At 40.5% G+C, this 57,671-nt stretch carries 50 protein-coding genes, 7 tRNA genes and 1 other RNA gene (1 of these 58 only partly in view); 14 read left to right on the top strand and 44 right to left on the bottom strand.

Annotation, left to right across the window (positions count from 1 at the left end; all coding sequences use genetic code 11):
* The first annotated feature begins 236 nt into the window (after positions 1–236).
* From HC725_RS10405 to dacB, 3 genes are all read left to right on the top strand, one after another.
* Positions 237–1,304 carry a porin gene (locus HC725_RS10405; protein WP_190331750.1) on the top strand — a complete coding sequence of 356 codons (1,068 nt, stop codon included), beginning with the start codon at positions 237–239 and terminating at the stop codon, positions 1,302–1,304.
* A 167-nt stretch (positions 1,305–1,471) separates the two neighbouring features.
* Positions 1,472–2,536: a porin gene (locus tag HC725_RS10400; protein ID WP_190331749.1), complete on the top strand. Its 1,065-nt coding sequence runs from the start codon at positions 1,472–1,474 to the stop codon at positions 2,534–2,536.
* A gap of 103 nt (positions 2,537–2,639) precedes the next feature.
* On the top strand, positions 2,640–4,052 hold the full coding sequence (gene dacB / locus HC725_RS10395; protein ID WP_190331748.1) for a serine-type D-Ala-D-Ala carboxypeptidase: 1,413 nt from the start codon (positions 2,640–2,642) through the stop codon (positions 4,050–4,052).
* A gap of 59 nt (positions 4,053–4,111) precedes the next feature.
* Here dacB and carB read toward each other — a convergent pair whose 3' ends face one another.
* The 8 genes from carB to ffh form a co-directional block, all read right to left on the bottom strand.
* Positions 4,112–7,342, bottom strand: a complete 3,231-nt coding sequence (carB, locus tag HC725_RS10390; protein ID WP_190331747.1) for a carbamoyl-phosphate synthase large subunit — start codon at positions 7,340–7,342, stop codon at positions 4,112–4,114.
* 14 nt (positions 7,343–7,356) lie between these two features.
* Positions 7,357–8,499: a glutamine-hydrolyzing carbamoyl-phosphate synthase small subunit gene (gene carA / locus HC725_RS10385; RefSeq protein WP_190331746.1), complete on the bottom strand. Its 1,143-nt coding sequence runs from the start codon at positions 8,497–8,499 to the stop codon at positions 7,357–7,359.
* 562 nt (positions 8,500–9,061) lie between these two features.
* The gene (gene dapB / locus HC725_RS10380) at positions 9,062–9,868 is read right to left on the bottom strand and encodes a 4-hydroxy-tetrahydrodipicolinate reductase (protein ID WP_190331745.1); all 807 of its coding nucleotides are present in this window, start codon (positions 9,866–9,868) and stop codon (positions 9,062–9,064) included.
* A gap of 139 nt (positions 9,869–10,007) precedes the next feature.
* Positions 10,008–10,361: a 50S ribosomal protein L19 gene (gene rplS / locus HC725_RS10375; protein WP_190331744.1), complete on the bottom strand. Its 354-nt coding sequence runs from the start codon at positions 10,359–10,361 to the stop codon at positions 10,008–10,010.
* Between the two features lie 64 nt (positions 10,362–10,425).
* A complete protein-coding gene (gene trmD / locus HC725_RS10370) occupies positions 10,426–11,181 on the bottom strand; it encodes a tRNA (guanosine(37)-N1)-methyltransferase TrmD (protein ID WP_190331743.1) in 756 nt (251 codons plus the stop codon).
* Positions 11,182–11,228: 47 nt separating this feature from the next.
* The gene (gene rimM, locus HC725_RS10365) at positions 11,229–11,762 is read right to left on the bottom strand and encodes a ribosome maturation factor RimM (protein ID WP_190331742.1); all 534 of its coding nucleotides are present in this window, start codon (positions 11,760–11,762) and stop codon (positions 11,229–11,231) included.
* A gap of 49 nt (positions 11,763–11,811) precedes the next feature.
* The gene (gene rpsP / locus HC725_RS10360; RefSeq protein ID WP_153447573.1) at positions 11,812–12,060 is read right to left on the bottom strand and encodes a 30S ribosomal protein S16; all 249 of its coding nucleotides are present in this window, start codon (positions 12,058–12,060) and stop codon (positions 11,812–11,814) included.
* Positions 12,061–12,289: 229 nt separating this feature from the next.
* On the bottom strand, positions 12,290–13,660 hold the full coding sequence (gene ffh / locus HC725_RS10355; protein WP_190331741.1) for a signal recognition particle protein: 1,371 nt from the start codon (positions 13,658–13,660) through the stop codon (positions 12,290–12,292).
* Positions 13,661–13,935: 275 nt separating this feature from the next.
* On the opposite strand from ffh, the gene HC725_RS10350 reads away from it, so the two are divergent.
* Complete coding sequence (locus HC725_RS10350; protein WP_190331740.1) at positions 13,936–14,730, top strand: cytochrome C assembly family protein; 795 nt, start codon at positions 13,936–13,938, stop codon at positions 14,728–14,730.
* Positions 14,731–14,856: 126 nt separating this feature from the next.
* On the top strand, positions 14,857–16,137 hold the full coding sequence (locus HC725_RS10345) for an HlyC/CorC family transporter (RefSeq protein ID WP_190331739.1): 1,281 nt from the start codon (positions 14,857–14,859) through the stop codon (positions 16,135–16,137).
* A gap of 117 nt (positions 16,138–16,254) precedes the next feature.
* On the opposite strand, the gene luxS is transcribed toward HC725_RS10345, so the two are convergent.
* From luxS to HC725_RS10255, 18 genes are all read right to left on the bottom strand, one after another.
* Complete coding sequence (luxS, locus tag HC725_RS10340) at positions 16,255–16,773, bottom strand: S-ribosylhomocysteine lyase (protein ID WP_190331738.1); 519 nt, start codon at positions 16,771–16,773, stop codon at positions 16,255–16,257.
* A 33-nt stretch (positions 16,774–16,806) separates the two neighbouring features.
* Positions 16,807–17,415, bottom strand: coding sequence for a transglycosylase SLT domain-containing protein (locus HC725_RS10335; protein WP_342365944.1), 609 nt, complete (start codon positions 17,413–17,415; stop codon positions 16,807–16,809).
* Positions 17,416–17,476: 61 nt separating this feature from the next.
* Complete coding sequence (gene gshA / locus HC725_RS10330; RefSeq protein WP_190331776.1) at positions 17,477–19,042, bottom strand: glutamate--cysteine ligase; 1,566 nt, start codon at positions 19,040–19,042, stop codon at positions 17,477–17,479.
* Positions 19,043–19,226: 184 nt separating this feature from the next.
* Entirely contained in the window at positions 19,227–22,112 is a 2,886-nt protein-coding gene (locus tag HC725_RS10325) for a M16 family metallopeptidase (protein WP_190331737.1), read from the bottom strand.
* Positions 22,113–22,132: 20 nt separating this feature from the next.
* Complete coding sequence (locus HC725_RS10320) at positions 22,133–22,582, bottom strand: YqaA family protein (RefSeq protein WP_190331736.1); 450 nt, start codon at positions 22,580–22,582, stop codon at positions 22,133–22,135.
* A gap of 19 nt (positions 22,583–22,601) precedes the next feature.
* Complete coding sequence (locus tag HC725_RS10315; RefSeq protein ID WP_190331735.1) at positions 22,602–23,555, bottom strand: NADP-dependent oxidoreductase; 954 nt, start codon at positions 23,553–23,555, stop codon at positions 22,602–22,604.
* A gap of 141 nt (positions 23,556–23,696) precedes the next feature.
* Positions 23,697–23,773: transfer RNA gene (locus HC725_RS10310), tRNA-Arg, on the bottom strand.
* 79 nt (positions 23,774–23,852) lie between these two features.
* A tRNA-Arg gene (locus tag HC725_RS10305) sits at positions 23,853–23,929 on the bottom strand.
* Between the two features lie 50 nt (positions 23,930–23,979).
* A tRNA-Arg gene (locus HC725_RS10300) sits at positions 23,980–24,056 on the bottom strand.
* Positions 24,057–24,114: 58 nt separating this feature from the next.
* Positions 24,115–24,191: transfer RNA gene (locus HC725_RS10295), tRNA-Arg, on the bottom strand.
* A gap of 72 nt (positions 24,192–24,263) precedes the next feature.
* Positions 24,264–24,356 (bottom strand) — tRNA-Ser (locus HC725_RS10290).
* Between the two features lie 19 nt (positions 24,357–24,375).
* Positions 24,376–24,452, bottom strand: a tRNA-Arg gene (locus tag HC725_RS10285).
* Positions 24,453–24,533: 81 nt separating this feature from the next.
* A tRNA-Ser gene (locus tag HC725_RS10280) sits at positions 24,534–24,626 on the bottom strand.
* A 246-nt stretch (positions 24,627–24,872) separates the two neighbouring features.
* A complete protein-coding gene (gene csrA, locus HC725_RS10275) occupies positions 24,873–25,076 on the bottom strand; it encodes a carbon storage regulator CsrA (RefSeq protein WP_190331734.1) in 204 nt (67 codons plus the stop codon).
* Positions 25,077–25,540: 464 nt separating this feature from the next.
* Positions 25,541–28,123: an alanine--tRNA ligase gene (gene alaS / locus HC725_RS10270; RefSeq protein ID WP_190331775.1), complete on the bottom strand. Its 2,583-nt coding sequence runs from the start codon at positions 28,121–28,123 to the stop codon at positions 25,541–25,543.
* Positions 28,124–28,257: 134 nt separating this feature from the next.
* Positions 28,258–28,713: a recombination regulator RecX gene (recX, locus tag HC725_RS10265; protein ID WP_190331733.1), complete on the bottom strand. Its 456-nt coding sequence runs from the start codon at positions 28,711–28,713 to the stop codon at positions 28,258–28,260.
* 91 nt (positions 28,714–28,804) lie between these two features.
* On the bottom strand, positions 28,805–29,845 hold the full coding sequence (gene recA / locus HC725_RS10260) for a recombinase RecA (protein WP_190331732.1): 1,041 nt from the start codon (positions 29,843–29,845) through the stop codon (positions 28,805–28,807).
* Positions 29,846–29,950: 105 nt separating this feature from the next.
* Positions 29,951–30,442, bottom strand: a complete 492-nt coding sequence (locus HC725_RS10255; RefSeq protein ID WP_190331731.1) for a CinA family protein — start codon at positions 30,440–30,442, stop codon at positions 29,951–29,953.
* Between the two features lie 215 nt (positions 30,443–30,657).
* Here HC725_RS10255 and HC725_RS10250 point away from each other — a divergent pair, with 215 nt between their 5' ends.
* The 3 genes from HC725_RS10250 to mutS all read left to right on the top strand — a co-directional run bounded on the left by HC725_RS10250 (position 30,658) and on the right by mutS (position 36,352).
* Positions 30,658–31,590, top strand: a complete 933-nt coding sequence (locus HC725_RS10250) for a TAXI family TRAP transporter solute-binding subunit (protein WP_190331730.1) — start codon at positions 30,658–30,660, stop codon at positions 31,588–31,590.
* Positions 31,591–31,700: 110 nt separating this feature from the next.
* Entirely contained in the window at positions 31,701–33,590 is a 1,890-nt protein-coding gene (locus HC725_RS10245; RefSeq protein WP_190331729.1) for a TRAP transporter permease, read from the top strand.
* Positions 33,591–33,808: 218 nt separating this feature from the next.
* Positions 33,809–36,352, top strand: a complete 2,544-nt coding sequence (mutS, locus tag HC725_RS10240; protein ID WP_190331774.1) for a DNA mismatch repair protein MutS — start codon at positions 33,809–33,811, stop codon at positions 36,350–36,352.
* An 87-nt stretch (positions 36,353–36,439) separates the two neighbouring features.
* Here mutS and rpoS read toward each other — a convergent pair whose 3' ends face one another.
* The 11 genes from rpoS to grpE form a co-directional block, all read right to left on the bottom strand.
* Positions 36,440–37,405 (bottom strand): RNA polymerase sigma factor RpoS, encoded by a 966-nt coding sequence (gene rpoS, locus HC725_RS10235; protein WP_190331728.1) that lies wholly within the window; start codon positions 37,403–37,405, stop codon positions 36,440–36,442.
* Positions 37,406–37,459: 54 nt separating this feature from the next.
* Positions 37,460–38,263 (bottom strand): peptidoglycan DD-metalloendopeptidase family protein, encoded by an 804-nt coding sequence (locus HC725_RS10230; RefSeq protein ID WP_238928481.1) that lies wholly within the window; start codon positions 38,261–38,263, stop codon positions 37,460–37,462.
* A 19-nt stretch (positions 38,264–38,282) separates the two neighbouring features.
* Positions 38,283–38,909 (bottom strand): protein-L-isoaspartate(D-aspartate) O-methyltransferase, encoded by a 627-nt coding sequence (locus HC725_RS10225; RefSeq protein ID WP_190331726.1) that lies wholly within the window; start codon positions 38,907–38,909, stop codon positions 38,283–38,285.
* Positions 38,910–38,966: 57 nt separating this feature from the next.
* Positions 38,967–39,704, bottom strand: coding sequence for a 5'/3'-nucleotidase SurE (gene surE, locus HC725_RS10220; RefSeq protein WP_190331725.1), 738 nt, complete (start codon positions 39,702–39,704; stop codon positions 38,967–38,969).
* A gap of 29 nt (positions 39,705–39,733) precedes the next feature.
* Complete coding sequence (gene truD / locus HC725_RS10215) at positions 39,734–40,783, bottom strand: tRNA pseudouridine(13) synthase TruD (protein ID WP_190331724.1); 1,050 nt, start codon at positions 40,781–40,783, stop codon at positions 39,734–39,736.
* Positions 40,784–40,817: 34 nt separating this feature from the next.
* Positions 40,818–41,303, bottom strand: coding sequence for a 2-C-methyl-D-erythritol 2,4-cyclodiphosphate synthase (ispF, locus tag HC725_RS10210; RefSeq protein WP_190331723.1), 486 nt, complete (start codon positions 41,301–41,303; stop codon positions 40,818–40,820).
* The gene (gene ispD, locus HC725_RS10205; RefSeq protein ID WP_190331722.1) at positions 41,300–42,121 is read right to left on the bottom strand and encodes a 2-C-methyl-D-erythritol 4-phosphate cytidylyltransferase; all 822 of its coding nucleotides are present in this window, start codon (positions 42,119–42,121) and stop codon (positions 41,300–41,302) included. Before ispD ends, ispF begins: the two co-directional genes overlap by 4 nt.
* Positions 42,122–42,133: 12 nt before the next feature.
* Entirely contained in the window at positions 42,134–42,445 is a 312-nt protein-coding gene (gene ftsB / locus HC725_RS10200; protein ID WP_190331721.1) for a cell division protein FtsB, read from the bottom strand.
* Between the two features lie 151 nt (positions 42,446–42,596).
* Entirely contained in the window at positions 42,597–43,736 is a 1,140-nt protein-coding gene (gene dnaJ / locus HC725_RS10195) for a molecular chaperone DnaJ (RefSeq protein WP_190331720.1), read from the bottom strand.
* Between the two features lie 324 nt (positions 43,737–44,060).
* Positions 44,061–45,968, bottom strand: a complete 1,908-nt coding sequence (dnaK, locus tag HC725_RS10190; protein ID WP_190331719.1) for a molecular chaperone DnaK — start codon at positions 45,966–45,968, stop codon at positions 44,061–44,063.
* 194 nt (positions 45,969–46,162) lie between these two features.
* Entirely contained in the window at positions 46,163–46,777 is a 615-nt protein-coding gene (gene grpE / locus HC725_RS10185) for a nucleotide exchange factor GrpE (protein ID WP_190331718.1), read from the bottom strand.
* A gap of 153 nt (positions 46,778–46,930) precedes the next feature.
* Here grpE and nadK point away from each other — a divergent pair, with 153 nt between their 5' ends.
* Complete coding sequence (gene nadK / locus HC725_RS10180; RefSeq protein ID WP_190331717.1) at positions 46,931–47,815, top strand: NAD(+) kinase; 885 nt, start codon at positions 46,931–46,933, stop codon at positions 47,813–47,815.
* A 111-nt stretch (positions 47,816–47,926) separates the two neighbouring features.
* Here the strand turns inward: nadK and recN are convergent, their stop codons facing one another.
* On the bottom strand, positions 47,927–49,591 hold the full coding sequence (gene recN / locus HC725_RS10175) for a DNA repair protein RecN (RefSeq protein WP_190331716.1): 1,665 nt from the start codon (positions 49,589–49,591) through the stop codon (positions 47,927–47,929).
* A gap of 305 nt (positions 49,592–49,896) precedes the next feature.
* Here recN and bamE point away from each other — a divergent pair, with 305 nt between their 5' ends.
* Positions 49,897–50,262 (top strand): outer membrane protein assembly factor BamE, encoded by a 366-nt coding sequence (bamE, locus tag HC725_RS10170; protein ID WP_190331715.1) that lies wholly within the window; start codon positions 49,897–49,899, stop codon positions 50,260–50,262.
* Positions 50,263–50,365: 103 nt separating this feature from the next.
* On the opposite strand, the gene HC725_RS10165 is transcribed toward bamE, so the two are convergent.
* Both HC725_RS10165 and HC725_RS10160 read right to left on the bottom strand, forming a co-directional pair.
* Positions 50,366–50,674: an RnfH family protein gene (locus HC725_RS10165; RefSeq protein WP_190331714.1), complete on the bottom strand. Its 309-nt coding sequence runs from the start codon at positions 50,672–50,674 to the stop codon at positions 50,366–50,368.
* 31 nt (positions 50,675–50,705) lie between these two features.
* Positions 50,706–51,143, bottom strand: a complete 438-nt coding sequence (locus HC725_RS10160) for an SRPBCC family protein (RefSeq protein ID WP_190331713.1) — start codon at positions 51,141–51,143, stop codon at positions 50,706–50,708.
* Between the two features lie 113 nt (positions 51,144–51,256).
* Here HC725_RS10160 and smpB point away from each other — a divergent pair, with 113 nt between their 5' ends.
* The 4 genes from smpB to ahpF all read left to right on the top strand — a co-directional run bounded on the left by smpB (position 51,257) and on the right by ahpF (position 55,032).
* Positions 51,257–51,742 carry an SsrA-binding protein SmpB gene (gene smpB / locus HC725_RS10155; protein ID WP_190331712.1) on the top strand — a complete coding sequence of 162 codons (486 nt, stop codon included), beginning with the start codon at positions 51,257–51,259 and terminating at the stop codon, positions 51,740–51,742.
* A gap of 170 nt (positions 51,743–51,912) precedes the next feature.
* Positions 51,913–52,279, top strand: a transfer-messenger RNA (tmRNA) gene (gene ssrA, locus HC725_RS10150).
* 441 nt (positions 52,280–52,720) lie between these two features.
* Complete coding sequence (gene ahpC / locus HC725_RS10145; protein WP_190331711.1) at positions 52,721–53,278, top strand: alkyl hydroperoxide reductase subunit C; 558 nt, start codon at positions 52,721–52,723, stop codon at positions 53,276–53,278.
* Between the two features lie 185 nt (positions 53,279–53,463).
* Positions 53,464–55,032 carry an alkyl hydroperoxide reductase subunit F gene (ahpF, locus tag HC725_RS10140; protein ID WP_190331710.1) on the top strand — a complete coding sequence of 523 codons (1,569 nt, stop codon included), beginning with the start codon at positions 53,464–53,466 and terminating at the stop codon, positions 55,030–55,032.
* 109 nt (positions 55,033–55,141) lie between these two features.
* On the opposite strand, the gene HC725_RS10135 is transcribed toward ahpF, so the two are convergent.
* The 4 genes from HC725_RS10135 to cyoC form a co-directional block, all read right to left on the bottom strand.
* Positions 55,142–55,813, bottom strand: coding sequence for a 2OG-Fe(II) oxygenase (locus HC725_RS10135; RefSeq protein WP_190331709.1), 672 nt, complete (start codon positions 55,811–55,813; stop codon positions 55,142–55,144).
* A gap of 421 nt (positions 55,814–56,234) precedes the next feature.
* On the bottom strand, positions 56,235–57,107 hold the full coding sequence (cyoE, locus tag HC725_RS10130; protein ID WP_190331708.1) for a heme o synthase: 873 nt from the start codon (positions 57,105–57,107) through the stop codon (positions 56,235–56,237).
* A 9-nt stretch (positions 57,108–57,116) separates the two neighbouring features.
* Entirely contained in the window at positions 57,117–57,449 is a 333-nt protein-coding gene (cyoD, locus tag HC725_RS10125) for a cytochrome o ubiquinol oxidase subunit IV (protein WP_190331707.1), read from the bottom strand.
* Positions 57,449–57,671, bottom strand: the 3' portion of a protein-coding gene (cyoC, locus tag HC725_RS10120) for a cytochrome o ubiquinol oxidase subunit III (protein WP_190331706.1). The gene runs 386 nt beyond the window's last position; the window shows 223 of its 609 coding nt (coding positions 387–609); its start codon lies off the right edge, out of view — the gene reads right to left on this strand; its stop codon occupies positions 57,449–57,451. Before cyoC ends, cyoD begins: the two co-directional genes overlap by 1 nt.

Below are 57,671 nucleotides of genomic sequence, written 5' to 3'. Positions count from 1 at the left end.
ACAACAAGAACATACTAAACCATGTGCTTTTTATTAAATTTTATAACTTTTGACTATCACCCACTACCTGTTCCACGTAAAAAGGCACCCCATGAGCAAACTATTGCTCATGGATTCCGTTAAGGTATAGAAATTATTACGTAGAAAAACTCGCGTAATAATCATAAGGAAGAAAAGAAGCCACGAGAATACGTGCTCTTTTATTTTATGGAAAATACATCATTAGGATTATTAAAATGAACAAAACAGTACTTGCACTAGCAGTGGCCGCTGCAGCAATTTCTACCGCAACATCAGCAGCAACGATTTATAAAGACGATACTTCAACGTTAAACATGGGTGGCCGTGTTGAAGTTCGCGCCAATTTTTCTGATGCAAATAAAACAGATGCAGATGACAATCAATACAAAGATGCATCTCGTGTTCGTTTAAATATTGGTGGTGAACAAAAACTGAATGAAGATGTTTCTTTCATTGGTTTTACTGAATTTGAAGTGACTGAAAACTCAGATCCTGTAGGTGATGATACTAACATCAACACTCGTTACTTATTCGCGGGTGTGCAATCGCAAACTTACGGTGCGTTAACATACGGTCATCAAGATAATGCATTCACTTACCTGACTAACTTCACCGATATGGCAGAAGTATTCAGTGGCTACATCAACGAATATAACGTTGCAACCTCTGACCGTGCTAACAATGTTCTACGTTACGCATACAGCCAAGATAAATTAACTATTCAAGCAAGTGTTCAAGGCGATTCAGATTCTGATGGCACTCCATTAACTCAAAATGCAGATGGCTACGGGGTTATTGCTTCTTACGCTTTCACTGATTCACTAGAATTTGGTCTAGGTTACGCTTCAACAGATGCAAATGGTGCTGGTGATGATCAGATCGGCACTGGTGACAACAACACTTATACTGCTGCCCTAAAATACTCAAACAATGGTATTTACCTAGCCGCAACTTATGAAGGTGGTACAGTTTCAACTGCTGATACTTCAGCGACAGAGTCTGATTTCAACGCTGCAGATGCTTACGCTGGATATACATTCGGTGATAACAACATCAACATGACGTACAACTATTTCAATGCTGATGATAGTGCCTTCAATAGTCTTAACCTGAACAATATCGCATTTGAATACGCTCGTTACTTCGGTAATGCAACTGTATACGGTGCTTACATGGTTAACATGCTAGATGACAGCGATGCAACTGCAACAGGTAACGCTTTAGGTCTAGGTGATGCATCAACTGATGACCAATTCCAAGTTGGCTTCCGTTACGCATTCTAATCTAAGACTTCTATCAAGAAGTTAAGATAAAATAACACTCAATACCCGTTGATTTCAGCGGGTATTTTTTTGCCTGTTGTCCCGATATTTTTCACTTTCAATTACTTCTCGTGCAATAAGCGTTATGATAAAAACAATTAACAATATCAGTCTCGAAATGGATATTCATGAATTATAAATTAAGTTCCTCATACCTGCTGCTTGGCTCTATCTCAATACTACCTTTACCAACATTAGCGGCTGATATTTATAAAACAGATATGGCAAGCTTATCACTAAGCGGACGCGTCGAAGCCAGAGCGCAAATTATAGACGGTAAAGTCGACGATCAAACACGAGCCCGTATAAATTTCATGGGTAAGACTATGGTAAACAATACCATGTATGCCGTCGGTGATTGGGAGGGTGAATTTCAAACCAGTCAAAATGGTAATACTGACCTCACCAACGATGAAAGTGGCGGTTCACTCAACACTCGTTACGCGTATGCTGGATTAGGTGGTAATTTTGGTGAAGTGACCTATGGTGAAAATGATGGCGCCTTAGGTATTCTGACCGATTTTACCGATATCATGGCCTATCACGGAAATAACGCAGCTTATAAAATCTCAGTAGCGGATCGAACCGATAACATGCTGACTTACAAAGGCCAGTACGATCATTATATTTTAAAAGCTTCTTACCGCTTCGCCGATAGTGAGGTGCAAGAAAACAAACTCAACCCTGAAGATAATAAGATGATCGACAATAACCAAGATGGCTATTCCGTATCGGTCACCTATTCTCTCTTTGATACCGGAATCCAATTTGGTGGCGGTTATGCAGAGCAAGCAGACGAAAATGAAGCTATGTTCGCCGCGTCCTATTCTTTAGGCAATTGGTACATTGCAACTAACGTAGTTAAAGGTGAAAAATATTTATCCACTCTTTTAATACAACCAACCCCGCCAGAAGCTTACGACAGCTTAGGCTATGAATTTGCCACCTCATACACGATAGGGAAAACCGTATTCACGGCGACTTACAATAATTTAAATATGGACACTGACAATACAACCTATGGTTCACATGCTGGCGATGTAAACGATCTCGCGTTTGATGTAAGTTATTATTTCGTATCGAACTTTCGAGCTTATGCTTCCTATAATTTCAACTTACTAAGCACTGGACATGGTGTGAGCTATGTCGAAGCTGAAGATGATATCGCCCTTGGAATGCGCTACGATTTTTAAGACTAAGCTCAGTTAAAAATCACCATAACATGTCACACGCCAGCTTATTTAAGATGGCGTTTTTGTTTATACTGAATCCACTTAATTATAGGGATATCATCTTATGTTTCGCGCAACGCTTCTTTCAACGCTGACTTTAGCCATCTCATTTTTTTCACTATCAAGCGTGGCCCAAACACTTCCTGAACACTCAGTTCTGCCCGATCAAAACATTCTCCCCAACGCGTCACAGGTTGGTATCATTGTCGAAACAAGCAATGTCAAAACAAGTACTAAAAGCGATCAATTATTTCCACCCGCCAGTACCTTAAAACTATTCACAGCGCTCGCGGCAAAGTTAGAGTTAGGTAACGAGTTTACTTATCAAACAACGTTAGAGCGCCATAACGAGGATGTAGTTTTACGTTTCAGCGGAGATCCAAGCTTTACTAGCCAAGATTTAGTTAACCTTTTAAAAGATAGCAAGCTTACCAATATTTCTGGCGACATAATTATTGATCAAAGTGCTTTCACTGGTTACGAAAAAGGTGTGGGCTGGCCTTGGGATATACTTGGGGTTTGCTACAGCGCAGTATCAAGCGCCATCACGTTAAATGGCAACTGTGTTATGGCTTCTATTTACACTAATGCCGATGGTTCCACTCGCGTATTCACACCTAAACATCAACCTGTATCCGTTACCACGACCGCTAAAGCTGTCACCAAAGAACAGCAAAAAGAACAATATTGCGATCTTGATTTATCGACCACACTGGATAATCAATATCAACTTTCAGGGTGCTTAGTTAAACAAAATAAACCACTGCCACTAAACTTTGCCGTACAGAACCCATTCAACTATAGCGCTTTAGTTCTAAAGCAATTATTGATAGCAAATAACATTACGTTTAAAGGCAAAATTCAACAAGCTATTGAACCTCAAGCAAGTGATGAAATCTTAGCTCAGCATCAATCTCAGCCACTTTCTGAATTATTGGAACATATGCTGAAAGACTCTGACAATTTATACGCGAACAACTTGTCTAAAACCATTGGAGCCCAGTATTTCAATCAAGCAGGTTCATTTAGAAATGGAACCGAAGCGATTAAGCGGATTTTATTAGAAAAAGCCAATATAGACTTAAAAAATGCGGTGATCGAAGATGGATCAGGATTATCTCGAAATAATAGAATTACCCCAAACCAGTTACTTGCCGTATTAGATTATATAAAAACGCATAATGATCAATTAGACATCATGTCATTAATGCCAACATCAGGAATTAATGGCACGCTAAAATATCGTTCAAGCATGCGTAAAGATCCGATTAAAGGCAATATCATAGCGAAAAGTGGATCATTATTTGCCACTCATAATATGGCCGGTTTTGTACTCAATAAATCAGGCAAACCAACAACAACCTTCGTACAACTCATTACCGATTATTACCCCGATCCAGAGCAAAAAGGCTTACCTCCACTAACGGTTTTTGAGCGTAGCTTTTATCAAAATATGATTCAGCAAGCACAAAAGTAATACCAATAAAAAAGCCTATAGAATGTCACCACTCTATAGGCTTTCGTATTTGGGGGAAACTACACTAAAGAAGCTTTTACTTGCTCATGTAGTTCTTGAATCGATGTTACTGTACTACGATTATCTTCACTGTGCGCCATACAGGTGGCAAATGCCGCATTAAGTGTCGTGGTATAGTTCACTTTTTCTTGCAGTGCTCCACGGCGTAATAACTTAGAATCTTCAATTGCTTGACGACCTGCCGCAGTATTCACAATGTAGGTGTACTCATTATTCTTGATACGGTCAAGAATATGAGGGCGACCTTCATGAACCTTATTCACTAAGCGAGGGTTAATGCCTGCTTCGCCTAGCACAACCGCAGTACCGTGCGTTGCATCTAACTGGTAACCGAGTTTGATTAGCTGCTTGGCAACTTCTACCACACGTTTTTTATCTTCTTCTCGAACCGAGAGAAGCGCGCGTCCACCTTCAGGATAAACATTGCCAATACCAAGTTCGGCTTTAGCAAACGCTTGAGCAAACGTCTTACCAACTCCCATCACTTCACCTGTAGAGCGCATTTCTGGCCCTAATAGCGGATCAACACCTAGGAATTTGTTAAAAGGTAAAACCACCTCTTTTACTGAATAATATGGTGGAATAATTTCTTTAGTGAACCCTTGAGACTCAAGAGATTGCCCTGCCATAACACGAGCGGCAATCTTAGCAATCGGTGCTCCTGTCGCTTTCGATACAAATGGAACCGTACGCGCGGCGCGAGGGTTAACTTCAATTAAGTACACTTTGCCATCTTTTACAGCAAACTGTGTATTCATTAGACCACGAACACCAAGCTCAAATGCCAGCTTCTCAACTTGCTCACGCATCACATCTTGAATTTCTTGACTTAACGTATAAGCAGGCAAAGAACAGGCAGAATCACCAGAGTGAACACCAGCTTGTTCGATATGCTCCATGATTCCAGCAATAACAACTCGCTCGCCATCACAAATCGCATCAACATCCACTTCTACCGCATCATCAAGGAATAAATCAAGAAGTACAGGAGATTCATTCGATACGCTCACCGCTTCATTGAAGTAGCGACGTAAATCTTGCTCATCGTAAACAATTTCCATAGCACGACCACCGAGGACATACGATGGGCGAACCACTAATGGATAACCAATTTCACGCGATTTCTCTAGAGCTTGTTCCATCGTTGTCACAGTTGCATTCTTTGGCTGTAATAAACCTAAGCGATCAACCGCTGTCTGGAATCGTTCACGGTCTTCTGCGCGGTCAATTGCATCTGGGCTAGTTCCAATAACAGGTACACCAGCAGCTTCTAATGCACGAGCAAGCTTAAGTGGTGTTTGACCACCGTATTGAACAATCACACCTTTCGGTTTTTCAATACGTACGATTTCAAGCACATCTTCCAAAGTAACCGGTTCGAAGTATAAACGGTCTGAAGTATCGTAATCGGTTGATACTGTTTCAGGGTTACAGTTCACCATAATGGTTTCGTAGCCATCTTCACGTAACGCTAAAGAAGCATGAACACAGCAATAGTCAAACTCAATACCTTGGCCGATACGGTTTGGACCACCACCTAGCACCATGATTTTGTCACGGTCAGATGGGTTGGCCTCACACTCTTCATCATAAGAAGAATACATGTATGCCGTATCAGATGAAAATTCAGCAGCACAAGTATCAACACGCTTATAAACCGGATGGATGTTAAATTGCTCACGAGCGCGGCGAATTTCAGCTTCTGCAACACCTAAGATAGTCGCTAAACGTGCATCACCAAATCCTTTACGCTTCATCTTACGTAGAACATCTTCATTCAAACCAGCGAAACCACCAGCTCTAACTTCATCTTCAAGTTGAACCAGCTCTTCGATTTGAACCAAGAACCAACGGTCAACGTTAGTTAAGTTGAAAACACCATCGACTGACATGCCAGCACGGAATGCATCGGCAATGTACCAAATACGATCACAACCCGCTTCTTTCAATTCTTGGCGAATTTTAGTCAATGCATCAGGTGCATCTAAATCGACCATTTCATCAAAACCATTACGGCCGACTTCTAAGCCACGCAATGCTTTTTGCAAAGACTCTTGCTGATTACGACCAATCGCCATCACTTCACCAACCGACTTCATTTGTGTGGTTAGACGATCATTCGCGCCAGCAAATTTTTCGAAGTTAAAACGAGGAATCTTAGTCACAACGTAATCGATTGTCGGTTCAAATGAGGCTGGTGTTGCACCGCCTGTGATATCATTCATCAATTCATCAAGCGTATAGCCAATCGCCAATTTCGCAGCAATTTTTGCAATCGGGAAACCGGTCGCTTTAGATGCCAATGCCGATGAACGTGATACACGTGGATTCATCTCGATGATAACCATACGGCCATCTTTTGGATTAATACCAAACTGAACGTTAGAACCGCCTGTTTCTACGCCAATCTCACGTAAAACCGCTAAAGAAGCGTTACGCATTAATTGATATTCTTTGTCGGTCAAGGTTTGAGCCGGAGCAACCGTGATTGAATCACCAGTGTGAATGCCCATTGCATCGAAATTCTCAATCGTACATACGATGATACAGTTATCCGCTTTATCACGAACCACTTCCATTTCGTATTCTTTCCAACCAATCAAAGATTCGTCGATAAGCAATTCGTGAGTTGGCGAAAGATCAAAACCACGATGGCAAATTTCGTCGAATTCTTCCTTGTTATATGCGATACCGCCACCAGAACCACCCATCGTAAAAGATGGACGGATGATACAAGGGAAACCAACCATTTCTTGAACTTTATAAGCTTCTTCCATGGTTTTAGCTGTATCTGCACGAGGGCACTCAAGACCAATGGATTTCATTGCTTTATCAAAACGAGAGCGATCTTCGGCTTTGTCAATCGCATCAGCCGTTGCGCCAATCATTTCGACATTAAATTCAGCTAATACACCATGCTTTTCTAGCTCAAGCGCACAGTTCAATGCCGTTTGTCCGCCCATAGTAGGCAAAACCGCATCCGGACGCTCTTTAGCGATAATGTTGCGGACAACTTCCCATTGAATAGGCTCGATATACGTTGCATCAGCCATCTCAGGATCAGTCATAATCGTGGCTGGATTCGAGTTAACTAGAATAACTCGGTATCCTTCTTCGCGCAGTGCTTTACAAGCTTGTGCGCCAGAGTAGTCAAATTCACAGGCTTGGCCGATAACGATTGGGCCAGCACCTAAAATCAGAACACTTTTAATGTCAGTACGTTTTGGCATGCTACTACTCCGAATTAGGCTTGCTTATGTGATTTAATAAGATCGATGAAGTGATTAAACAGTGGTGCAGCATCATGTGGACCTGGGCTTGCTTCTGGGTGCCCCTGAAAACTAAAAGCTGGCTTATCTGTACGATGAATACCCTGCAAAGAGCCATCAAATAATGACTTATGTGTCGCTCGTAGTGTTTTAGGCAATGTAGCTTCATCAGCGGCAAAACCATGATTTTGAGAAGTAATCATGACAACATCACGATCAAGATCTTTAACTGGATGATTCGCTCCGTGGTGACCAAATTTCATTTTGATGGTTTTGGCACCTGATGCTAAAGCTAAAATTTGGTGTCCTAAACAGATACCAAAGATAGGCAAACCTTTTTCCAAGAAAACCTTAGTCGCTTCAATAGCATATGTACAAGGCTCTGGATCTCCAGGACCATTTGATAAGAAGATGCCATCCGGATTTAAGGCCAGAACCTCTTCCGCACTAGTTTGAGCAGGAACAACGGTTAAGCGACAGCCACGGTCAACTAACATACGCAAAATATTACGTTTAGCACCAAAGTCGTAAGCGACGACATGGAAAGGCAACTCTGAATCGGATTTAGCTTCAGGCAAACCACCCGTTAATGTCCAAGAACCTTGTTTCCATGAGTACGTTTCTTTGGTCGAAACAACTTTTGCTAAATCCATTCCTTTAAGACCAGGAAATTCTTTCGCTTTTGCTAAGGCAAGCGCTTCATCAAGATTGTTACCAGCAATGATGCAACCATTCTGCGCGCCCTTTTCACGCAATAATCTCGTCAATTTACGCGTATCAATATCAGCAATGCCGACAATATTTTGTGATTTTAAGTATTCAGAAAGTGTTTGTTCACTGCGGAAGTTTGAAGCAATAAGAGGAAGGTCACGGATAACTAAGCCTTGCGCATGAATGGCTGAAGATTCTTCGTCTTCTGAGTTAGTTCCGGTATTGCCAATATGAGGATAAGTAAGAGTAACAATTTGCTGCGAATAGGAAGGATCGGTAAGAATTTCTTGATACCCCGTCATCGAGGTATTGAAAACAACTTCTCCCACGGCGGAACCAAAAGCTCCAATTGATTGGCCGCGGAACACTGTCCCATCTTCTAGGACTAACAGTGCTGAATTATTCAAGACAACCTCCAGAATAAATATTCAAAATACATACATAAGCTTTCGCTTTCGTCTTACCAAATCGCCATTTTATGGAATTTAGATAAATTGGCGCTATTCTAGAGATGTGAACTTAAGCTGTCAACATTAAGCAAAAAAGAAAGGCACCATTTACGATACTTTGTTTGTTTTTTTTTATAAAGACGATGAAATCATATCTTAAGTGGGCAGTATAAGTCAGTAAGCACTGACTTTATGTTTCCCATGATCGAATAAATGCTCTTTATATCTGAAAATATAATAACTTGCACTTTAATGGAGAAAAAACCAAAAATAACATTGAATTTTAATCATCTAACACAAAAAATAAGACTAACCCCTCAAAAATTCAAGTTAAAATATCAATAAATATGATTATTGAAGTTTGAAAATAAAAAAAGACCCCACCAATTGAGATCTTTTTTAGCTATTCTCTCTGTGCTAATGCGATCAAAAGTGAATATTTGCTCAAAAACTAAGTTTTTATGCAATCGTTTACCAAATCGTTTGCGTCACTCACTCAATCACAGTTAATTTTCAGCTATTAATCACTTAATCCCAGCACATCCTGCATAGTATAAAAACCACATTGCTTTTCATTCAACCAAACCGCAGCTTTAATCGCACCATTAGCAAACGTCATACGATCACTGGCTTTATGAGTAATCTCCAGTCTTTCACCAATATCGGCAAACATCGCCGTGTGCTCACCAACAATATCGCCGGCACGAAGAGTAGCAAAACCAATTTCATCTTTAGTCCGCTCACCAGTAATGCCCTCCCGTGCATACACAGCAACATCACTAAGATTATTTCCCATTGCACCTGCAATTGCTTCCCCCATTCCAATGGCGGTACCTGAAGGTGCATCAACTTTATGTCTGTGATGGGCTTCTACAATTTCAATATCACAATAATCACCCATTACTTTTGCAGCTTGCTCAAGTAATTTAAACATGACGTTTACACCCACACTGTAGTTTGGTGCCATTACAATCGCGATATCTTTTGCAGCTTCGTTGATAACTTGCTTTTCTTCCTCGGAAAAACCCGTTGTACCGATCACTAACTTCTTGCCATGTTGTTTACATAATTCAATATTAGCCAGCGTACTAACAGGAGCGGTAAAGTCGACAATGACATCAAATTGCTCAATCGCATTGGCAAGATCATCAACCAGAGCTACACCAAATTTCCCCTCTCCACACAGCTCACCAACATCAACACCAATTAATGAGGACTCAGCTCTTTCCGAACCTGCGCCAACTTGGGCTGTTGGATTGATATAGGTTGCTTTAACTAAGTTTCGACCCATTCGACCAGCGGCACCTGCGATTGCAATTCGAACCATTGCCTCTCTCTCCTTTAATTTAGCGATTAGAAAAATTATCTAAAATATGTTGGCAATGTAGCGTGTTTGATAATAGATGAAAAGCAAAAAAAACGGGCCCCAAATGGGACCCGTTTTAGCTATGAGAACGCAGAGTACGTTACTTTTTAGCCAACTTCTCTTTGATACGAGCTGACTTACCAGAACGCTCACGTAGGTAGTACAATTTGGCACGACGTACTGCACCACGGCGCTTAACTTCAATGCTATCAATCATTGGAGAGTGAGTTTGGAAAGCACGCTCAACACCTTCACCGTTCGAGATTTTACGAACTGTAAATGCTGAGTGAAGGCCACGGTTACGCTTAGCGATAACTACGCCTTCAAATGCTTGTAGACGCTCACGGTCGCCTTCTTTAACTTTAACCTGAACTACAACTGTATCACCAGGTGCGAATGCAGGAATGTTTTGTTTTAGTTGCTCTTCTTCAAGAGCCTTAATGATATTGCTCATTTATTTATATCCTAGGTTAAACTGATGCTAAATATAATAGGTTATTGCTTTGCTTCTTATTAATTTACTCGCGCTTTTTAACAAGCAACTGTTCCTTAATAAAATGCCCCAGCAATTGTTCCTGTTCGTCAGTCAGAGCTAGATTTTCCAGAAGCTCTGGTCTTCTAAGCCAAGTACGGCCTAGCGATTGTTGTAATCGCCAGCGACGAATATCCTTATGGTTTCCAGACTTCAATACCGCTGGTATTTCTTGTCCATCCAACACATCAGGACGAGTATAATGCGGACAATCCAATAAACCATTTGCAAAAGAATCCTCTTCTGCCGACGCAAAATCCCCAAGTACACCCGGAACAAACCGAGAGACCGAATCAATGAGTGTCATGGCTGGAATTTCCCCACCCGTCATTACAAAATCTCCTATCGACCATTCTTCATCGACATAAGATTGAATAATGCGCTCATCTACCCCTTCATAACGACCACAAATAAGAATCAAGTTCTCATTCATCGCTAATTCTTCAACCCCTTGTTGATCGAGCTTTCGACCTTGAGGTGAAAGATAGATAACTTTCGCCGTTTTCGGTGAAGCTTGTTTGGCTGCTTCAATGGCGTCGCGTAAAGGCTTAACCATCATTAACATACCAGGGCCACCACCATAAGGCCTATCATCAACTGTGTGATGTTTATCATGAGTGAAATCACGAGGATTCCAAGTCTCTAATGATAAAAGGCCTTTCTTTACCGCTTGACCAGTAACACCAAAATCAGAAACGGCTCGAAACATATCAGGAAACAGGCTAATTATGCCAATCCACATCGCGTTACTCGCTTATTCTGTTAAGTGTCCATCTTCTTATTAGAAGATTAGAATCCAGGATCCCAGTCAACTTCGATCCGTTGAGCATTGCGATCAACATGCTTGATCACTTGCTCTTCAAGGTACGGGATTAATCGTTCCTTTTGGCCAAAAGCATCTTTAAGATTTGCTTTCACTACCAAAACATCATTTGAGCCAGTTTCCATTAGGTCGGTGACCTCACCAAGGTGGTAACCTTTAGTGGTAAAAACTTGCATACCAAATAACTCACGCCAGTAGAATTCCTCTTCTGACAATTCAGGTAATGACACAGGGTCAATTAGGATTTCAACATTGGCATACGGTTGTGCATCTTCACGCACATCAACACCTTCCAGCTTACACACATAACCATTGTTATGACGCTTCCAGCTTTCTACTTTGAACTCAACCAATTTACCCTTTTGGTTAATAAACCAAGGGGCGTAATCAAAAATACTTTCGCCGTTGTCGGTATAGGAAAAAACTTTAAGCCAACCACGAATGCCGTAAGAAGAACCAAGCTTACCTACAACAATTTTTTCGTTTTTTTGTTCACTCATAGCTTTGACCTTTCACCCAACAACTCAATTTTGTATTCACTAATTCGTATTAAGCCGCTTTTTGAGCGTCTTTAACTAATTTAGCAACACGGTCAGATAAAGATGCGCCTTGACCAACCCAATGGTTAACACGATCTAGGTCTAAACGAAGACCTTCTTCTTGACCTTGAGCTGTAGGGTTAAAGAAACCTACATTTTCAATGTAACGGCCAGTTGATACAAAACGGCTGTCTGCTACAACAACTTGGTAAAATGGACGCTTTTTAGCGCCGTGACGTGCCAAACGAATGGTAACCATATCGTCCTCTTTTTGCTTTCTCAAAAAATAAATTAGCCCCAAACAATGTTTTTCAATTCACTTAAAGCCATTAGCTTTAGGTTAAATTAAAAAATGACTTGGGGCCTCGTGCCAAAATAAAGCCCCCGAATTTTACTCTTATTCAGGGTCAATGCAAGGGCTTTAGATATTTTTCTGATTTTAACGTTTCAACTCAAAGATGTGAACCATTTCACACTATTCAAATTACTTATCGACCAAATCCACCCATACCACCACCGCCCATCATTCCTTGCATGTTGCGCATCATTCCTTTCATTCCACCTTTTTGCATTTTTTTCATCATTTTCTGCATCTGGGTGAATTGTTTAAGCATGCGGTTTACGTCTTGGACTTGTGTACCAGAACCTGCTGCAATACGTTTTTTACGAGAACCTTTAATCAATTCAGGATGTTCACGTTCTTTCATTGTCATGGAGCTGATCATCGCTTCCATTTGGCTGAACATTTTATCATCGACTTGATCTTTAACATTGGCTGGTAAATTACTCATACCTGGCAGTTTAGTCATCATGCCAGCCATGCCGCCCATGTTTTTCATTTGCCCAAGCTGTTCGCGGAAGTCTTCTAAATCAAAACCTTTTTTCTGCTTGAACTTTTTAGCCATTTTTTCTGCTTTGGCTTTATCGACGCTGCGCTCAAGATCTTCAATCAGAGATAAAACATCGCCCATACCTAAGATGCGTGAAGCAACACGCTCAGGATGGAAAGCTTCTAAAGCATCCGTTTTTTCACCGACACCTAAGAATTTAATAGGCTTACCTGTAACATGACGCACAGATAATGCAGCACCGCCGCGAGCATCACCATCAACCTTGGTTAAGATAACACCAGTGAGCGGTAAGGTATCACCAAACGCTTTCGCTGTATTAGCGGCATCTTGACCTGTCATTGCATCAACAACAAACAGGGTTTCGACAGGATTGATTGCAGAATGAAGAGATTTGATTTCGTCCATCATTTCTTCATCAACGGCTAAACGACCTGCGGTATCAAGAATCACTACGTCATAGAATTTCTTCTTAGCATGAGAAATTGCAGCATTAGCAATATCAATCGGCTTTTGATCTGCGCTAGATGGGAAGAAATCGGTTCCAACTTCACTGGCAAGTGTTTCCAATTGTTTAATCGCTGCTGGGCGATAAACATCGACAGAAACCACTAAGACTTTTTTCTTATCACGCTCTGTTAATAATTTAGCAAGCTTGCCAACACTGGTCGTTTTACCAGCACCTTGCAAGCCAGCCATTAAAATGACTGCGGGAGGTTGAGCGGCAAGGTTTAATGCTTCGTTAGATGCTCCCATCATAGATTCAAGCTCAGCTTGAACAATCTTAATGAATTCTTGGCCTGGTGTTAACGATTTAGAAACTTCGATACCCACTGCCCGCTCTTTGACTTGTTTCACAAAGTCTCGAACAACAGGTAATGCTACGTCGGCTTCAAGTAGAGCCATACGAACTTCACGCAGCGTATCTTTAATATTTTCTTCTGTTAGTCGACCTTTACCGCTGATATTTTTCAGCGTACTGGATAGTCGTTCCGTTAAATTATCAAACATGTTTTAACCTAAAATGCTTTACCTTTAATCACAAGGTATTGTTGCCGTGGATGGCTGATATCACTATATTGCCACAGTATACCGAGTGAATGTTTATCTTTCACTGAAATTTCCGATTTGAGTAGAGGATTTATTTCAACTCTCCCTTTACATCCGTGACTAACTCAATAAAAAATTAAGATATTTCAAATTTTATGCAGGATATCAAACCATTCGTAGCCCTAGTGCTAAGAGCGAGTTATAATCCTTGTCTATTCAATAAAAAAATGAGAACTATGGAACACCTGCTTTCGATCATTGCAGCACTCTTATATTGCTCTGCAATTAGTATGATTGTACCGGGACTGGTACAAAACACGGGTATAAAGCTCAAACTAGTCTTCGTATTAGCGGCATTAGCGATTGCGAGCCATGGTTGGTTGCTTAGCGATCTCATATTAAATCCCCACGGACAAAATTTTAGCATTCTCAATGTTGCCTCTTTAATCGGCTTCATCATTTGTCTTGTAATGAGCCTAGCAATGCTAAAAACACGACTATGGTTCTTACTGCCTGTGGTCTACAGTTTTGCTGCCATCAATTTATTAGCAGCCACATTTCTGCCCAGTACATTTTTAACGCATTTTGAAGGCAAGATAGAGTTATTAATACATATCACCATTGCTTTATTTGCCTATTCAACTTTATCTATTGGTGCCTTATATGCGCTTCAATTAGCTTGGCTCGATCATAAACTTAAAACCAAAAAATCATTAACGATGAATCCTAATCTCCCACCACTCATGATGGTAGAGAGACACCTATTTAAAATCGTATTAATCGGTACCGTTTTACTTACTGCAACTTTACTAACGGGCGCTGTCTATATAAAAGAAATGTTCTCACCAGAAAATGCTCACAAAGCCGTGTTATCTTTTATTGCTTGGATCTTGTACTGTATTTTACTATGGGGCCATTACCAACAAGGCTGGCGCGGAAAAAAAGTACTCTGGCTATCCATTAGCGGAACAACTTTATTAACGCTCGCATATTTTGGCAGCCGCTTTGTCCGTGAAATAATTTTAAACTAATTAATTGAACTTAGTTGCCTAACGGCGGTTGACATCAATTTTAGATTTCGTCATAACTACCTATTATCTATATTTAATCAGTTACTCGCTGATTATTACGACTAGCTACCAAAGGAAAACCTAAGTTTGGGTGATATATCTACAGGGCTGCTATTTGCTCTACTGGCAATACTGATTCTAATTTCAGCTTATTTTTCAAGTTCAGAAACTGGCATGATGTCACTCAACCGCTACCGTTTACGCCACCTAGCCAGTCAAGGTCATAAAGGAGCAAAACGTGTCGAAGCATTATTAGAGCGCCCAGATCGCTTAATTGGTTTGATCCTAATTGGTAATAATCTCGTTAATATTCTTGCTTCTGCTATTGCAACTATCATTGGTATGCGACTGTATGGCGATTATGGTGTTGCCATTGCAACTGGTGTCTTAACGCTAGTTATTCTCGTTTTTGCTGAAATCACCCCAAAAACTCTGGCCGCACTTTTTCCTGAGAAAGTATCCTACACAAGCAGTATTTTGCTCCGAATCTTAATGAAATTAATGGCTCCTTTAGTTATTTTTATTAATTTCATTACCAATGGCTTACTTAGATTGCTTGGTGTTAAGGCATCCGAGTCAAGCAGTGACCCACTAAACTCTGAAGAATTACGGACAGTGGTGAATGAAGCAGGAAGTTTAATACCTCGCCGTCACCAAGATATGCTAATTTCGATCCTAGATTTAGAACACGTAACTGTAAATGATATTATGGTGCCACGTAATGAAATTACAGGGATCGATATTAATGACGATTGGAAATCAATTGTCCGACAATTAACCCATTCAGCTCATGGTCGAGTGGTATTATATCGAGATCAAATTGACGAAGTTGTCGGTATGCTGCGCTTACGTCAAGCTTATCGTTTGATGCTAGAAAAAAATGAGTTTAATAAAGAAACGCTATTACGTGCAGCGGATGAGGTCTACTTCATACCAGAAGCAACGCCACTAAACGTTCAGTTATTAAAGTTCCAACGTAATAAAGAACGTATTGGCATGATCGTGGATGAATATGGGGACATCATTGGACTCATTACCCTCGAAGATATTTTAGAAGAGATCGTTGGTGAATTTACTACATCAATGTCACCAAGCTTAGCCGAAGAAATTACACCACAAAATGATGGCAGTTATTTGATAGAAGGCAGCGCGAATATTCGAGATATTAATAAAGGCCTTAATTGGAAACTACCAACCGACGCCCGTACTTTGAACGGTTTGATTTTAGAGCATCTACAAGATATCCCAGAGAGCTACCTTAGCCTTGAGATTGCAAACCATAAGATGGAATTAATTGAAATGGCTGAGAACAAAATTAAACTCGTTAAGGTTTATCCATCGAAGAAGAAAGCAAAGAAAAACCGCTAACCATAATTCGTACTCAATACATATTTATTAACAGACAAATAAAAACGAGAAGTGGATTTAACTCCACTTCTCGTTTTTGTTATTAGACATATGAGCTTGACGCTACAGTCTAATAAATTAGTCTACTTTCAACTCTTGAAGCATAGATTCAGGTAAAGCAAGCTCATCGTTTTTATTTACTTGAATTCCAGCAGCAATAATATTTTTAGCAATCTGTTGCGCTTCCGTTAAAGAGTGCATCGAATAAGTGCCACATTGATATTCATTAAGTTCAGGGATCTTATTTTGATCTTCAACTTTCAGCACATCTTCCATCGCAGCCAACCAAGAATCGGCTACTTGCTGCTCAGTCGGGGTTCCGATTAGGCTCATATAAAACCCAGTACGGCAGCCCATTGGTGAGATATCAATAATTTCAACCTCTGAGCCATTTAATTGAGATCGCATAAAACCTGCGTAAAGATGCTCTAAAGTATGAATTCCCTTTTCAGATAAAATATCTTGGTTTGGAATACAAAAGCGTAGATCAAACACAGTAATGGTATCGCCTTTTGGTGTAGTCATAGTTTTAGCTACACGCACTGCAGGTGCTTGCATACGGGTGTGATCAACGGTAAAGCTATCAAGTAAAGGCATTGCTGCTCTCTCCTATTTATTAAATACAGTTGATTAAAACCAACTGCGATTATCTTCCAGTTCAGCTCGGCATTTTTTTAATTGCCAGCCATAATTTTTTGATGTTGTTTCAACCTTTCGAGCAATACTTATCAATGTAGGATTCTTTGCATAAGTCTTACGCTTAAAGCCACCACGTCCATCGTGATAAGCTAAATACTGACTATAAGCATCCCACTTTGAAATGCCTATCGACTTATTACTACCGTTGATATACCAGCCAATAAAATCAATTGAATCGTCAAACTCATCACGCGAAGTCCAAGAGCTCACTTCATCTTGATACTCAGACCAAACAGGATCTTGAGCTTGCGCATAACCATACGCACTGCTGACTCTTCCCCAAGGAATAAACCCTAAAAAATAATACCTAGGTGGTTTTGCATCTCCGATATAAGAACTTTCTTGCTTCATAAACGCCATCGATATCTGAATGGGAACTCCCCATTGATCTTCACTATCTAATGCATCTTCATACCAATCTGGATATTGGCGAAATATTTCACAAATATTATTTTGGTTATTCGGTGGTGGCGTCGCACATCCGGATAACAGCATAGTACTGAAAATTATCAAACTCACGGTTACTTGCTTAACATTAATACTTTGTTTAAAAGTAACCCAATTCACTATACTGATCAGCCTATTAATATTACCAATAGAATTAGCGTAAATACGAAAAATAATCTGACAAGAAATCATCAAAACTCACTGTTTCTGATGCTTCAATATCAGCTTGCGCTTGCTTAGAACGTTGAACTTCTTGTTCCATAATACTTTGCTTATAAACTTGGTATGAATGATTAAGTAAATCAATTCGATATTGTTCACCTAAACGAGCGCCTACCGCTCCAATGCCGCCAGCCGCTTTTATTTCTGATAGTAGCTGCCCGGAAATGGTTTTCTCAGGATCATCAATCCATTCACTTAATTCATCACACACATCTTGGTATTCAGTATTACCTTGTGCTTTATCCATCTCAATGGCAATTTTTCTTAACTGGCTGAACATGCTATGTCCCCAGTACTGCATCGATTTTTCTTCTTGATCACTACACAGTTTAAATTCAAGTCCAGGTTTACGACCTTCTAAAATGATCGTATTCCAGTTCTTTCTCCAACAGCCAACATCAGCCTTCTTCATCGGTGCTGACTCTTTCAAAGCACACCATGCGACAAACAAATCTAAGAATAAAACTTGCTGTTTAGATACACCAACTGCGGAATATGGATTGACGTCCAACGAGCGAACTTCGATATACTCAACACCTGCACGCTTTAATGCTTCTGATGGTTTTTCACCATCTTCCGCTACTCGCTTAGGACGAATTGGAGCATAGAGTTCGTTTTCAATCTGCAGAACATTGCTATTTAATTGTAAGTGCTCACCATCGATCTTGACTCCTAACTGAGCAAATTTATCCGAAGGCTTATGCATCGCATCATGCAAACCAAGCAAGTATTCTTCTAGGCTATTAAAGGTAATATCCAAGTCACTTTGCGCACTATTGGTATAGCCTAAGTCACTCAAACGTAACGCGGTAGCATATGGAAGGTATAAGGTTTTACCCACTGTTTGGAAGTCTAGCCCCGTATCTCTGCCTTTCACAAAGGAAGGGCAGAGCGCAGGAGATGCACCAAATAGATAAGGGATTATCCAACCATAACGGTAATAATTACGGATAAGGTGAAAATACCCTTCAGACTTACTCTCTGAACGTTGATCTTCATCTTGCTGTCCATACAAGCTATCCCAAAAACTCTCAGGAAAGGAAAAGTTAAAATGAACACCTGAAATTATTTGCATTAGACTGCCATAGCGACGCTTTAAACCTTTACGATAAAGGTTTTTCATTCGCCCGACATTTGAACTACCGTAATTAGCAAGAGGAATAGAGTCTTCACCACTAACAAAACATGGCATAGACATTGGCCACAATTTCTCACCACCCATTTTGGTCATTGAGAAATGATGTACATCTGTAAGTTGATTTAATAATGTATCAACGTCATGAGAAACTGGCGTAATAAATTCTAATAAAGACTCGGAAAAATCCGTCGTTATCCATTTATTGGTTAATGCCGAACCTAAACCTGCTGGATGAGGTGTTAAGGCAAGTTCATCATTCTCATTATAGCGTAAAGATTCACGCTCAATTCCGCGTCCAAATTGCTTAAACGTGCTTGGGTTCTTAGCAATTTGCTCAAGGCGTGCAGAAAAATCGGTCAAAATAGCGCTCACTTTGTGATTTGAGATCCAAGTAGGATAGTCATTCTTAACAAGAATTGCCATGGTAAAGAACCATGGCAAACATAGATGCCATAAATCGAAAAGACATAACCTTAGATAAAGATAAGTAACTCAAATATAATATCGAGTACTTATCATTATGGCTTCTACTTATGTGTGGGCTCTAGCGGTTAACTTCAAGCTTTTTAATTGGAATACCCAATTTTTTCAATTGAGGCTCAACCGATTTAGCATTTCCAACCACAATAATTTGGTAATCGTTAGGTTTAAACCAGTTAGTCGCCTGTTGGTTTAAAGTACCTAGAGTCACATTACTTACAAGATCGGCTTGTTTAGCAATAAAATCAGGCTTAAGTGAATAATCTACCATAGTAGATAATAGCCCTGCTTTTTGCCCTGGAGTTTCATAATTAAGAGCATCTTGCTGTCCAACTGCTAAGCGCATGAAATCTAGCTCTTTCTCTGTCATCCCATCTTTGCTGTAATGCTTTAGCTCTTTAATAAATTCACTGATTGAGGCTCCTGTCGAATTAGCTCGTACTTCTGCACTAAAGATAATAACACCAGTCTCTTTACCACCATAAACGCCGCCACTCGCGCCATAAGTAAAACCTTTATCTTCTCTTAGATTCTGGTTAATACGGCTATTAAAGTTTCCTGCTAAATTATAGTTGGCTAATTGGGTTAAGAACATATTACCCGTAGCATCATAAGTCATCCCTGTTCGAATTAAGCGAATAACACTTTGAGGTGCATTAGGTTGGTCGACTAAATAAATGCTTTGCTTTGTTGGAGGAGTAAATTTACCTGCATCAGGCTTGATTGGTGCTTTTTCTTGGGCACTGATTGATGTCTGTTTATCACCAGATAGCGATAAGAAAGCCAAGTCTTTTTCAACTTGCTCTTTTGCCATGTCACCAACAACGATCACATTGGCATTATTTAAAGAGTAATGCGTTTTATAAAACTGTTTTACTTCTTCAAGCGTTATGCCTTTTATTGAGGTAAGAGAGCCATCACTATCACGACTAAACAGTGAGCCTTTATAAAGAACATCTCTACTCGCTTGAGAAGCCAACCATGAAGGCTTTTGATGAGAGTATATTAAGCCTTGTAATGTTTGATTTTTCACTCGCATAAAATCATTGTTATTAAACACTGGTTTAAACAACATTTCATTAGCCAATGCCAGTGTTGCTTCGACATTCTTTGTTAAGGAGCTAATAATTAAACTCGCATGTTCAGAACCCGAACTAAAGCTAATACTGCTTCCTAGTTTATCAAGCTCTTGCTGCAATGATTCACTACTACGTAATGTCGTCCCTTCCCCGAGCATATCAGCCGTCAATCCTGCTAAACCTTCTTTGCCTTTTTCGACGTAGCGGTTACCGGCAGGAAAATCAACCTTTATGAGCACAGTAGGTGTTTCACTTGAAACTGTGCCAACAACAGGAATACCGTTACTAAGTTTAAACTGATAAAGCGCAGGCATAGTAGCACTTACCGCCGCAGTCGTAGCGGGCATAACCGAGCGATCAAAGTTATCATTAGGCTCACGGATGTCTAACTGGTCATCACTAATTTTAGGGTAAACAGGTAACTCACGTTTGGTAGGGGTAAAGTTAGCTTTTTCAGCAACAAGGTCAGTCCTATTATGAGGGACAACACTCAAGACAACTTTCGGTTTGTCGCTAACAAACTGGTTAAATACTGTCATAACGGATTTTGGGGTAACTTGTCGTAACTGTTCTAAATCTACCTGTAATCGATCAGGCTGATCGTAATAGGTTTGGTTAGCCGCTAGTTGCGACACTTTACCACTCACACTTTGCAGCGCATACACAGTACTCGCTTCCGCCTGACCCATAATGGCATCTAACTGATCCTGTTTTACACCATTCGTTTTAAAGTCCGATAAGATCTTCATCACATCATCATAAATTGGTTTCAGGTTGCCTTTATCGCCAGCATCTCCCATCGCGTAAATGTATAAGGTACACGAAAGTTCACCACAATCTTGAAATGCACCTGCATCAATTGCCTTTTGTGGCTTCACTAATTTTTGATACAGAATACTGTTCTTACCGTCCCCTAAAATAGAGGCTAATGCATCGACAGAAGCTTGTGTTTCATCACCACGGTATTTGGTTGGAAAAGCCATCATTAACATTGGCTGACGAATACGATCTTGCAAGGTAATAAAACGGTCGTTAGGTAATGTCACTGGCAGCTTCGGTGCATCTTTGACTTCTGGTCCTTTAGGAATAGAACCAAAATAACGATTAACCCACTGGAGAGTCTGCTCTTTATCAATGTCGCCACCGATAGTTAATACCGCGTTATTGGGGCCATACCAACGTAAAAAGAATGCTTTTAAATCATTAACATTAACTCGATCTAAATCGCTGACATAACCAATAGTTTGCCATGAATAAGGATGATTCTGTGGGTAAAGTGCCTCACCAATCTTTTCATACACCAGACCATAAGGTCGATTATCAAAATTTTGGCCTCGTTCATTTTTTACCGTATCACGTTGGATCTCAAATTTTCGCTGTGAGACTGCATTAACGAGATACCCCATGCGGTCAGACTCTAGCCACAACATTTTTTCAAGTTGATTGGAAGGTACGGTTTCAAAATAATTGGTTCGATCACGATTGGTTGTACCATTTAGTGTTCCACCGGCTTCTGTCACTATTTTAAAATGCTGTTGGTCACCAACATGTTCAGAACCTTGGAACATCATATGTTCAAAAAAGTGAGCAAAGCCAGAACGGCCAATTTTTTCACGAGCAGAACCGACATGATAAGTCACATCGACATGAACTAACGGATCGGAATGATCTGGGGATAAGATAACGGTTAGACCATTGTCTAATTTGTATTTGGAGTAAGGGATCTCAGCTTCACCGGCTTCGGGTTGTTGAGTTTCAACGAATGAAACGCCTTTAGGAAGTGCGACATCAGGTTTAGTTGAGATATTGCTTTTTTGTATTGAGCAAGCGGATAATAACAGCGCACCGATGAGAAAAGCGTATCTTTTCATATAAATAAATCCCTAAATCCTTAAAATAAGCCTTGAAATATCAAGGCTAGCAAAGCATAACGTAATCCTTTACCGATACCAATAGCCAAAAAGCATAACCATACATTCATTCTAAGCCAGCCAGCAACCACACAAAGTGGATCGCCTACAATAGGCATCCAACTCATCAATAGTGCCCAGTAACCATAATGATTAATCCAGAGTATTACTCGTTTATGCTGCGTTTGCTTGGCTGCTTGATTCGGTAACAATCGACCCAATGCATAATTACTCATACCGCCTAGAGTGTTCCCTAACGTAGCAATCAAGACAACAACTACCCAGCTAAAACGTTGCAACTCTAATGCAGAATAAACACTTAACTCAGAGCTACCGGGTAATAATGTTGCACTAAAAAAACCGGAAAAGAATACAAACCATAAAGGGTCGGCTGCAAAGGTAACCTGTAGCCAATGGTAAAAATCCGCCATGGTTTATCTCAGACCACGGTTAAGATTGCATGTTCAATAAAATTTTACCACGGGCGTGACCTTGCTCTACTTTATGATGTGCCGCGACAACATCTTGGTATGGGAAGATTTTTTCTATTCTGATTTTTAGCATTCCAGCGCTGATTAAGTGCAATAATTCCTCAAGTTGAGTGATATCGGGTTCCACTAACATCCCCATTCCAATTAAGCCTAATTCATTAGCCTTAGCACATACAATCGACGATGTGATCGTTGGAACCGTCACAACCCGACTACCAGGTCTAAGACAAGACAAGGCATTAAGCGCATGATCTCCGCCTACTAAGTCAATTAACACATCGATATCATTAATATTATCTTGCCAACCTTGCTGACCATAATCGATAGCAGTCGCCCCTAGGCCATTTACATAATCAATATTATCACTGCCACATGTCGCATAAACCTTTGTTTTTGCAGCCACGGCTATTTGAGTCGCAATATGTCCAACTCCGCCAGCTCCTGCCAAAATGAGTACTTTTTCTTTGGATTGTATTTTTGCTTTCTCTAGAGCTTGTGCTGCAGTTTGCCCGGCAAGAGGAATCGCAGCCGCGCACTCAAGAGATATATCTTCTGGCATTAAGGCTAGTTCAGATTCAGGGACACAAACATACTGACTATACCCACCAGCTCGAAGAGGAAAGCCAATAAAGCCAGATACCGTATCATTCAAATTAAACTTCTGACTACCTTGACCTTGTTTAACCACTGAACCCGAAACATCATAACCGGGTATCCAAGGTAAATTATTTTTATTATGTTGCGCCGCCCAGCCTAATCCAGCTCGAGTTTTAACATCGATAGGGTTAACGGCAGCAAAAGCGACTTTTACCAACACCTCTCCAGCTTGGGGCTGTGGAAGATCTGATTCTTGAAATGCCAACAATTCAGCTGCACCGAATTGATTAATGATGATTTGAGTATTCGAGGGCATTGGCTTGTTGTCCTTAACTTAAAAAGTATTAACTAGAAAATACCATGATTCTAAAAGTGTCGGCACATTCAGACTGGCATAAATCAATATTTATTAGCATATAGCAAAAAGCCCCACACAAAAGTGCAGGGCTTCAAAATATGGTGCGCGCGGGAGGATTCGAACCTCCGACCGCCTGGTTCGTAGCCAGGTACTCTATCCAGCTGAGCTACGCGCGCACTAATTCTTCTAATTTTCTGCTCGTCATTTAATTGTAATGCTTTAATCAACACAATAAATAAACCAACATTATTAATATGGTGCGCGCGGGAGGATTCGAACCTCCGACCGCCTGGTTCGTAGCCAGGTACTCTATCCAGCTGAGCTACGCGCGCACTGTGTTACTTTTCTTCAAATTTTCAATTTATATTTTTAGATAAAAAAATGGTGCGCGCGGGAGGATTCGAACCTCCGACCGCCTGGTTCGTAGCCAGGTACTCTATCCAGCTGAGCTACGCGCGCATCGTAAAATTTGTAATCTAAAAACTGACTAGACGCTACCTAATCAGACTTGAAATAATGGTGCGCGCGGGAGGATTCGAACCTCCGACCGCCTGGTTCGTAGCCAGGTACTCTATCCAGCTGAGCTACGCGCGCATCGTTGCTTGAACTACTAATAAAAAGTAATACAAACTTTATTTCAAATTAAACAAGCCGAAACCAGTTTAATGGTGGTGAGGGAGGGATTCGAACCCTCGATACGGCTACAAACCATATACTCCCTTAGCAGGGGAGCGCCTTCGGCCTCTCGGCCACCTCACCACATATTTTTATTCAGAAATGGTGCGCGCGGGAGGATTCGAACCTCCGACCGCCTGGTTCGTAGCCAGGTACTCTATCCAGCTGAGCTACGCGCGCATCGATATCTAAACACTCTATTTCTAGAGACTTCTTAATTAATAGCTCTGGTGCAAATCAAAGCATTTAAGAAAACAAGAATGGTGGTGAGGGAGGGATTCGAACCCTCGATACGGCTACAAACCATATACTCCCTTAGCAGGGGAGCGCCTTCGGCCTCTCGGCCACCTCACCATCGTCTTGCGGAGGCACATATTACGATTTACCAAAAATATGTCAAACATTTTCTTGGGAAAAACGATTGAAAACCGTCTAACAGACCAGTATTCAACCAACTTAGCTAATTTATGAACTTTATTATTACCATTGCAGTAATCGATTCATAACATTTAAAAAATCAAATTTCTAAAAATAAAGGCCAGCATGCATGCCGACCAATTTTAAAACAGTGCGGTCTGTCAAATAACCAACAGCAGAAATTTACGATTGATAGCTATCAGATGGTGCAGCACCAGTATCTTTTTCAGCTTGAATACGCATGTAAATTTCTTCACGGTGAACAGAGACTTCTTTCGGTGCATTAACACCGATACGAACTTGGTTCCCTTTTACACCTAAAACGGTAACGGTGACTTCATCACCAATCATCAAAGTTTCGCCAACTCGGCGAGTTAAAATTAGCATGTACGCTCCTTGAGTAATCTCTATTTATTATGTTAATAACGCTATTATCTATTAAAGGTTCATAGTGAGTAAATACGATACAACTAAGAGGCTAAAACAAAAATGTAAGAGAACGCTATCTCCTCATCAAATCAACCACTTTAGTGTACGTTATTTGAAATACCAAAAGGCATTAACATTCACTCAGGTTATAGATAAGCCAAGCTCATCAACCTTTATTATTTTCAACTGCTTAGTATAGGCATAGTTATAGCGGTAAGCTAGGGTTTCTAATCCATAAGTGTCCATAACTAAGGATTACTATGACGATTTTTTATAATAAAAACCAGTCATTAGAATGTGATTTCAACGTTATAGAGAGTGAAGACTTATTTATGCTTGCCCGATCACACAAGCCCCATAAAAAACGGCACTAAATTCAGTGCCGTTAATTCAATAGAGACTAATTTAAACGCTCACTATCTTCATGATAGCTTTTCACTGATCCAGGTTTCAGCTGCCGCTAGTGCTTGTGGAAGTGCTTGTGTATCGGTTCCACCAGCTTGTGCCATATCAGGGCGACCACCACCTTTCCCACCGACTTGTTGAGCGACAAAGTTCACAAGCTCACCTGCTTTTACTTTACCGATAAGATCTTTGGTTACGCCGGCGATTAGGCCAACTTTATCATCAGAAATATTACCCAATAAAATAACACAACTGCCCACTTGGTTTTTCAGCTCATCAACCATACCTCGTAATGCTTTATTATCCGCACCATCTAGTTGACTAATCAGAACGTTAACCCCAGAGATCTCTTTTACTTGGCTAATTAAGCTCGCGCCAGCCTGTGATGCTAGCTTATCTTTTAGCTGTTGGATTTCTTTTTCTAACAACTTCGCTTTGGCTGCGCTATCGACTAATTTCTGCTCATATTGTGATTGCTGGTTATCAATTGCATCAAGAGCAGCTTCACCTGTCACTGCTTCAATACGACGAATACCCGCTGCAATACCATTTTCAGATATCACTTTAAATAACCCAATATCCCCCGTATTAGAAGCATGGATACCACCACATAATTCAGTAGAAAAGTTCCCCATTGAAAGCACACGAACTTGGTCGTCATACTTTTCACCAAATAATGCCATTGCGCCTTTTTGTTTGGCTGAATCAATATCCATCACATTGGTTTCAACTGAATGATTTAGGCGAACTTGTTGGTTAACTAAGCGCTCTACTTCGCGTAATTCATCAGCAGTTACGGCTTCTAAATGTGAAAAGTCAAAACGTAGGCTTTCAGCACGGACTAAAGAACCTTTCTGCGTCACATGCTCACCAAGTACCTGACGAAGAGCAGCATGTAATAAATGCGTTGCGGAGTGGTTTAATGTAATCGCATTACGGCGAAGTGCGTTAACTTGTGTTTGAGCCTCATCGCCTTTAGCCATCACACCTGCGGTTAATTTACCGTAGTGTGCAATCGCATTACCCAGTTTATGAGTATCACTTACTTCAAATACACCTGAATCAGTTGTGATCACACCTGCATCACCACATTGACCACCCGATTCTGCGTAGAATGGTGTTTGAGCTAAAATAACGATAGCATCAATGCCAGCACTGATATTCTCCGCCGCCTCACCTTCAACAAAAATCTCGGTGATAACCGACGATCCCGTTACATCGCTATAACCACAAAATTCACTATTCGATTCTGCTTTGATTGCTTTATTGTAATCGGTACCAAACTGACCCGCTTCACGAGCACGTTGACGTTGAGCTTCCATCGCAGCTTCAAAACCAGCCTCATCAATCGTCACATTACGTTCACGCGCAACATCATTGGTCAAATCCGCTGGGAAACCGTAAGTGTCATAGAGCTTAAATACCGTTTCGCCATCAAGTTCTGTCGTGCCATTTAATGCATCTATCGCTTCATTTAAAATCGCCATGCCGCGGTCAAGTGTTCGGGCAAAATTTTCTTCTTCAATTCGCAACACTTTTTCAACAACAGGTTGTTGCTTCTTAAGCTCTTCCCCTGCCGTTCCCATCACAGCAGCCAATGCCGTGACTAATTTATAAAAGAATGCCCCTTGTGCACCCAATTTATTACCATGACGAACGGCACGACGGATAATACGACGTAAAACATAACCTCGTCCTTCATTTGACGGCATAACACCATCAACAATAAGAAATGCACATGAACGGATATGATCTGCCACAACTCGTAGAGATTGATTATCGAGATCATCAGTTCCAATGATCTCAGCAGCAGCTTTGATTAAGGTTTGGAATACATCGATTTCATAATTTGAATGGACGCCTTGCATAATGGCAGCAATACGTTCAATTCCCATCCCAGTATCAACTGATGGTTTAGGTAATGGCTCCATGGTTCCGTCCGCATGACGGTTAAACTGCATGAATACGTTATTCCAGATCTCGATAAAACGGTCACCATCTTCTTCTGCTGTCCCCGGACGGCCACCCCAAATATGCTCTCCGTGATCATAGAAAATTTCAGAGCAAGGACCACAAGGACCTGTATCACCCATTTGCCAGAAGTTATCTGACTCATAAGCTTTACCGCCTTTTTTGTCACCAATACGAACAATACGATCGGCAGGAATACCGATATCTTTATTCCAAATATCGAATGCTTCATCATCGGTTTCATAAACCGTCACTAATAACTTCTCTTCCGGAAGTTGCAGCACTTCAGTCAAGAATTCCCAAGCGAATGCAATCGCATCATTTTTGAAATAATCACCAAAGCTGAAATTACCTAGCATTTCAAAAAACGTATGATGACGAGCAGTAAAGCCAACATTTTCTAGGTCGTTATGTTTGCCACCAGCGCGAACACAACGCTGAGCGGTCGTTGCTCTAACATAACTGCGTTTTTCGGCACCAAGAAAACAATCTTTAAATTGGTTCATCCCCGCATTGGTAAATAATAATGTTGGGTCATTAGCTGGAACTAATGATGAACTTTCAACGATTTGGTGTCCTTTCTTTTCAAAGAACGATAGGAACGCGTGGCGAACCTCATCAGTGCTCATTTTCTTATTATTAGGCATGCAATTCTTCCGGCAATATTCGAGATAAAAATTTGTCGATATTGTAAAGTATGGAGGGAGTTTAGTAAAACAAGATGAGTAATATTGAATAGCTACAATTAGGGTTTATTGATGTTTTATTTTAATTCAGACAATGCATAGCTAATTTGTTCAAAAGTATAGCCACGGTACTGTAAAAATCGTATTTGCTTAGCATAAGCTTTTTGATCTACAGCTTTCATTCCTTTGAATTTTTTATCCGCCGTTTCTTTAGCCAGTTCAAACCAATCTTGAGCTTCATCTTCTAATGCTTGATCGATAATATCGTCTGACACTTGTTTAAGATTGAGCGCTTGGCGAATTCGTCTTTCCCCGTGACCTTTATACACATGTTGGCGCACTTGGCTTTTGGCGTAGCGTAAATCATCCATCCAACCATTTAACTGGCAGTAAACAATAGCGTCTTCAATATCTTGCGAGTCAAACTCCTTCCTCTTGAGCTTTTGCTTCAATTCAAACTCACCATGATCACGGCGACTTAATAACTGAACCGACGTCTCTTTGGCCGATAATTTAGACTTAGAACGAAACATATAGCGCCTTTTCTATCTTTTAGAATCCTTTATAAACAAAAGCCCTGAATAAACAGGGCTTAACGCAATAACTCTAAATTCTAAAGTTTAACTATGCTTCTTCATCAGCTTCAATTTTTTCTGCTGGAATTTCTTCTGCCACAACGGGAGACAGTAGCATTTCACGTAATTTAGTATCAATTTCAAGTGCGATTTCTGGATGTTCCCGCAAGTAGTTGCATGAATTGGCTTTACCCTGTCCAATTTTATCACCTTTGTAGCTATACCAAGCACCGGCTTTTTCAACAAGCTTATTCTTCACACCTAGATCGACCAATTCGCCTTCGCGGTTAAAGCCTTTACCATATAAAATCTGTGTTTCAGCTTGCTTAAATGGCGCTGCGATTTTGTTTTTAACCACTTTAATACGAGTTTCATTACCAACAACTTCATCACCATCTTTAATCGCACCAGTACGACGAATGTCCAAACGAACAGATGCATAAAATTTAAGTGCATTACCACCTGTAGTCGTTTCTGGTGAACCAAACATGACACCAATTTTCATACGAATTTGGTTAATGAAGATTGCCATACAGTTCGATTGTTTTAGGTTCCCCGTCAGCTTACGCATTGCTTGAGAGAGCATACGCGCTTGAAGACCCATGTGACTGTCTCCCATCTCACCTTCAATTTCAGCTTTTGGTGTTAATGCTGCCACGGAGTCAATAACTAAGACATCAACTGCGCCAGAGCGAGCTAATGCATCACAAATTTCAAGGGCTTGCTCACCTGTATCAGGCTGAGAAACAAGAAGGTCATTAATATTAACACCAAGCTTTTGGGCATAGATTGGATCAAGCGCATGCTCAGCATCGATAAAAGCACAAGTTTTACCCACACGTTGAGCTGCAGCAATTAATTCAAGAGTAAGTGTTGTTTTACCTGAACTTTCAGGTCCGTAAACTTCAACAATACGCCCCATTGGCAAACCACCAGCGCCCAGAGCAATATCTAAAGCTAAAGAGCCAGTAGAGATAGTTTCGACATCCATGGTACGGTTATCACCCAATTTCATAATTGAGCCTTTACCAAATTGCTTTTCTATTTGGCCAAGCGCCGCTGCGAGTGCTTTTTGTTTATTCTCGTCCATTTCTTTCTCCACCGATTAGGGCATTAACATATTTGTTTTGATGTGGTCATTATACTGTTGATTCATACAGTGTCTATAGCTGTATGGATTTTTTTTCTGTTCCAATTATAAATCTAAAATATCTTCAAGTTTTTCTAATGCATGAAAGCATGCTTGGATCCGAATTTCGTCTCGGTCACCATTAAATAATACCGTTTCAAATTCCATTTCTTTCTCGTCATTCGCCCATGCAAAGCATACGGTTCCGACGGGCTTATCATCCGTCCCACCATCGGGTCCAGCGATGCCACTGACCGCAATTGCAGACGTTCCATTTGAATGCAACAAAGCGCCGCTAGCCATTTCTTGCACGGTTTGCTCACTGACGGCGCCATACTGTTCCAATGTTTCAAGTTTAACGCCTAACATTTCCATTTTCGCATCATTGCTATAAGTTACAAAGCTTCTATCAAACCATCTAGAGCATCCCGAAACATCTGTAATAGCATAAGCAATACCGCCACCAGTACACGATTCAGCTGTCACCAACACTTGAGATTTCTGTTTTAATTTAATACCAACTCGTTTACTCAATACATGTAATTCTGCCAATGTCATATTTATCCCTCTAACGGTAAGTTTTTATTTCATTTATAACAGCAGATAATTCAACACTCAGATAACTCAGTTAGAAATTTGTGAACCATCTTAAATTTTGTTTTTATTTTAAGGTTAACAATCACAGTACAGAGACATTAACATCCCAGTAACAATCTAACTATCTATACTCTGATTTGAATATTACTCGCTCATAAAATAAGGATGTGATTGTTATGAAACGAATCGCCCAAAAAGCCTTAATTGCTTTATCTCTCGCTGTATCATTACCCGCACTTGCTGAAAGCTATACTATTGGAACCGGTAGCCAAAGCGGCACTTATTATCCTCTTGGTGGTATTTTAGCTAAGATCTGGAGTGAAAACATTGATAACTTTGATATGCGTGCAGAAGTGACCGCTGCATCCGTAGAAAATACGATTAAAGTAGCAACAGGCAAGCAACTAGTGGGTATTGCACAAGGCAACGTCGTTCTACAAGCTAACCAAGGAATCAAGCCTTTCCCTAGAAAAATGGATGTGTCGGTTTTATTTGCCCTTTATCCAAATGCAGTTCAATTTATGGTTCCTGCCGATTCTGATGTCCATTCGATCGCGGGCTTAAAAGGAAAGCGTATTTCATTAGGCGCACCGGGTTCTGGTACTCGTGTCAGTGCGGTTAATATTTTAAGTACTCTTGGCGTAAACGAGAAAGACATTAAACCTCAATCATTAAATTACACCGCAACGACCAATGCACTCGCCAATGGTCAAATCGATGCCGGTGTCATTGTTGGAAGTTTAGGCGTTGGTGCAATTACTGAATTAGCATTAACCCGCAAGATCCGTATTTTATCATTCAGCGCCGATGAAATGGCGAAAGTAATAAAAGCGAACCCATCTTATCAAGCGCTTGATGCCCCGGCTGAAACCTATAAAAACGTTCCCGCATTTACTACTCCAGCGGTATGGAATGTGTTAGTGGTGAATAAAAACATGAGCGAAGATATGGCCTATCAAATGACTAAGGTAGCATTTGATAACATTGCTAAAATTCGCCAAGTGGTTGGTGTCACCAAGCTCACAACGCTTGAAAATATGAACAAATTATCAGGTATTCCTTTGCATCCAGGTTCGCAAAAGTACTTAGATGAGCATATGAAAAAATAAGCTACACCAGCATAATCACACCGACGTTCAGCTTAACGATGCGCTTTTAGTCCTCGTCAAGCTGAACCTATTCACCATTCTTATTCTGGTTTTTTCATATGGAGTTTGAAATGACAAAACCTCGCTCACTAAGTCAATGCTTAACGGATTATTTAGTATTAATCGCAACAATTGCGGCTATCGCCCTTTCAACCTTCCAAGTATGGCAAGGATTACAACCTACACTCTCAGCACCTGTATTTCGCCCTATTCATCTTGCTTGGGTTTTAGCGATTGCCTTTTTACTGAACCCACTAGTTAAACCAGATGGTCGATCTGCTTTTTTTTATCTATTTGGCCGCTTGGTTGATGTGCTTCTCATCATTGTAACTTGCTGGGCTACCTACCAAATCTCCATATTTGATTATGATGACATCAGTTTTTTACTCGATGGATTACAATCTATCGATCAAATAGCTGGCGTGATTTTGATTCTAGCCTTACTTGAAGCCACCAGACGCACGGTTGGCTTTGTAATGGTATTAATCGCAGGGTTATTTCTACTTTATGCTTTCTTTGGGGATGCTTTACCCTCGGGAATAGCCAGCAAAGGCTTTTCGCTTGAGGAAGTGATTCGTTTCCACATTTTCTCCACCAACGGGGTATTTGGAGCGCCATTAGCCATCGCTGCTGGTGTTGTCTTTATTTTCGTATTATTTGGTGCATTTTTGCAAGTGACGGGGGCTGGGCAATTTTTTATTGATGCAGCCTTTGCGGTCGCAGGTAAATACCGTGGTGGCCCAGCCAAAGCGAGCGTATTAGCCTCAGCAGCGTTAGGATCTATTTCAGGTTCCGCCATTGCCAATACGGTGACCACTGGCGCACTCACCATTCCGATGATGAAGAAGCTCGGCTATAAACCGGAGCAAGCCGCTGGTATCGAAGCTGCCGCCTCAACTGGTGGACAAATTATGCCTCCAGTCATGGGCGCGGGTGCATTTGTTATGGCGCAATTTACAGGTATTCCATACAGCGATATTTTATTGGTTTCGATTGCCCCTGCTATTTTATATTTTGCCAGTACACTACTTTATGTTCATTTAATGGCTTGTAAATTAGGTCTACGAGGCATGACGGTGACAGAAAAAATTGGCGTTGTGATGAAACAAGGCTGGCACTTTTTAGTACCACTCATTTTCATCACCAGTTTATTACTCATGAGTTACTCCCCCGTATTGGTTGGTATCGCCGGTTGTGGTGCAATTTTAGTCGCCGCAATGATGCGAAAACACAGTCGGATTACCTTGTCTATTTTATTGCAAGGTATGAAAGAAGGTGCGATTTCAGCCGTACCGATCTCAATTGCTTGTGCGACGGCAGGGATCGTTGTTGGCGTTGTAGGTCAAACAGGAATTGGATTACAGTTTACCCAATTTTTAATTGCCTTGTCAGGTGGTTATTTATGGTCAGCTTTGGGTCTTATTGCCATTGCTGCCGTTATTTTAGGCATGGGGTTACCGGTTACCGCGGCCTATATTGTACTTTCAGTCATGGCAGTTCCGGCATTGAATGACTTTGGGATGGGCTTATTAACCGCCCATATGATCGTCTTTTGGCTATCACAAACTTCCAACGTTACCCCTCCGATTGCACTGGCCGCTTTCGCTGGTGCTGGAATCGCAGGCGCATCGCCAATGAAGTCAGCCATTCAAGCATTTAAACTCGCGCAAGGATTTTTCATTATTCCGGCGATGATGGCATTTTCTGGATTAATTTGGCTTGATGGCGAACTGATTCATTTCTTCATCGGTATTATTGCAACTCTCGGCTTAATATTTGCCTTTGCTGGTGGAATAGAAGGGAGACTTCTAAACCCTCTGGGCTTGATTGAACGTATTTTCTTACTAGCGTTAGCTCTCGGTATTTTATTTACTGATGACATATATCGCTTAGCCTGCTTGTTCGTTGTGGTTATTATCGTGATCCTGAATGCACGTAAAGCGGAACCAATAACCAACTAATCATATTTGACTCAAATCAGATATCATATCAATGACTCAAACCGATTGGCTTGAGTCATTTTTCATATCCGGTGTATTAATGCTTCTCTTAAATTAATCTCTTTAATCACGCCTTTCCAATTGCTTTCTAAAGTCATGAAAAATATCATGGCAGAATACTTGATATTTTAATCGAAAGACTGGGTGATAGCGTGGTAAAAACAGAAACTCATACACCAATGATGCAGCAATATTTACGTTTAAAAGCGGAAAACCCTGATATTTTGCTGTTCTATCGTATGGGTGATTTTTATGAATTATTCTATAGCGATGCCAAACGCGCTTCTCAGTTATTAGACATATCATTGACCAAACGTGGTGCTTCTGCGGGTGAGCCTATCCCGATGGCTGGCGTGCCTTATCATGCTGTCGAAGGTTATTTGGCAAAATTAGTACAACTAGGTGAATCAGTCGCCATTTGTGAACAAGTTGGCGATCCTGCTACCAGCAAAGGGCCAGTTGAGCGAAAAGTAGTCCGCATTGTCACGCCCGGCACCGTCACCGATGAAGCTTTATTGCCTGAACGTATCGATAATTTAGTCGCGGCTATTTATCAACAAAACGATAAATTTGGATACGCAACGTTAGATATGACATCAGGCCGCTTTCAGTTATGTGAACCGCAAAGCTTTGAATCCATGCAAGCCGAATTACAGAGAACCTCACCAAAAGAATTACTCTACCCAGAAGATTTTGCCAGCAGAGCATTACTTGAAAAAATCAAAGGACAACGCCGTCGTCCCGTTTGGGAGTTTGAACTCGATACCGCCAAACAGCAACTCAACTTGCAATTTGGCACGCGTGACTTGGTTGGTTTTGGAGTAGAAAGCGCCAATCTCGGCTTATGTGCTGCTGGCTGTTTAATTCAATATGTCAAAGATACCCAACGCACCGCTTTGCCGCATATTCGTTCATTAACTTTAGACCGCCAAGATGACTCTGTGATTTTAGATGCTGCTACGCGTCGTAATTTAGAAATTACCCAAAATTTAGCAGGCGGAAGCGATAATACGTTAGCAGAAGTGCTCGATCACACCGCGACTCCAATGGGCAGTCGGATGTTTAAACGTTGGCTACATCAACCTGTGCGTAATAGCCAAACACTGAATCAACGTCTTGATGCTATTAACGAATTAAAACAAAACACCTACTTTTCTGATTTACATCCTGTGTTAAAGGGCATTGGTGATATTGAACGAATTCTCGCTCGTCTCGCACTTCGTTCAGCTAGACCAAGAGATCTCGCACGTCTACGTAATGCAATGCAACAACTCCCTGAACTGTCGACAATTTCTAGCAATTTTCAACATGAATACCTACAAGATCTAACCAAGTTAACTCAACCAATGGATTCCATTTGTGAGTTACTTGAGCGTGCGATTAAAGAAAACCCACCCGTAGTGATCCGTGATGGTGGTGTTTTAGAAGCAGGTTATAGCGCCGAACTTGATGAACTGAGAAACCTTGCAGATGGTGCAAAAGATTATTTAGATAAGATGGAAGCGGATGAAAAAGAACGACATGGCATTGAAAGCTTAAAAGTTGGCTACAACAATGTGCACGGCTTTTTTATTCAAATTAGCCGAGGCCAAAGCCATTTAGCTCCACCGCACTATGTTCGTCGCCAAACATTAAAAAATGCTGAACGGTACATTATTCCTGAATTAAAAGAGCACGAAGACAAAGTGCTTAATTCTAAATCTAAGGCGTTAGCTCTAGAGAAACGATTATGGGAAGAGTTATTTGATTTATTAATGCCCGATCTTGAAGCGATGCAAAATCTAGCTTCCGCGTTATCTCAATTAGATGTATTGCAAAACTTAGCGGAACGGGCCGATACACTCAACTATTGCCGACCAACCATAACTAAAACCGCAGGTCTAAGCATCACGGCTGGTCGCCACCCTGTCGTTGAGCAAGTATTAAGTGAACCTTTTATTGCCAACCCAATTGAGCTAAACCCAATGCGCCAAATGTTGATTATTACGGGGCCAAATATGGGGGGTAAATCCACTTATATGCGCCAAACGGCTTTGATCGCATTACTCGCTCATATAGGGAGTTATGTTCCAGCAGAATCAGCAACGATAGGATCTATTGACCGAATTTTCACGCGCATTGGGGCGCAGGACGATCTGGCTTCTGGGCGATCTACTTTCATGGTCGAAATGACAGAAACTGCGAATATTTTACACAACGCAACTAAAAACAGTTTAGTGCTGATGGATGAAATTGGCCGTGGCACTAGTACTTATGATGGTTTGTCATTAGCGTGGGCAAGTGCACATTGGTTGGCAACCAAAATCGGCGCTTTAACCTTATTTGCCACCCACTATTTTGAGCTTACCGAACTGCCCAACCAAATAGATAATCTCGCCAATGTACATCTTGATGCAATTGAACATGGCGACACTATTGCTTTCATGCATGCAGTACAAGAAGGCGCGGCGAGTAAATCATATGGCTTAGCAGTTGCCAGCTTAGCGGGTGTCCCAAAGCAGGTGATCACTCAAGCTAAAAATAAACTCAAGCAACTAGAGTCACTCGGTCAGCAAAAGGCAGTTCCACACAGTCATGAAGTAAAACCGATGATAGTGGAACAACAACTCAGTTTGATCCCTGATCCGAGTGAGTTAGATCAAGCACTAGCCCAACTAAACCCTGATGATATGAGCCCACGTGAAGCTTTAGAAGCATTATATCGACTTAAAACATTATTATAAGCCTGATTAATAACAAAAAAGGAAGCCATGATGAGGCTTCCTTTTTATGTTTCTAGTTCTTAATTATTTAGAATTTCCAGCTTAAAACTAATCATTTTCAACGTCGAACAATGACTCCATATTCAAGCCTTGTTTCACGAGTATCTCTCTTAAACGACGTAAGCCTTCAACTTGAATTTGACGAACACGTTCACGAGTTAAGCTAATTTCACGCCCTACTTCCTCTAAAGTGGATGGCTCGTAACCTAGAAGCCCAAAGCGTCGTGCTAATACTTCTTTTTGTTTTGGGTTCAACTCATCTAACCAATTCATAAGTGAATTACGAATATCATCATCTTGAGTCGATACTTCTGGATCAGAATTGTGAATGTCAGGAATAATGTCTAATAATGCTTTCTCGCCATCACCACCAATCGGAGTATCAACCGAGCTAATACGCTCATTCAAACGCAGCATTTTACTGACATCTTCCACTGGTTTATCCAATGTTTTTGCGATTTCTTCAGCGGTTGGTTCATGATCCAATTTTTGTGCTAATTCACGAGCAGTACGCAAATAGATATTTAATTCTTTAACCACATGAATCGGTAATCGAATGGTGCGAGTTTGATTCATTAATGCGCGTTCAATGGTTTGCCTGATCCACCAAGTCGCATACGTTGAAAAACGAAAACCTCTTTCTGGATCAAATTTTTCGACTGCACGAATAAGGCCAAGATTACCCTCTTCAATCAAATCAAGTAATGCAAGACCACGGCTATTATAGCGACGAGAAATTTTAACGACTAATCGCAGGTTACTTTCGATCATACGTTTACGAGCAGCAGCATCACCTCGAAGGGCTCGACGTGCATATAACACTTCTTCTTCTGCGGTAAGGAGTGGAGAGAAACCAATCTCACTTAGATAAATTTGAGTAGCATCAAGACTTTTTGTCGAAATCTCATACTCTTCTTTTTTGTCATCTTTTCGTGTTTGAGCTTCTACTGCTTCAACATCAAATTCATTGTCATCGATGTCATTTATTTTAGCGACTGCATTGCTGATACTCATAAGCGCCTCCCCTGGCGAATTAAGTTAGCAAGACATAACAACCTAATATGTCATTTATGGTAAGTAGTTATTTGGATTAACTGGCTTACCTTTGTATCTAATTTCAAAATGTAACCGAACACTGTTGGTGCCCGTACTTCCCATTGATGCAATTTTCTGGCCAGCTTTTACACTTTGACCTTCCGTTATCAGCAGGCGATCATTATGCGCATAAGCACTTAGGTATTCTTCATTATGTTTTATAATAATAAGGTTTCCGTAACCTCGAAGAGCATTACCTGCATACACCACAACTCCGGCAGCCGTTGCCAATACATCTTGTCCTCGCTGACCGGCTATATCGAGACCTTTATTACCTTGATCGCCTAAGGCAAACTTAGCAATTACTCGGCCTCTGGTTGGCCACACCCATTTATCTACTTTTTCATTATTTTGTGTTGACTGGGTGACAGATTGGTTAACATTTTGTTTACTTGAGCTATCAACATACTCTCCTGATTTTGATTGCACAACAGGCTCTGAGGCATCTTTATGCACAACTTTAGTCGTAGATGAGGCACTAATTTGACTATCACCAGCCCCTGTCCCATCAAATCTAGGCGCTACATATACGGATCGCCACAGGTTAAGTTTTTGCCCAGGCCGGATGGTATAAGGTGGTTTCAGGTGGTTATAACGAATAATGTCATTAACATCTTTATCCGATAAGTAAGAGATAAAATAAACACTGTCACCCTTTTGAACCTCATAGTAGCTACCTTTAAAGCTGCCTCGGCTATCTTTATTTCCTGGTAGTGCACAACCTGCTAAAAATGCAAGTAAGACGATAGTCGCGACACTATATTTAATCCAATGCAACACCAAAATCCTATTCAATTTATGCCAATTCCCCAGAAATTAGAGGGACGAATCTAACGGCTTCTACCAAAGTAGAAATACACTCACCTTGTCGTTTTTCTATTTTTATTAAATCTTGATGTTCATCACCTATTGGAATGATTAAACGGCCACCATCTGCAAGTTGGTCAACAAGTGCTTCAGGAAGATGGCAAGCAGCAGCTGTCACAATAATGGCGTCATATGGACCTTTTGCAGCCCAACCTTGCCAACCATCAGCATGTTTCGTTGATATGTTATAGATATCAAGTTGTTTCAGTAAGCGCTTGGCATTCCATTGTAAAGACTTGATTCGTTCAACGGAGTAAACATGATCAACTAATTTGGATAGCACTGCCGTCTGATAACCAGATCCAGTCCCGATTTCAAGTACACGACTATGCGGTTTAAGCTCAAGTAATTGAGTCATTTTGGCTACAATATAAGGCTGAGAGATCGTTTGGCCTGCGCCGATAGGAAGCGCATTATTATCATAAGCTTGATGCCGCATTGCTTCGGGTAAGAAATACTCCCTTGGCACAATACGCATCACTTCTAAAATATTAGGATCGGTTATTCCATTATCAATTAAAAACGTCACTAATTTATTGGCTTTAATATTATTCATTATTGCCTGTATATACTCTCTATTAGGTTACAAAAACACTCGCTTCAATCAAGCAGACTACTTCAACCAGTCATTCATATTATTGATGGCCTTGTGTGCGGTAAGATCGACTATCAATGGTGTAATAGATACTTCACCTTTCTCTATCGCATAGAAATCCGTTCCTTCTCCACAATCAGCCTCTTTCCCCGGAGGCCCAAGCCAATACACTTCTTGACCACGGGGATCCAACTGTTTAATCATATCTTCAGCGTGATGACGAGCGCCAAGACGAGTGATCCGAGTACCAGATAACTCTTCTAATGCAAGATTAGGCACATTAACGTTAATCAACTGCTGTTCAGGAATAGGTTGTTGAATATGCTGTAGCACTAAATCTTTAGCAATTTGGGCTGCGGTATCAAAATGGGTATTTCCCACCAATGAAATTGCAATGGCTTGTACACCTAGAAAATGCCCTTCCATTGCCGCTGCCACCGTCCCAGAATACAACACATCATCACCAAGATTAGCGCCATGGTTAATACCCGATACTAACACCTCAGGCAGATCATCTTTCATTAATTCATTTAAAGCAAAATGCACACAGTCCGTTGGTGTTCCTTGTACTGAATATACATTAGGACGAATTTGATTAACGCGTAATGGACTTTCTAAGGTTAATGAATTAGAAGCTCCTGAACGGTTTCTATCCGGCGCAACAATAATCACTTCGCCAATATCAGATAACACTTTAGCTAACGTATTGAGACCTTGAGCATGAACGCCATCATCGTTACTGAGCAATATTTTCATCTCTAATCCTTTAATCTTGCAGCCAATTTTTAATCGTAAGTACGCTCAAATGCGATTTCGTTGATAAGCTCGCGTAAAATAGACGTCGCAAAGCAGCCAGCGGGTAAACCAAATGACAATGTGACTGCCGTAGCTTCTGTTGACCAAGTTAGGTTTTGTGCATACAAAGCGACAGGACGGCGATCATGGCGCATACGATTGCCACAGATCAGTTTCATAAGATCAGGCTCTGCATCTAGAAATGGTTTTTCTAATTGTTGGGCATCATTGCGAGTTGGCAGTGCATTGTCGCCAGCTAATGGTGCGGACAATTGCAGCGTTTCATTTTCAAGTTGCACTTGTAACTCAGCAAGATTGGTTTCATCAACTACACTCTGATCGCCTTTGGAATTAATCACAATGTCGCCATTAAGTAATTGTGAAAATAGCTGCGCTTCAATCCGGTGAGAAACCACTTGATTAAAGATCCAAGAGCGTGCTGTTGAAAGATAAAGGCTACGTTTATTTTGATTTCGGGTGCGTACATTCTCACGCCCCCATCGACGTGCTTCTTCTAAATTATTTCCGTCTTGACCAAAGCGTTGAGCCCCATAATAATTAGGCACACCTGATAATTTTATTTGTTCAAGTCGCTGACAGATATCTTCAATATTCGACACTTCAGTCAAGCGGATCACAAATTGATTGCCAATCAAATCACCAGGGCGTAATTTTTTATGATGATAAGCCGTCTCTAAAATTTGTACGGTTGGATGTTCAGCTTCAAATTGGGCAATATTAAAATCGTCTTTTTTGCCACCTTGTACACTTAACCATTGTTCCGTTATCGCATGACGATCTTTTAATCCGGCCCAACCAACATTTTTAGACGGAACTCCACAAGCTTTAGCTAGTTCATTGGCGACATAACTAGTATTTTCACCTTGCTTGCGAATTTTCACCATCAAGTGTTCGCCGTTACCGGAAAAATCAAAGCCTAAATCTTCCATCACTTGGAAATCACATGCTTGAGCTTTAACTTTAGCTTCGGCGATAGGTTTACTTAATTGATAAGCCAATGAGGCTAAAATGTCTGTCATAATATTCTTAGTCATATTCTGTAGTTGGGGTAGATTACTTCGATTCAGAGCGATGAATTAAAACCACAGCTTCACAAGCAATGCCTTCTTTTCGTCCTGTAAAGCCAAGTTTTTCAGTTGTCGTCGCTTTAACATTAATATTATCGATATTCGTTTCTAAGTCAGCCGCGATAGCGCCTCGCATCGATTCAATATAGGGCAACATTTTAGGCGCTTGGGCGATAATCGTGACATCTGCATTACCAAGTACATAGCCTTTTTGTTTCACAAAACAATAAACTTCTCGTAATAAATCTCGGCTATTTGCTCCTTTCCACTTATCATCCGTATCAGGGAAGTGCTTACCAATATCACCCGCTGCAATGGCACCTAATAAGGCATCCGTAAGTGCATGTAATGCAACATCACCATCGGAATGTGCAATTAAACCTTGCTCATAAGGCACAGCTACACCGCCAATAATCACAGGGCCATCACCACCAAATTTATGTACATCAAAGCCATGTCCAATACGAATCATAGAATACCCTTATAACTTCCACTTGGATCTATTGACCTGCCTAGATCCAAGTCATTCATTTGCTTATATAAGAAAAATTCAGCTAAAGCCAAGTCTTCCGGCTGCGTTACTTTTATGTTATCGGCACGCCCTGTGACTAATAATGGAAATTGACCAATAGCCTCCATTGCGGACGCTTCATCTGTTAGTGTAATACCATTTAGCAAACCGTAAGACAGAGCCTGTTTAAGCTCATTAAGAGGAAACATCTGCGGTGTTAATGCATGCCATAATAGATTTCGGTCTACGGTCGTATTAATCCGAATCTCGTGGCTCAGATTATCAATCTTGGCTTGCGCTTTCTTCATGGTATCGCGAACTGGCGATGCTAAAATCGCACCGCATCCGCTCGAAACTTTCGATAATGCAGGGCAACATGCTGCAACTAATTGGCTTATATCGTGATGAGTAATACAAGGACGAGCAGCATCATGCACAAGTACCCAAGGATATTTTGTTGCATAGTGCAAGCTTAGGTATTCCAAGCCTGACAGCACCGAGTCAACTCTCTCTTTACCGCCACTCACTCGTATTACATCTTGTCGATTGGCCAGAGATAAAGCAGGGAAATATTCGTCATCATCACTGATGGCGACAATGACTAAATCAATAAGAGGATGAGATAATAAACGTTCAATCGTATGCTCTAATATTGTTTTCCCGTGCAGCATTAAATACTGCTTAGGATGATTAGCTAGCATACGCTTCCCCACACCTGCCGCGGGAACAACAACAGCAAAACAATGATCTTGTGTATGATGAGATAATGAAGAAATCATAAATAAACTCTATTAACCATCATCAGAATTGAAAGTGGAATTATCATCAGTATCATCCCCCATAATTCGATAAAAAGTCTCGCCATTTTTAATTAAACCAAGCTCATGCCTAGCTCTTTCTTCAATCGCATCAAGCCCTTGACGTAAGTCATCAATTTCAGCAAACATCAAATCATTACGCTTTTTCAAACTAACGTTAACTTCTTCTTGAACAACAATATCCGAATGGACAGCGTTATAGTCTGTTACTCCATTCTTCCCAAAAAATAGGTCATATTGAAGTAAACCTAATAAGGCTATTAGTACTAAAGTAAATATTCGCATTACTTACTCACAAAAAATGTCTTAGATCTGAAGGTAATCATACCTTATTCACCTTATTAAGGCATTAGCCATGGCAAGACTAAATATGCAGCATCCAAAAAAGCAAAAAGCCTTCGCAGTGGAAGGCTTTGCACTCTATTTTAAACTGTAATCAACCAGTCAAATCATCAAAGAATTTTTTCACACCATTGAAAAAACCTTCCGATTTTGGCTTATGCTTTTGACCCGCATCACCACCAAAGGATTCCTCCAAATCACGTAATAGTTCTTTTTGATGAGAACTTAGTTTTACCGGCGTTTCGACTACAAGCTTACAAATCAAATCACCGACAGCACCGCCTCGTACTGACTTAACACCTTTTCCACGCATACGGAACATACGTCCAGTTTGCATTTCAGCCGGTACTTTCAGTTTAAAGCGACCATTTAATGTCGGTACTTCGACTTCACCGCCTAACGCAGCCAGCGTAAAGCTTACTGGTACTTCGCAATGCAAATTACTGCCATCACGGTCAAAAATATGATGCTGACGTAGATGCACTTCAACATATAAATCACCAGCAGGAGCGCCACGCTCTCCTGCTTCACCTTCACCAGTTAAGCGAATTCGATCACCGGTATCAACACCAGCTGGAATTTTAACATTAAGCGTTTTATTTTTTTGTTTACGGCCTTCACCGTGACAAGAACCACAAGGATCTTTAATAATCTTACCTTTACCATGACAAGTAGGACAAGCTTGTTGTACGGCAAAGAAACCTTGACGCATTTGCACCTGGCCATGACCATGACAAGTCCCACATGTTTGAGACGTCGAACCTGCCTTTGCCCCACTACCATCGCACACTTCGCATTCTGCTAATGTTGGTATACGTATTTCTTTTTCACAACCACGCACTGCATCTTCTAAAGATAATTCCATGTTGTAACGAAGATCAGAGCCGCGTTGCGCACGTTGACCGCCGCCACGACGGCCGCCACCTCCGAAAATATCGCCGAAAACATCACCGAACATATCTTCAAAACCACCGCCTCCACTAAAGCCGCCTCCACCGCCCATGCCGCCCTGCTCAAAGGCTGCATGACCATGTTGATCATAAGCTTGTCTTTTCTGAGCGTCGGTTAAAATTTCATACGCTTCTTTTACTTCTTTAAATTTTTCAGCTGCATCCGCTTCCTGATTTCTATCAGGATGGAATTTCATCGCTAGACGCTTATACGCCTTTTTGATATCACGTTCAGCGGCATCACGACTGACGCCGAGTACTTCATAAAGATCACGTTTTGACATGCTTGATTCACCAATTTCTTCTTAAAGCTAATGACACAGGTAAGCATTAGCGATGTATTTATCTGTCTAGATAAAAACCGACTGTAACCGCTCGTTTTTGTTATTCATAAAACGTCGAGCTAGGTTTGACTTTTATCAAGAGAGACAAATTAATATTATCCGTACTATAAAAACTCAATAAATATAAGTTCTAAGCCTTCTATTTATTATTTAGCATTTTATCGAAAAACGCGGGCGAGAGAGAAACCTCTAACGCCCGCAGCTTATTCTGATATTAGTAAGCAATTAATAGCTCACTTTTCAGACTCGACTTAATCCGGTGGATTATTTTTTGTCTTCGTCTTTTACTTCTTCAAATTCAGCATCCACTACGTCATCTTCAGGTTTTGCATCACCTTCGCCGCCTTGTGAAGCTTGAGCTTGCTGTTGAGCCATTTCCATTAGTTTTTGCGCAGCTGCTGCTAACGCTTGAACTTTTTCGTCGATAACTGCTTTATCGTCACCAGATTTAACGCGCTCTAGCTCGCCAATCGCTTTTTCGATATTCGCTTTATCTTCGTCTGGAAGTGAATCACCTGCTTCTGTCATTTGTTTACGAGTACCGTGGATCATCTGATCAGCTTGGTTACGCGTAGTAACTAACTCTTCGAATTTTTTGTCAGCTTCTTTATTAGCTTCAGCTTCTTGAACCATTTTTTCGATTTCTTCGTCAGTCAAACCACCATTCGCTTGAATCGTGATTTTTTGTTCTTTACCTGTCGCTTTATCTTTTGCTGATACGTTCAAGATACCATCTGCATCCAAATCGAATGTGACTTCGATTTGAGGCATACCGCGTGGCGCAGCATTAATACCTTCTAGGTTAAATTGACCTAGAGATTTATTGTAAGAAGCTTGTTTACGCTCACCTTGTAACACATGGATCGTAACCGCGCTTTGATTGTCTTCAGCAGTTGAGAACACTTGATTTGCCTTAGTTGGAATCGTCGTGTTTTTCTCAATCAGCTTAGTCATCACACCACCCATCGTTTCGATACCGAAAGATAGAGGAGTAACATCAAGTAAAAGTACGTCTTTCACATCACCAGCAAGAACACCAGCTTGAACCGCTGCACCTACCGCTACCGCTTCATCAGGGTTTACATCTTTACGTGGCTCTTTACCAAAGAATTCAGTTACTTTCTTCTGAACTAGTGGCATACGTGTTTGGCCACCCACTAAGATAACGTCAGTGATATCACTTACGCTTAAATCAGCATCAGCAAGTGCCACTTTAAGTGGTTCAAGAGAACGTTGTACCAGATCTTCAACTAAAGATTCTAATTTAGAACGTGTTACTTTAACGTTCATGTGCTTAGGACCAGTTGCATCTGCTGTCACATATGGAAGGTTTACGTCAGTTTGTTGAGCTGAAGACAATTCAATCTTCGCTTTTTCTGCCGCTTCTTTCACACGTTGCATGGCTAAAGGATCTTTTTTCAGATCAATACCTTGCTCATTTTTGAATTCAGATACTAAATAGTTGATTAGACGTGTATCGAAATCTTCACCACCTAGGTGTGTATCACCGTTGGTAGAAAGAACTTCGAATGTTTTCTCGCCTTCAACTTCATCAATTTCGATGATAGAGATATCGAACGTACCACCACCAAGGTCATAAACAGCGATTGTACGGTCGCCGCCTTTTTTATCAAGACCGTAAGCAAGTGCAGCAGCAGTTGGTTCGTTGATAATACGTTTAACTTCAAGACCTGCGATACGGCCAGCATCTTTTGTAGCTTGACGTTGTGCATCATTAAAGTAAGCAGGAACCGTAATAACAGCAGCCGTTACTTCTTCACCAAGAAAATCTTCAGCTGTTTTTTTCATTTTTTTCAAGATTTCAGCAGAAACTTGAGGAGCAGCCATTTTTTGGCCTTTCGCTTCAACCCATGCATCACCGTTATCTGCCTTGATGATTTTGTAAGGCATAATCTCGATATCACGCTGAACTTCTTCGTCTTCAAAACGACGACCGATCAAGCGCTTGATAGCAAATAATGTATTTTCAGGGTTAGTAACTGCTTGGCGTTTTGCAGGTTGACCTACTAATGTTTCGCCATCTGTATAAGCTACTACCGATGCAGTTGTGCGCTCGCCCTCTGCATTTTCAATTACGCGTGGTTTGTCGCCGTCTAATACTGCAACACATGAGTTAGTTGTACCTAAATCAATACCAATGATTCTACCCATTAGAACATTCTCCAAAGAATTCAGTTAATCAGTTTTTGCTGTACCCAGCTTTTTTTATATCAAATAAGATGGGGGCTCAGATTGGGATTTCAACCCTATCTGTTAATTTGTTCTAGCGGCTATCTACCGATAAACTCGCTTTTATACACCATAAATAAGGGCTACAAATTTCATTTCAAGGGATAGATGAAATATTATTTTGCAACCATCACCATTGCAGGTCGGATCACTCGACCATTCAATTGATAACCTTTTTGCATTACGATCATCACACTATTTGATTCATGATCTGCACTTTCTTGCATGCCAATAGCTTGGTGCAATTCAGGATTGAAAGCCTCACCTTCTGGATTGATAACTTCAAGGCCAAATTTAGAAACAGTATCAACGAATGATTTGTGTGTCATTTCAACACCTTCAATCACGGATTTAACCGCTTCATTTTCAGGATCAGAAGATTGAAGTGCGCGTTCTAAATTATCAATAACTGGTAACAGTTCTTCAGCAAATTTATTCAATGCGTATTTACGTGCTTTATCAATTTCTTGCTCGCTACGACGACGCATATTTTCCACTTCAGCTTTCGCTCGTAGAACAGAATCTTGTTGATCTTTAACTTGAGCTTGGCTTGCGATTAGCGCAGCTTCTAGTTCTGCAACCAATGAACCTTCTGTTTCTCCACTTTCATTCCAATCAATATCACCATCATCACCAATAGTTTCGATGGCTTCATTTTCAAGTGCTTCTTCTGCTTGTACTTCTTCCGCTTTTAGCTCTTCTTCATGCGGGTTATTGTGTTTATCTGTCATGACATCTCCAAGAAATTAATCAGGACCATACGTTTGTCCCATTTAAATAGGCACAAAATACTCGCATAGTCGTTACACTTGCCTTTATTATGGGGACGAAGATTTTTGATTCAAGCGTAAAATACGAATCCTTAATGAAAGAGCAGAGATATTATGCAAAAGCCGTTTAACGTAATCGCTATTATTGGTAAACCTCGTAACCATAAAGCTGTGCAAACTCATAAAGAATTATTTTTTTGGTTAATTGACCAAGGTTACCAAGTTTTAGTTGATGATCGCTTAATCGATATATTGGAAGAATTACCAAAATCTATATTTACCAGCTTATTACAGATTGGTGAGCAAGCAGATCTCGCCATTGTAGTTGGCGGTGATGGAAATATGCTGGGTGCGGCTCGCATACTTTCTCGCTTTGATATTTCGGTCATCGGCGTGAACCGCGGAAGTTTAGGTTTTCTAACTGATCTGAATCCTGAAGATTTTCACGATTCATTATTAAATGTATTGAAAGGGCATTATTTAAGCGAAGATCGTTTTTTATTAGAAGCGGAAGTTCATCGGCATGGTCAAACAAAAAGTCACAACTCAGCCTTAAATGAAGTGGTACTTCACCCAGGTAAAGTGGCCCATATGATTGAGTTTGAAGTCTATATCGATGACCGCTTTGCTTTCTCTCAACGTTCAGACGGGTTAATCGTTTCAACCCCAACAGGATCAACAGCTTATTCACTTTCCGGTGGCGGCCCTATTTTATCACCAAGCTTAAATGCTATCTCTTTAGTACCGATGTTCCCACATACTCTGTCGAGCCGACCTTTAGTAGTTGACGGTAATCGCAAAATAAAATTAGTGGTTTCTCCCGATAATAGAGGAACACAAGAAGTCAGTTGTGATGGGCAAATCTCCTTACCAGTATCGCCCGGAGATGAAATTCATATTTTTCAAAGCCCAAGTATTTTGAAGCTGATTCATCCTGAAGACTACAGTTACTATCATGTACTGCGCGAAAAATTAGGGTGGTCAAGTAAACTATTTTAAAAGCAGAAGCTGAGACATAAATAAAGACGACTCTTCTTTCTAGAATAAAGAAGATGGGATCTTATCCAAAAGCAAGATCCCAACTTTTATTTCTATATTTTTAATGAATCACTATGCTGCAACTAACAACTCTTTGGCATTAGCTCGAGTTGAGTCAGTAATTTGGCTACCACCAAGTAAACGTGCCAGTTCATCCACACGTTGGTTATTATCGAGAAGGTTCATTCTAGTTTCCGTCTTACCAGCTTTCGCTTGCTTGGACACAAAGAGTTGCTGGTGACCACATCCTGCCACTTGCGGTAAATGGGTTACACACAAAACTTGAGTCGACTCCCCTAACTTACGTAACATTTTACCAACCACACTCGCCGTTGGGCCACTGATCCCCACATCAACTTCATCGAAAATGAGACTTGGCGTTTGTACCTTTTGAGCCGTGATGACTTGAATTGCCAGAGATATACGAGAAAGCTCGCCACCAGATGCTACTTTTGCCAAAGCTTGTAATGGTTGGCCTGGGTTTGCTGAAACCAAGAAACTGATACTATCAATACCAAGTGGCGTTGCATTTTTGACTTCGCTACTTATATCAATACAAAACTGTGCTTGTGCCATGCTAAGCTCATGCATACTTTGAGTGATGAGCTTATTCAGCTCTTTAGCGTAACGTTTACGGCTCTTGCTGAGTTTTTCTGCTGACTGAATAAAAATTTGATACTTTTCTTCTACATCACGCTCAAGCTGTTCGAATCTCTCATCAGAACAATCTAATGCGTCAATCTCTTCTTTAATCTTTTGATGATGTTGATACAACTCATCCGCCGATACGCTGTGCTTCTTGGAGGTACCCATCACCTTACTAAAACGATCTTCCACTTCAGCAATTCGCGTCGGATCCACATCAATATCATCCGCATAAGAACGCAACTCTAGATTAATTTCATCTAATTGAATGATAGCTTCTGATAGCATGCTTGGCAGATGTGACAACTTAGGATCTAGATCCACTAATTCGTTCAAAGCATGACTAACAGAATTAAGTAGACCTAATGCATTCGCATCATCACCATCATAAAGATCGTTAATCGCTTGCTGACACGTCAGGGCTATTTGGCCACTGCTGGATAACAATTTGTGTTCTTGCTCAAGTTCTAAAAATTCATCCTCGCCTAGGGCAAGTTCATCCAATTCTTTAACTTGGTATTCAAGTAATTGCTTCTGAGCTAAATTATCTTGGCTACTAATACGTAACGTTTTTAATTGGTTTTGTTTCTGCCGCCAATCGGAGTAGGTTTTTTTAGTCGCCTCAATTAATCCTTGATGACCAGCATATTGATCGAGCAAAGTCAGCTGATATTCAGGTTTCATTAACTGATGATGAGCATGTTGACCATGAATATTAACCAACGTTTGCCCTAACGATTTAAGCAATGAAAGAGGGACAGGATTACCATTAATAAACGCACGTGAGCGTCCTTCTTTAGTGATAATCCGGCGTATAATACACTCACCACTATCAAGCAATTCATTGTCTTCTAGCCAGCGTGTTGCTCGAACATTGTTATCTAGAATAAACGATGCGCTAATATCAGTTTTTTCTTCGCCGGGTCTGACTACATTACTATCCGATCGCCCACCGAGACACAGTCCTAGTGCGTCGATAGCAATAGATTTACCCGCGCCCGTTTCACCGGTAATCGTTGTCATTCCTTTGAAAAGCTCTAGCTGCAAAGACTTAACAATCGCAAAATTATTAACACTTAAATGAGAGAGCATAAATCCACCTTTAAAAACCAAATTAATCACTGTATGTAAAAACAGTATATACTGGCTTTTTATACAGTAAAGTTTTTTATTAGCTATTTAATGACTTTGTCCCTTCGTTATTTACTTAAAGTATTCACATCTGAGAATAGAAGGCACTATACCTACACTATCTTTTTCTATTTTTATTAATTTTCTGCAACCAAACTCAAAAATTATGGTCTTATTTCCATCTTTCGAACAGAGAGCTTTTACTTCTGGGCTGCGCTTGTTTATCATCAAGGCAGTTTTTATCCCTCAACTCAAAGAAAGCCACTATGCATTTTAAAAAGTGGATAATGATTATCCCTTTAGTTCTGACTCTTTTATTGTCTGGTTGCAGCGTTTTAGAACGCTTTGTTTACCGAATAGATATAGCCCAAGGTAACTACGTTGAACAACCAGACGTTGATAAAATTCGTATTGGCATGACCAAAGAACAGGTTCGTTTCGTTTTAGGCTCACCTATGCTGGTTCAAAATGGTTACCCTGATACTTGGTACTACATTTATAACTTTACTCATGGTCATGACGATACAATACAAAAAAACCTTGAAATTACGTTTGATGAAATGTCACAAAAGCTAACCAAAGCTTCTGGTGACTTTGATCTCAACCCTGATTTCAATACTCCATTGCAATAATAGATCTCACTATCTATTGATGTAAAAAAGTCCCTATATCAGATATGAGCTGATATAGGGACTTTTTTATATTATGGAAAACAATCTTCCATTAACTACGGTTTCATTTTTTCTGCTCTGCACGCTTACGCCTAATCTCTTTCGGATCAGCAAGTAATGGCCGATAAATTTCAATTCGATCTTTATCCCGCACATTTGCATCCAATTTAATATTACGGCTAAACACACCGACTTTATTACTCTTAAGATCGATCTCAGGATATGACTCTAATACACCAGATTGTTCAATAATCTCCTGTACAGACATATCACTAGATACTGCTAACTCGAAGACTTTTTGCTCATGAGGTAAAGCATATACAACTTCCACACGAATTAATGATTTATTCAAATTTTGCTCAGTCACGGACATCACTCTTTGTTTGTATATGGGTTATGAATACTTAATTGTTAACATAAACTTGTTTTGCCCTTTGAGTAAACGATTTCACCATATTGCTAGTAAGTTCGTTAAATATTTTGCCAAAAGCCATTTCAATCAATTTATTAGAAAACTCAAACTCTAACTGAAACTCAATCTTACAAGCAAAATCATCTAAAGGAATAAAACGCCAACTTCCAGATAAGCTTTTAAAAGGGCCATCCACTAACTGTAAGTTAATTAAGCGGCCAGGGATCATAAGGTTGGAGGTAGTAAACGTCTTTTTTATACCGGCTTTAGAAACATCAACCGATGCCACCATCGCCGTTTGACTTGATTCAATTAATTTAGAGCCTGAGCATCCTGGCAAAAATTCAGGGTATTTTTCAACATCATTGACCAAATCATACATTAGCTGAGCACTAAACGAGACTAATGCTGAACGATTAACCTGGGGCATACTTCTTCCTAATTTGAACCATGAAGAAAATTCTCGAAAATAAACAAAATATTACCAAGAATTAGAACAAAAGGATTCGCCAAAATAAAAGCAATCCGTATAATGAGGCCATTATGGCAAAGAAAAAATCAAAATCAAAAGCCGGTAGTAATACTATCGCCCTAAACAAGCAAGCTCGACACGAATATTTCGTTGATGATGAAGTAGAAGTTGGTCTTGAGCTGCAAGGTTGGGAAGTCAAATCTTTACGTCAAGGTAAAGCCAATATCGCAGAAAGCTACGTTTTCCTTCGCGATGGTGAGGCATTCCTAAGTGGCGCTTCAATCATACCACTTAATCAAGCCTCTACGCATATTGTCGCCAACCCAACTCGGGTTCGTAAGCTTTTACTCAATCGTCGTGAATTAGATAACCTATTTGGGCGAGTAAATCGAGAAGGTATGACTCTAATTGCCCTATCGCTTTATTGGTCTCAATCTTGGGTGAAAATGAAAATTGGCGTTGCAAAGGGTAAGAAATTACACGATAAGCGTGATGATCAGAAAAACCAAGATTGGCAACGCGATAAAGCTCGTATCATGAAAAGCAGTTTACGTTAAGCAACCCAAACAGTACGATGCAAAAGTGTTGTATTGTTAACCACTTAATCTTTAGTCACTAGACTCTTAAAAGTTTTATGTTACTATGCGCGTTAAGTTATATACACAGCGTTAATAGCGTTGGTTTGATCTTTTGATGAGTAGTTCAAAATAATTCAAACGGAAAACTTGGGGCTGATTTAGGATTCGACGGGAATTTTGAAGTCTTAGGTGCATGTCGTGGGGCGGTTTGCCACGTAAAAAGCCGCAAAAAAATAGTCGCAAACGACGAAAACTACGCACTAGCAGCTTAATACCCTGCTGAGAGCCTTTCTGCCCTAGCTTCCGTTTGTAAGACGGGGAACAACAGAGAGTCAAACCCAAACGAACTCGTGTGGCGTCTCCAGCCTGAGAGACAAAGCATTAAAAATAATTCAGGATAGCCATCAGCTAGCGTGTCGGTTCGCAGGTCGGTGGTGAAATTAAAGATCGACTAAACATGTAGTACCAACGGTGAATGATTTTCGGACGCGGGTTCAAATCCCGCCAGCTCCACCAATCTAACAAAAATGCCACTACCTCAATGAGGTCGTGGCATTTTTGTTTTTATGTATATATTCACTATCGATTGCTATACATGAATATCCTGCATTCATCATTAACACTACCTCTCTCATTTCTCACATATAGCTTGAATGCGCTGGCGTCAGCTGAACCCGCGTCCGAGTTAAATGTCCATATCTTTTCAAACTCACCTTTTCCCAAAACTCATTTCAATTTCAGACTCACTACAGAAAAACACTTCGACTGATAAAAACCCAATAAATAGCCAAAACCTATCAATACAATAAGAACAATCTATTTTATTAATCAACCAAAGAATGTGAATATACTCCCCGTAAGCAAGAAACGAGGCAGAGCTGAGAATATAAAACAGACTGTGCCAGCAGAATTTAGCAATTAGTTAAAACTTCAATCCAACATAGGAAAGTAAATATTATGATTAACACTCAAATCAAACCATTCAACGCGACAGCATTCAAAAACGGCGAGTTTATTGAGGTTTCAGAAAAAGATGTATTAGGTAAGTGGGCTGTATTTTTCTTCTACCCAGCCGATTTTACATTTGTATGTCCTACAGAACTTGGTGACCTTGCTGACCATTATGAAGAGTTACAAAAGCGTGGCGTAGAAGTGTATTCAGTATCAACCGATACTCATTTTACCCACAAAGCTTGGCATGACAGCTCTGACACTATTGGTAAAATTCAGTACTACATGCTAGGTGACCAAACTGGCAACATTACCAATAACTTTGGTGTTATGCGAGAGGGTCAAGGCCTTGCAGATCGAGCAACTTTCCTTATCGATCCAGAAGGCACTATCCAAGCAATGGAAATTACTGCTGAAGGTATTGGTCGTGATGCAGAAGATCTACTTCGTAAAGTAAAAGCGGCGCAATATGTTGCATCTCACCCAGGTGAAGTTTGTCCTGCAAAATGGAAAGAAGGTGAAGCCACTCTAGCTCCATCATTAGATCTTGTTGGTAAGATTTAATCATTAGCATCCGTTAATAACATACCAACTTAATGGAAGGTGCTTATTAACTAATAATTGAGAGCTGGTCAGCTGTATTACCTCTGACGATCTATATGGCCGGCTAGCTCTCCCTCTACTTCACATTCTTATTTTAAATTTCATCCAGAGTAACCACTCAAATTCAAAAATGAAGGTGTCATACCATGCTTGAACAAGCGATCAAACAACAATTAGAACAATATTTAACAAATGTAAAACATGATATCCAGTTAGTGGTTAGCCTAGATGAAAGTAAAGCTGCGCAGGATATTCTTTCTTTAGCCAATGAAATTGCTGACCTAAGTAGATTCATTACGGTAATACGTGATGATAGCGCCAGTGATCGTAAACCGGTTATGACAGTCATAAATCAACAGAAAGAAACACAACTTCGCTTTGCGGGATTGCCTATGGGACACGAGTTTACTTCCCTTGTGTTAGCACTGCTGCATTCTGGTGGCCATCCGATCAAACTGGATTCTGACACCATAGAGCAAATCGCTCAATTGGATAAAAAACTCGATGTTGAAGTCTTCATTTCTCTGTCTTGCCAAAACTGTCCAGACGTTGTGCAAGCCTTTAATATGATGTCTGCTATTAATCCTAATATTCGCACTACCATGATAGATGGAGCTCTATTTCAAGATGAATTAAAGCATCGAGATATCATGGCCGTACCGAGTGTTTTTGTAAATGGCGAGCTTTTTGGCCAAGGACGTATGACGCTTAACGAAATCTTAGCCAAAGTAGATGATGGTGCATCAGAAAAAGCCACCGCTAGCTTGAATGAAAAGGATCCATACGATGTTTTAGTCGTAGGTGGTGGACCTGGTGGTAGCGCAGCAGCATTATATGCAGCCCGTAAAGGTATTCGTACTGGTATTGTCGCTAAACGTTTCGGCGGGCAAGTGATGGATACGATGGCGATAGAAAACTTTATCTCAGTAAAGCGTACCGAAGGTCCTAAATTGGCAACAGATCTAGCTGAACATCTGAAAGAATATGATGTTGATGTAATAACGGAACAGCAAGCCAATAAGATAATGGGCAAGCCTTACACTGAAGATGGTTACATCCATATTGATCTTGAAAGTGGCGCAAATCTAAAAAGTAAAAGTATCATTTTAAGCCCTGGTGCACGCTGGCGTGAAATGAACGTTCCTGGTGAGCAAGAGTATCGTAATAAAGGCGTCGCTTACTGCCCACACTGTGACGGACCATTATTTAAAGGAAAAAGAACTGCTGTTATCGGTGGTGGTAATTCTGGAATTGAAGCCGCTATCGACTTAGCTGGCCTTGTTGAGCATGTCACGGTTCTTGAATTTGCAGAGGTATTGCGCGCCGATCAAGTCCTGATCAATAAAGCGAATTCACTGCCAAATATCGACATTATTACCATGGCTCAAACTACGGAAGTGATGGGTGATGGGAAGCGAGTAACCAGCCTAAAATACAAAGATCGTAATACTGATCAAATCAAAGAAGTCGAACTCTCTGGTATTTTTGTTCAAATTGGTCTTGTGCCGAATACTGAATGGTTAAAAGGCTCAGAAGTCGAGCTATCACCTCGAGGTGAAATCATCGTCAATGACCGTGGAGAAACCAGTATGCCAGGTGTATTTGCTGCGGGAGATGCAACTACCGTTCCATACAAACAGATCATCATTGCGATGGGAGACGGGGCAAAAGCAAGCTTAAGTGCATTTGACTATTTAATTAGACAAAACGGATAATTTAATAATCCTACAAGTTAAAATAGCGAGTTTTACCCTGTAAACAATAAAAACGAGTTCAATTTTGAGCTCGTTTTTATTTTAGAATACAAAGTGCGCCATTTTGAATTTATCTTGGTGGATCGACTTTATCACCTGCAGAACTATTCACTCGAAACCAACCTGCAATCGAGTATCTATCGCGGGTTGCGGGTAGAACTTCATGTGGAAAATCCTCACTCAAAAAAGCGACAACCGTTCCAAAGCTAGGTGCAACCCTAAGAATCTCTACTTGAGTTTGCTCCTGATACAAGACTAACTCACCGCCATCAATATGTTTCCAATCAGGATTGAGATAAACAACAATACTCAAGATACGGTTAGCTTCTCCTTTAAAAGCATCCTTATGCGTTTTATAAAAATCCCCTGCCGAGTAATGAGCAAAATGACTCTCAAAAGAAAATAGCCCTAAAAAGAGGCTTCGATTGAGATAACGCTGTAAAGAACTAGTCCAGCTAAGCCATGCCTTCCCCGCTTCACTTTCACCATCAATCCAACATACGTGGTCGGTACGAACAGACTTATTCAATATTAAATTATCTTCTCGGCCTATTCCTGCACGCTTAAATTTATCGGCAGGCATAGTTTGGATATGATCATACAATGAAGCTAATAGGCTCTGATTTAGTCCATTAAGGTGAATACTATAACCTTGAGAGGCTAAGTTATCCGCCATCAATTCAAACAATGGTTCAATTTCAGGGCAAGAAAAAGCTATTTCTTCAGCTAAAACAACGCTCATTTTTATCCTTTCAAAAAACATACGCTGCCTCTCCCTCCCTATGAAATAGAAAGAACTAAAGAGGTCAGAACAAGAGTCGAAGTGTAAGTTAAAAAGGAATATAAGCGAGATAAATTTATCTAAGTTGATACATAAAAAAACACCAAGCTGGGGAGGCTTGGTGTTTTTATTTTTTCCTAGCAAACTTGGAGGTAACGCTAGATTTACACAGGAAGAACATCACTATTCCAATTGAGAACAGTCTAAAGCGTGAACTCAGCGATGTGGTTTTGTGTTCTGTTGTGGGCTTAGAATTTATCAATCTTAGATAAACCTAAAATCACAAATAAGCATAATTAATTACATTCGTTTATTATGCTTACATTCAAAAAAAACAATACCGCTATTATTGAAATGTAAAATTACGGTAACGGTAATGTTCTTAAAATGTAACACTTAAGGGTAGTAATTCCACCCCTAAGACAGCACTAAATGCAGTAACCACCAGCAATGAGACTTTAAATACAGACTTAGACCATTGAATATAATTGGATTCATCCATACTTCTAAAGGTTACTTTAGACCAGCCATAGCAAGAAATTGCCGCTACAGCCAAATACTCATATCCAGTATGTCCAAAAGCATAAAGCCCAAATGCGACTACAGAAAAAGCAACCACATAAGCCATCATATGTTGACGCGCTTTGTGGATACCTTTAACAACAGGTAGCACTGGAATTTCAGCTTGTTCATAGTCTTGCATTCTAAACATAGCAATCGCGTACGAATGCGGCATTTGCCATAAACAGAACAAGCTGAATAGCAATACCGCCTCCAAACTGATGTAATTGGTTACAGCTAAGTAGCCGACTAAAGGTGGAATCGCTCCTGATACACTGCCGACAAGCGTGCCGTATATCGAGGTGCGTTTGTACCACATAGTGTAAAAGAACACGTAAAAGACATAACCAAGTAACACAACTACTGCCGATAATGGATTAGTCATTTTATAGAGCAGCCCAGTACCAACAAGTAACATGACAATCGCAAACAAGAAGGCACGATCAATATTAATTGATCCTCGCACAATGGCGCGATTTTGAGTACGAGACATTTTAGCATCAATATCTCGGTCAAAAATATTGTTCACGACACAACCCGATGCAATCACTAAAGCCACACCCAACATAGTGTAAACAAGCAATGACAAGGTTACCGACTCTGATTTAGCGGCCAGAAAATAGCCAGCTAAAACAGAAATCAGATTACCCATGATAATGCCAGGTTTGGTAAGTGATACGTATTCTTTAAACATGATTATGCCTTACATCATCATATTGTGGTTAAGGTTCCACATGATCCAAATAGACCCTGCGATTACAATAAACACAATGATTGCAGTAAACACAAATGACATAATGTTAAAGCGACCTTTTTCTGAACTATCCAAATGTAGGAAGTAGAACAGGTGAACCACTAGTTGGACCACTGCTGAAATAATTAAAACAGCAATCGTGGCCTCACGTGATAACGCACCAGTGTAAGCAAAGTAAAAAGGAATGATGGTTAAAATCAGTGAGGCAATAAAACCTGTGATATAACCTTTAGCACCTGAATCTTCATGACCATTACTTGGAGATGTTGATTGATTTGACATTAGATCACTCCCAATAAATAAACGATAGTGAAAACACAAATCCACACGATATCTAAGAAGTGCCAAAATAAGCTAAGGCAATAAAAACGCCCTTTCATCAAGTCATTCAGGCCTTTTGAATTTAATTGGATATAACAAACCGTCAACCAAATTAAACCAAACGTCACGTGTAAACCGTGAGTAGCAACTAAAGTAAAGAAAGCAGATAAAAACGCACTGCGC

The sequence above is a fragment of the Vibrio sp. S17_S38 genome (genome assembly GCF_014694375.1).
GTDB lineage: Bacteria > Pseudomonadota > Gammaproteobacteria > Enterobacterales > Vibrionaceae > Vibrio.
The sequence above is the reverse complement of the archived record's forward strand: the minus strand, read 5'-3'. Positions and strand labels throughout refer to the sequence as shown.

Bases quoted from the DNA above. Each gene is read 5' to 3' on its own strand.
- HC725_RS10160 (WP_190331713.1), bottom strand. From the start codon at position 51,143: ATGCCCCAGGTTAATCGTTCAGCATTAGTCTCGTTTAGTGCTCAGCTA.
- HC725_RS10135 (WP_190331709.1), bottom strand. From the start codon at position 55,813: ATGAGCGTTGTTTTAGCTGAAGAAATAGCTTTTTCTTGCCCTGAAATT.
- csrA (WP_190331734.1), bottom strand. From the start codon at position 25,076: ATGCTAATTTTAACTCGCCGAGTTGGCGAAACTTTGATGATTGGTGAT.
- ahpC (WP_190331711.1), top strand. From the start codon at position 52,721: ATGATTAACACTCAAATCAAACCATTCAACGCGACAGCATTCAAAAAC.
- recA (WP_190331732.1), bottom strand. From the start codon at position 29,845: ATGGACGAGAATAAACAAAAAGCACTCGCAGCGGCGCTTGGCCAAATA.
- dnaK (WP_190331719.1), bottom strand. From the start codon at position 45,968: ATGGGTAGAATCATTGGTATTGATTTAGGTACAACTAACTCATGTGTT.
- ffh (WP_190331741.1), bottom strand. From the start codon at position 13,660: ATGTTTGATAATTTAACGGAACGACTATCCAGTACGCTGAAAAATATC.
- HC725_RS10225 (WP_190331726.1), bottom strand. From the start codon at position 38,909: ATGAATAATATTAAAGCCAATAAATTAGTGACGTTTTTAATTGATAAT.
- dnaJ (WP_190331720.1), bottom strand. From the start codon at position 43,736: ATGTCAAAACGTGATCTTTATGAAGTACTCGGCGTCAGTCGTGATGCC.
- nadK (WP_190331717.1), top strand. From the start codon at position 46,931: ATGCAAAAGCCGTTTAACGTAATCGCTATTATTGGTAAACCTCGTAAC.
- bamE (WP_190331715.1), top strand. From the start codon at position 49,897: ATGCATTTTAAAAAGTGGATAATGATTATCCCTTTAGTTCTGACTCTT.
- ahpF (WP_190331710.1), top strand. From the start codon at position 53,464: ATGCTTGAACAAGCGATCAAACAACAATTAGAACAATATTTAACAAAT.
- recX (WP_190331733.1), bottom strand. From the start codon at position 28,713: ATGTTTCGTTCTAAGTCTAAATTATCGGCCAAAGAGACGTCGGTTCAG.
- cyoD (WP_190331707.1), bottom strand. From the start codon at position 57,449: ATGTCAAATCAATCAACATCTCCAAGTAATGGTCATGAAGATTCAGGT.
- luxS (WP_190331738.1), bottom strand. From the start codon at position 16,773: ATGCCTTTACTTGATAGCTTTACCGTTGATCACACCCGTATGCAAGCA.
- ispD (WP_190331722.1), bottom strand. From the start codon at position 42,121: ATGATTTCTTCATTATCTCATCATACACAAGATCATTGTTTTGCTGTT.
- mutS (WP_190331774.1), top strand. From the start codon at position 33,809: ATGATGCAGCAATATTTACGTTTAAAAGCGGAAAACCCTGATATTTTG.
- grpE (WP_190331718.1), bottom strand. From the start codon at position 46,777: ATGACAGATAAACACAATAACCCGCATGAAGAAGAGCTAAAAGCGGAA.
- HC725_RS10250 (WP_190331730.1), top strand. From the start codon at position 30,658: ATGAAACGAATCGCCCAAAAAGCCTTAATTGCTTTATCTCTCGCTGTA.
- truD (WP_190331724.1), bottom strand. From the start codon at position 40,783: ATGACAGACATTTTAGCCTCATTGGCTTATCAATTAAGTAAACCTATC.
- ftsB (WP_190331721.1), bottom strand. From the start codon at position 42,445: ATGCGAATATTTACTTTAGTACTAATAGCCTTATTAGGTTTACTTCAA.
- carB (WP_190331747.1), bottom strand. From the start codon at position 7,342: ATGCCAAAACGTACTGACATTAAAAGTGTTCTGATTTTAGGTGCTGGC.
- surE (WP_190331725.1), bottom strand. From the start codon at position 39,704: ATGAAAATATTGCTCAGTAACGATGATGGCGTTCATGCTCAAGGTCTC.
- HC725_RS10315 (WP_190331735.1), bottom strand. From the start codon at position 23,555: ATGCCCTCGAATACTCAAATCATCATTAATCAATTCGGTGCAGCTGAA.
- HC725_RS10320 (WP_190331736.1), bottom strand. From the start codon at position 22,582: ATGGCGGATTTTTACCATTGGCTACAGGTTACCTTTGCAGCCGACCCT.
- HC725_RS10255 (WP_190331731.1), bottom strand. From the start codon at position 30,442: ATGACATTGGCAGAATTACATGTATTGAGTAAACGAGTTGGTATTAAA.
- HC725_RS10245 (WP_190331729.1), top strand. From the start codon at position 31,701: ATGACAAAACCTCGCTCACTAAGTCAATGCTTAACGGATTATTTAGTA.
- recN (WP_190331716.1), bottom strand. From the start codon at position 49,591: ATGCTCTCTCATTTAAGTGTTAATAATTTTGCGATTGTTAAGTCTTTG.
- HC725_RS10325 (WP_190331737.1), bottom strand. From the start codon at position 22,112: ATGAAAAGATACGCTTTTCTCATCGGTGCGCTGTTATTATCCGCTTGC.
- ispF (WP_190331723.1), bottom strand. From the start codon at position 41,303: ATGATTCGTATTGGACATGGCTTTGATGTACATAAATTTGGTGGTGAT.
- rimM (WP_190331742.1), bottom strand. From the start codon at position 11,762: ATGAGTGAACAAAAAAACGAAAAAATTGTTGTAGGTAAGCTTGGTTCT.
- HC725_RS10400 (WP_190331749.1), top strand. From the start codon at position 1,472: ATGAATTATAAATTAAGTTCCTCATACCTGCTGCTTGGCTCTATCTCA.
- HC725_RS10405 (WP_190331750.1), top strand. From the start codon at position 237: ATGAACAAAACAGTACTTGCACTAGCAGTGGCCGCTGCAGCAATTTCT.
- smpB (WP_190331712.1), top strand. From the start codon at position 51,257: ATGGCAAAGAAAAAATCAAAATCAAAAGCCGGTAGTAATACTATCGCC.
- rplS (WP_190331744.1), bottom strand. From the start codon at position 10,361: ATGAGCAATATCATTAAGGCTCTTGAAGAAGAGCAACTAAAACAAAAC.
- HC725_RS10165 (WP_190331714.1), bottom strand. From the start codon at position 50,674: ATGTCCGTGACTGAGCAAAATTTGAATAAATCATTAATTCGTGTGGAA.
- rpoS (WP_190331728.1), bottom strand. From the start codon at position 37,405: ATGAGTATCAGCAATGCAGTCGCTAAAATAAATGACATCGATGACAAT.
- dacB (WP_190331748.1), top strand. From the start codon at position 2,640: ATGTTTCGCGCAACGCTTCTTTCAACGCTGACTTTAGCCATCTCATTT.
- trmD (WP_190331743.1), bottom strand. From the start codon at position 11,181: ATGTGGATTGGCATAATTAGCCTGTTTCCTGATATGTTTCGAGCCGTT.
- rpsP (WP_153447573.1), bottom strand. From the start codon at position 12,060: ATGGTTACCATTCGTTTGGCACGTCACGGCGCTAAAAAGCGTCCATTT.
- HC725_RS10350 (WP_190331740.1), top strand. From the start codon at position 13,936: ATGGAACACCTGCTTTCGATCATTGCAGCACTCTTATATTGCTCTGCA.
- alaS (WP_190331775.1), bottom strand. From the start codon at position 28,123: ATGAGCACTGATGAGGTTCGCCACGCGTTCCTATCGTTCTTTGAAAAG.
- dapB (WP_190331745.1), bottom strand. From the start codon at position 9,868: ATGGTTCGAATTGCAATCGCAGGTGCCGCTGGTCGAATGGGTCGAAAC.
- cyoE (WP_190331708.1), bottom strand. From the start codon at position 57,107: ATGTTTAAAGAATACGTATCACTTACCAAACCTGGCATTATCATGGGT.